The organism is Frigidibacter sp. MR17.14, assembly GCF_037095735.1.
Lineage (GTDB): Bacteria > Pseudomonadota > Alphaproteobacteria > Rhodobacterales > Rhodobacteraceae > Frigidibacter.
In genome coordinates this window covers 1-57671 of record NZ_JBAWKD010000014.1, presented here as the reverse complement: position 1 = coordinate 57671, position 57671 = coordinate 1, and the positions used below count along the sequence as shown (strand labels likewise).

The 57671-nt window shown below is 70.5% G+C and carries 47 protein-coding genes and 2 pseudogenes (1 of these 49 running past the window's edge); 37 read left to right on the top strand and 12 right to left on the bottom strand.

All coding sequences use genetic code 11. From position 1 onward, the window contains the following. Together V8J36_RS20390 and V8J36_RS20385 are read right to left on the bottom strand one after the other, a co-directional pair. Nucleotides 1-665, bottom strand: the 5' portion of a protein-coding gene (locus V8J36_RS20390) for an ABC transporter permease (protein ID WP_336469167.1). It extends 313 nt beyond the left edge of the window; only the first 665 of its 978 coding nucleotides appear in the window; the start codon lies at nt 663-665; the stop codon falls past the left edge of the window. Further along, entirely contained in the window at nt 662-2353 is a 1692-nt protein-coding gene (locus V8J36_RS20385; RefSeq protein WP_336469166.1) for an ABC transporter ATP-binding protein, read from the bottom strand. Before V8J36_RS20385 ends, V8J36_RS20390 begins: the two co-directional genes overlap by 4 nt. Nucleotides 2354-2736: 383 nt before the next feature. Here V8J36_RS20385 and V8J36_RS20380 point away from each other — a divergent pair, with 383 nt between their 5' ends. The 8 genes from V8J36_RS20380 (at nt 2737) to V8J36_RS20345 (ending at nt 12125) form a co-directional block, all read left to right on the top strand. Next, nucleotides 2737-3456 carry an SDR family NAD(P)-dependent oxidoreductase gene (locus V8J36_RS20380; RefSeq protein ID WP_336469165.1) on the top strand — a complete coding sequence of 240 codons (720 nt, stop codon included), beginning with the start codon at nt 2737-2739 and terminating at the stop codon, nt 3454-3456. Nucleotides 3457-3489: 33 nt separating this feature from the next. Next, complete coding sequence (locus tag V8J36_RS20375) at nt 3490-4824, top strand: NAD(P)/FAD-dependent oxidoreductase (RefSeq protein WP_336469164.1); 1335 nt, start codon at nt 3490-3492, stop codon at nt 4822-4824. A gap of 65 nt (nt 4825-4889) precedes the next feature. Continuing rightward, nucleotides 4890-6944 (top strand): hydantoinase/oxoprolinase family protein, encoded by a 2055-nt coding sequence (locus V8J36_RS20370; protein WP_336469163.1) that lies wholly within the window; start codon nt 4890-4892, stop codon nt 6942-6944. Beyond that, nucleotides 6941-8602 (top strand): hydantoinase B/oxoprolinase family protein, encoded by a 1662-nt coding sequence (locus V8J36_RS20365; RefSeq protein WP_336469162.1) that lies wholly within the window; start codon nt 6941-6943, stop codon nt 8600-8602. The genes V8J36_RS20370 and V8J36_RS20365 overlap by 4 nt, the downstream gene beginning before the upstream one ends. A gap of 36 nt (nt 8603-8638) precedes the next feature. Next, nucleotides 8639-9067: a RidA family protein gene (locus V8J36_RS20360; RefSeq protein WP_336469161.1), complete on the top strand. Its 429-nt coding sequence runs from the start codon at nt 8639-8641 to the stop codon at nt 9065-9067. Nucleotides 9068-9180: 113 nt separating this feature from the next. After that, nucleotides 9181-10011, top strand: a complete 831-nt coding sequence (locus tag V8J36_RS20355; protein ID WP_336469160.1) for a DeoR/GlpR family DNA-binding transcription regulator — start codon at nt 9181-9183, stop codon at nt 10009-10011. 22 nt (nt 10012-10033) lie between these two features. Further along, complete coding sequence (locus V8J36_RS20350) at nt 10034-11185, top strand: mandelate racemase/muconate lactonizing enzyme family protein (RefSeq protein WP_336469159.1); 1152 nt, start codon at nt 10034-10036, stop codon at nt 11183-11185. Nucleotides 11186-11198: 13 nt separating this feature from the next. Next, nucleotides 11199-12125, top strand: coding sequence for a 2-hydroxyacid dehydrogenase (locus V8J36_RS20345; protein ID WP_336469158.1), 927 nt, complete (start codon nt 11199-11201; stop codon nt 12123-12125). A 25-nt stretch (nt 12126-12150) separates the two neighbouring features. On the opposite strand, the gene V8J36_RS20340 is transcribed toward V8J36_RS20345, so the two are convergent. After that, nucleotides 12151-12996, bottom strand: coding sequence for a glycosyltransferase family 2 protein (locus tag V8J36_RS20340; protein ID WP_336469157.1), 846 nt, complete (start codon nt 12994-12996; stop codon nt 12151-12153). A 75-nt stretch (nt 12997-13071) separates the two neighbouring features. Here V8J36_RS20340 and V8J36_RS20335 point away from each other — a divergent pair, with 75 nt between their 5' ends. Further along, the gene (locus V8J36_RS20335; RefSeq protein ID WP_336469156.1) at nt 13072-13746 is read left to right on the top strand and encodes a histidine phosphatase family protein; all 675 of its coding nucleotides are present in this window, start codon (nt 13072-13074) and stop codon (nt 13744-13746) included. A 1-nt stretch (nt 13747) separates the two neighbouring features. Here the strand turns inward: V8J36_RS20335 and V8J36_RS20330 are convergent, their stop codons facing one another. Next, entirely contained in the window at nt 13748-14710 is a 963-nt protein-coding gene (locus tag V8J36_RS20330; RefSeq protein ID WP_336469155.1) for a hypothetical protein, read from the bottom strand. Nucleotides 14711-14813: 103 nt separating this feature from the next. On the opposite strand from V8J36_RS20330, the gene V8J36_RS20325 reads away from it, so the two are divergent. The 10 genes from V8J36_RS20325 (at nt 14814) to V8J36_RS20280 (ending at nt 27982) form a co-directional block, all read left to right on the top strand. Then, nucleotides 14814-16736, top strand: coding sequence for an ABC transporter ATP-binding protein (locus V8J36_RS20325; RefSeq protein ID WP_336469189.1), 1923 nt, complete (start codon nt 14814-14816; stop codon nt 16734-16736). Further along, on the top strand, nt 16733-18667 hold the full coding sequence (locus V8J36_RS20320; RefSeq protein WP_336469154.1) for an ABC transporter substrate-binding protein: 1935 nt from the start codon (nt 16733-16735) through the stop codon (nt 18665-18667). The genes V8J36_RS20325 and V8J36_RS20320 overlap by 4 nt, the downstream gene beginning before the upstream one ends. 4 nt (nt 18668-18671) lie before the next feature. Continuing rightward, the gene (locus tag V8J36_RS20315; RefSeq protein WP_336469153.1) at nt 18672-19670 is read left to right on the top strand and encodes an ABC transporter permease; all 999 of its coding nucleotides are present in this window, start codon (nt 18672-18674) and stop codon (nt 19668-19670) included. Continuing rightward, the gene (locus V8J36_RS20310; protein WP_336469152.1) at nt 19667-20839 is read left to right on the top strand and encodes an ABC transporter permease; all 1173 of its coding nucleotides are present in this window, start codon (nt 19667-19669) and stop codon (nt 20837-20839) included. The genes V8J36_RS20315 and V8J36_RS20310 overlap by 4 nt, the downstream gene beginning before the upstream one ends. Before the next feature lie 83 nt (nt 20840-20922). Beyond that, nucleotides 20923-22149: a glycosyltransferase family protein gene (locus tag V8J36_RS20305; protein ID WP_336469151.1), complete on the top strand. Its 1227-nt coding sequence runs from the start codon at nt 20923-20925 to the stop codon at nt 22147-22149. Beyond that, complete coding sequence (locus V8J36_RS20300) at nt 22142-23392, top strand: glycosyltransferase family 4 protein (RefSeq protein WP_336469150.1); 1251 nt, start codon at nt 22142-22144, stop codon at nt 23390-23392. The genes V8J36_RS20305 and V8J36_RS20300 overlap by 8 nt, the downstream gene beginning before the upstream one ends. Further along, nucleotides 23389-24558 carry a glycosyltransferase family protein gene (locus V8J36_RS20295; protein ID WP_336469149.1) on the top strand — a complete coding sequence of 390 codons (1170 nt, stop codon included), beginning with the start codon at nt 23389-23391 and terminating at the stop codon, nt 24556-24558. The genes V8J36_RS20300 and V8J36_RS20295 overlap by 4 nt, the downstream gene beginning before the upstream one ends. 88 nt (nt 24559-24646) lie before the next feature. After that, the gene (locus tag V8J36_RS20290; RefSeq protein WP_336469148.1) at nt 24647-26155 is read left to right on the top strand and encodes an ABC transporter ATP-binding protein; all 1509 of its coding nucleotides are present in this window, start codon (nt 24647-24649) and stop codon (nt 26153-26155) included. Between the two features lie 143 nt (nt 26156-26298). Beyond that, nucleotides 26299-27486, top strand: coding sequence for a hypothetical protein (locus V8J36_RS20285; protein ID WP_336469147.1), 1188 nt, complete (start codon nt 26299-26301; stop codon nt 27484-27486). 46 nt (nt 27487-27532) lie between these two features. Beyond that, a complete protein-coding gene (locus V8J36_RS20280; RefSeq protein WP_336469146.1) occupies nt 27533-27982 on the top strand; it encodes a cyclic nucleotide-binding domain-containing protein in 450 nt (149 codons plus the stop codon). Nucleotides 27983-28004: 22 nt separating this feature from the next. On the opposite strand, the gene V8J36_RS20275 is transcribed toward V8J36_RS20280, so the two are convergent. From V8J36_RS20275 to V8J36_RS20265, 3 genes are read right to left on the bottom strand one after another with little or no spacing between them, the layout of a single operon-like run. Further along, on the bottom strand, nt 28005-28757 hold the full coding sequence (locus V8J36_RS20275) for a polysaccharide deacetylase family protein (RefSeq protein ID WP_336469145.1): 753 nt from the start codon (nt 28755-28757) through the stop codon (nt 28005-28007). After that, nucleotides 28754-29875 (bottom strand): glycosyltransferase family 4 protein, encoded by a 1122-nt coding sequence (locus V8J36_RS20270; protein WP_336469144.1) that lies wholly within the window; start codon nt 29873-29875, stop codon nt 28754-28756. Before V8J36_RS20270 ends, V8J36_RS20275 begins: the two co-directional genes overlap by 4 nt. Further along, nucleotides 29872-30834 (bottom strand): polysaccharide lyase, encoded by a 963-nt coding sequence (locus tag V8J36_RS20265; protein WP_336469143.1) that lies wholly within the window; start codon nt 30832-30834, stop codon nt 29872-29874. The genes V8J36_RS20270 and V8J36_RS20265 overlap by 4 nt, the downstream gene beginning before the upstream one ends. Before the next feature lie 103 nt (nt 30835-30937). Here V8J36_RS20265 and V8J36_RS20260 point away from each other — a divergent pair, with 103 nt between their 5' ends. After that, complete coding sequence (locus tag V8J36_RS20260) at nt 30938-32281, top strand: nucleotide sugar dehydrogenase (RefSeq protein ID WP_336469142.1); 1344 nt, start codon at nt 30938-30940, stop codon at nt 32279-32281. Further along, a complete protein-coding gene (locus tag V8J36_RS20255) occupies nt 32278-32754 on the top strand; it encodes a class I SAM-dependent methyltransferase (protein ID WP_336469141.1) in 477 nt (158 codons plus the stop codon). The genes V8J36_RS20260 and V8J36_RS20255 overlap by 4 nt, the downstream gene beginning before the upstream one ends. A gap of 17 nt (nt 32755-32771) precedes the next feature. Here V8J36_RS20255 and V8J36_RS20250 read toward each other — a convergent pair whose 3' ends face one another. From V8J36_RS20250 to V8J36_RS20240, 3 genes and pseudogenes are all read right to left on the bottom strand, one after another. Beyond that, nucleotides 32772-33665 (bottom strand): FkbM family methyltransferase, encoded by an 894-nt coding sequence (locus V8J36_RS20250; RefSeq protein ID WP_336469140.1) that lies wholly within the window; start codon nt 33663-33665, stop codon nt 32772-32774. A 231-nt stretch (nt 33666-33896) separates the two neighbouring features. Beyond that, nucleotides 33897-34034, bottom strand: a pseudogene (locus V8J36_RS20245) (IS5/IS1182 family transposase); the annotation flags it as partial. A gap of 428 nt (nt 34035-34462) precedes the next feature. Next, nucleotides 34463-35332 (bottom strand): LysR family transcriptional regulator, encoded by an 870-nt coding sequence (locus tag V8J36_RS20240; RefSeq protein WP_336469139.1) that lies wholly within the window; start codon nt 35330-35332, stop codon nt 34463-34465. Between the two features lie 200 nt (nt 35333-35532). Here V8J36_RS20240 and V8J36_RS20235 point away from each other — a divergent pair, with 200 nt between their 5' ends. The 10 genes from V8J36_RS20235 to V8J36_RS20190 all read left to right on the top strand — a co-directional run bounded on the left by V8J36_RS20235 (nt 35533) and on the right by V8J36_RS20190 (nt 47232). Next, the gene (locus V8J36_RS20235) at nt 35533-36693 is read left to right on the top strand and encodes an NAD(P)/FAD-dependent oxidoreductase (protein ID WP_336469138.1); all 1161 of its coding nucleotides are present in this window, start codon (nt 35533-35535) and stop codon (nt 36691-36693) included. Beyond that, nucleotides 36690-37037 (top strand): RidA family protein, encoded by a 348-nt coding sequence (locus V8J36_RS20230; RefSeq protein WP_336469137.1) that lies wholly within the window; start codon nt 36690-36692, stop codon nt 37035-37037. The genes V8J36_RS20235 and V8J36_RS20230 overlap by 4 nt, the downstream gene beginning before the upstream one ends. Nucleotides 37038-37099: 62 nt before the next feature. After that, entirely contained in the window at nt 37100-38791 is a 1692-nt protein-coding gene (locus V8J36_RS20225) for an ABC transporter substrate-binding protein (protein ID WP_336469136.1), read from the top strand. Nucleotides 38792-38912: 121 nt separating this feature from the next. Next, a complete protein-coding gene (locus V8J36_RS20220; protein WP_336469135.1) occupies nt 38913-39863 on the top strand; it encodes an ABC transporter permease in 951 nt (316 codons plus the stop codon). Continuing rightward, complete coding sequence (locus V8J36_RS20215) at nt 39863-40885, top strand: ABC transporter permease (protein WP_336469134.1); 1023 nt, start codon at nt 39863-39865, stop codon at nt 40883-40885. The genes V8J36_RS20220 and V8J36_RS20215 overlap by 1 nt, the downstream gene beginning before the upstream one ends. Nucleotides 40886-40889: 4 nt before the next feature. Then, on the top strand, nt 40890-42968 hold the full coding sequence (locus V8J36_RS20210; protein ID WP_336469133.1) for an ABC transporter ATP-binding protein: 2079 nt from the start codon (nt 40890-40892) through the stop codon (nt 42966-42968). Further along, entirely contained in the window at nt 42961-44367 is a 1407-nt protein-coding gene (locus V8J36_RS20205) for an amidohydrolase family protein (protein ID WP_336469132.1), read from the top strand. Before V8J36_RS20210 ends, V8J36_RS20205 begins: the two co-directional genes overlap by 8 nt. Then, the gene (locus V8J36_RS20200; RefSeq protein ID WP_336469131.1) at nt 44364-45296 is read left to right on the top strand and encodes a nitrilase-related carbon-nitrogen hydrolase; all 933 of its coding nucleotides are present in this window, start codon (nt 44364-44366) and stop codon (nt 45294-45296) included. Before V8J36_RS20205 ends, V8J36_RS20200 begins: the two co-directional genes overlap by 4 nt. Further along, nucleotides 45293-46552 (top strand): hydantoinase/carbamoylase family amidase, encoded by a 1260-nt coding sequence (locus V8J36_RS20195; protein WP_336469130.1) that lies wholly within the window; start codon nt 45293-45295, stop codon nt 46550-46552. Before V8J36_RS20200 ends, V8J36_RS20195 begins: the two co-directional genes overlap by 4 nt. Before the next feature lie 8 nt (nt 46553-46560). After that, nucleotides 46561-47232 carry a cysteine hydrolase family protein gene (locus tag V8J36_RS20190; RefSeq protein WP_336469129.1) on the top strand — a complete coding sequence of 224 codons (672 nt, stop codon included), beginning with the start codon at nt 46561-46563 and terminating at the stop codon, nt 47230-47232. Here V8J36_RS20190 and V8J36_RS20185 read toward each other — a convergent pair. Beyond that, nucleotides 47217-48695 (bottom strand): N-acyl-D-amino-acid deacylase family protein, encoded by a 1479-nt coding sequence (locus tag V8J36_RS20185; RefSeq protein ID WP_336469128.1) that lies wholly within the window; start codon nt 48693-48695, stop codon nt 47217-47219. The two genes, V8J36_RS20190 and V8J36_RS20185, sit on opposite strands and share 16 nt — an antisense overlap. A gap of 162 nt (nt 48696-48857) precedes the next feature. On the opposite strand from V8J36_RS20185, the gene V8J36_RS20180 reads away from it, so the two are divergent. The 3 genes from V8J36_RS20180 to V8J36_RS20170 all read left to right on the top strand — a co-directional run bounded on the left by V8J36_RS20180 (nt 48858) and on the right by V8J36_RS20170 (nt 53744). Further along, on the top strand, nt 48858-50237 hold the full coding sequence (locus V8J36_RS20180; RefSeq protein WP_336469127.1) for an MmgE/PrpD family protein: 1380 nt from the start codon (nt 48858-48860) through the stop codon (nt 50235-50237). A gap of 70 nt (nt 50238-50307) precedes the next feature. Continuing rightward, nucleotides 50308-51273 carry a D-2-hydroxyacid dehydrogenase gene (locus tag V8J36_RS20175; protein WP_336469126.1) on the top strand — a complete coding sequence of 322 codons (966 nt, stop codon included), beginning with the start codon at nt 50308-50310 and terminating at the stop codon, nt 51271-51273. Between the two features lie 50 nt (nt 51274-51323). Further along, on the top strand, nt 51324-53744 hold the full coding sequence (locus V8J36_RS20170; protein ID WP_336469125.1) for a GcvT family protein: 2421 nt from the start codon (nt 51324-51326) through the stop codon (nt 53742-53744). Nucleotides 53745-53793: 49 nt separating this feature from the next. Here V8J36_RS20170 and V8J36_RS20165 read toward each other — a convergent pair whose 3' ends face one another. Then, entirely contained in the window at nt 53794-54891 is a 1098-nt protein-coding gene (locus V8J36_RS20165) for a pyridoxal phosphate-dependent aminotransferase (protein WP_336469124.1), read from the bottom strand. 358 nt (nt 54892-55249) lie between these two features. Between V8J36_RS20165 and V8J36_RS20160 the strand changes: the two genes are divergently transcribed. The 3 genes and pseudogenes from V8J36_RS20160 to V8J36_RS20150 all read left to right on the top strand — a co-directional run. Then, nucleotides 55250-56485 (top strand): aromatic ring-hydroxylating oxygenase subunit alpha, encoded by a 1236-nt coding sequence (locus tag V8J36_RS20160; RefSeq protein ID WP_336469123.1) that lies wholly within the window; start codon nt 55250-55252, stop codon nt 56483-56485. 5 nt (nt 56486-56490) lie between these two features. Next, nucleotides 56491-57501, top strand: coding sequence for a flavin reductase family protein (locus tag V8J36_RS20155; protein ID WP_336469122.1), 1011 nt, complete (start codon nt 56491-56493; stop codon nt 57499-57501). 48 nt (nt 57502-57549) lie between these two features. Beyond that, nucleotides 57550-57671: pseudogene (locus V8J36_RS20150) on the top strand (electron transfer flavoprotein subunit beta/FixA family protein); the annotation flags it as partial.

The window sequence follows — 57671 nt, the reverse complement described above, 5'->3', positions numbered from 1 at the left end:
ACGAAGTCGCGGTCGAGGATGTCGAGGACCGACGAGCGGGTCATCCGGGTGATCGAGGCCGACAGCCCGAAGCCCAGCGTCAGCGCCGGCAGCAGCAGGCGGCGGAAATGCTCGGGCGGGTTGCGCGAGAAGTTCATGTAGCCGCTCGAAGGGAGCCAGTCGAGCTTCAGCGCGAACAGAAGGATCAGCATCGCGCCAAGGATGTAGACCGGCAGCGAGATGCCGATGGTCGAGAACGAGGTCAGCAGGCTGTCCACCACAGTACCGCGGCGCAGCGCCGCCACGATGCCCAGCGGAATGCCGATCGCCATTGCCACCACCACGGCCGCCGCCGCCAGTTCCAGCGTCAGCGGCAGGTTCTCGGCGATGTAGTCTGCGACCGGGTAGCCGTCGGTGACCGAGCGGCCGAAATCGCCGTGCAAGAGCCCGGTCATCCAGCTGGCGTATTGCACCGCCACCGGCTGATCGAGCCCCAGCTTGGCGCGCATCGCGGCCACCGCCTCGGGCGAGGGGTCGCTCTCGGCGCCCAGCAGCATCATCACCGGATCGCCCGGCATCACATACATGATCGAGAAGACCAGCGTCGCGATCAGCACCAGTTGCACCAGCGCCACGCCGATCTTGCGCGTCAGCACCGCAAGGGAGGACAGCAGCATGTCCATCATGCCACCGCCACGGCCGGGGGCGTGCCGATGCGCGGCACCGCGTCCAGAAGCATGCGGGTATAGGCGTGCTGCGGGCGGGCGAAGATCTCGGCCGCGGGGCCCTGCTCGACGATCCGCCCGGCCCGCATCACCGCGATGCTGTCGCTGACATGCTCGACCACCGCGAGGTCGTGGGAGATGAAGAGATAGGTCAGGTCGAACTCCTCCTGCAGGTCGCGCAGCAGGTTCAGCACCTGCGCCTGAACCGAGACGTCCAGCGCCGAGACCGCCTCGTCGCAGATCAGCAGCCGCGGGTTCAGCGCCAGCGCCCGGGCGATGGCGATGCGCTGGCGCTGGCCGCCCGAAAACTCGTGCGGATAGCGGGCCAGCGCCGCCTGCGTCAGACCCACGGCCTCGATCAGCCGCCGCGCGACCGCCTCGCGCTCGGACCCGCGGCCGTTGATGTCGAGCGGCGCCGCGATCAGGTCCCGCACGCATTGCCGGGGATTGAGCGAGGCATAGGGGTTCTGGAACACCATCGCGACATCGCGCCGCGCAAGCCGCAGCGCCTCGCCCGACAGCGCCGTCAGGTCGCGCCCGTCGAACAGCACCTGCCCGCGGTCGGCGCGCTGCATCTGCAGGATGAGCCGCGACAGCGTCGACTTCCCGCAGCCGGATTCGCCCACCAGCCCCAGCGTGCTGCGCGGCGCGATCGACAGGTTCACATCGTCGACCGCCCGCATCTCGACCGTTTTCGAGAAGGGCCCGGCGCGCAGGGTGTAGGTCTTCGAAACGCCGCGCAGCTCCAGCACCGGCGGCACAGCGGTCGGCACCGCGGCCGGCGCAGGGGCGACCGTGGCCCGCGGCTGTGCGGGGCGGCGCGCGGGGGCCCTGCCCTCGTCGCCGACCGTCGGCAGCCGCGCGCGCCCGGCGCCCAGCGCCGGCATGGCGGCGATCAGCCCGCGGGTGTAGGCGCTTTGCGGCTGGCGGAACAGGTCGGCGGTCGCCGCCTCTTCCATCTTGTCGCCGCGATACATGACCACGACCCGGTCGGCGACCTCGTAGATCACGCCCAGATCGTGGGTGATCAGCAGGATCGCCGCGCCGACCTCGCGGTTCAGCTCGCGCAGGATCTCCAGCACCTGCTTCTGCACCGTCACGTCCAGCGCGGTCGTCGGCTCGTCGGCGATGATCACGTCGGGCTTGCAGGCCACCGCCATCGCGATCATCACCCGCTGGCACTGCCCGCCGCTCAGCTCGTGCGGATAGCTGCGCATCGCCCGCGCCGGATCGCTGATCTTAAGCCGTTCGAGCAACCCCTGCGCCCGCGTCCGCGCCGCCTTGCGGCCGATCTTCTCGTGGATGCGGATCGCGTCGACGATCTGGTCGCCGCAGGTGAACACCGGGTCGAGCGAGGCGATCGGGTCCTGGAAGATCATCGAGATGCGGTTGCCGCGCAGCCGCCGCAGCGTCTCGCGGTCCGCCGCCAGCAGGTCCTGCCCGTCCAGCAGGATCCGCCCCGAGGTCACCACCGCGTTCTTCGGCAGCAGGCCGAAAACGCCCAGCGACATCAGCGTCTTGCCGCTGCCGCTTTCGCCGACCAGCCCGACGATCTCGCCCTTGCGGACGCTCAGCGACATCGATTTCACCGTCGGGCGCAGCCCCTCGGGCGTCTCGAAGGCGATCGAGAGTTCCTGCACCTCAAGCATGGCGCGACGGGAACCTGTGGGCAGCGGAACGGTGGGCGGTGGGCATGGTGTCTTCCTTCCGGTTCGCCCCGCGAACGGGGACAGTTGGGATGCAACGTTGGGAGAGTCGCGGCGAAAGCTTGCAGCCTTTTGACGTATTCCGGTTTCACGCCGCAATTTCTGTCAAGAAAAATTCACTATCGGGCACGAGATTCCCTAATCGGTCACGATGGTCATTGATTTCGCCCGGAACAGGCGACCATTTGCATATTTTTTAGGCCCAGAGCGGTGAGGCCACTCAGCGCGAACCAATATCTATCATTATCTTCCAGAATCTTCTTGCCAGCACGCCGGCGCGCTGCACTGCTGGCCACAGATCCGCAACTGCCCCCGCGAGTCCCCCGATGCCTTCCGACCTCCCCAACGGCGCGCCCGTCGCGGTCATCTCCGGCGCCAACCGCGGCATCGGCCTCGCGACCGCCCGCGAACTGCTCGGCCGCGGCTACCGGCTCAGCCTCGGCGCCCGCGACCCGGACCGGATGCGCGCCGCGCTGCCGGCCCCCGAAGACAGCGTGCTGGTCCACACCTTCGACGCACTCGCGCCGCAGACCGCCGCCGACTGGATCGCCGCGACCGTCGCTCGTTTCGGACGCATCGACGCGCTGATCAACAACGCAGGCAGCAACGAGCGCGTCACGCTCGAGGATGACGACGACGACGCGCTCGACCGGCTCTGGGCGATCAACGTCAAGGCGCCGCTGCGGCTGACGCGGCTCTGCCTGCCGCATCTCGAGGCGACGGGCCGCGGCCGCGTGGTCAACATCGCCTCGCTCTCGGGCAAGCGGGTGCGCAATCCCCACGTCGGCTATGCGATGACCAAGTTCGCGGTCATGGGCCTGACCCACACCATCCGCCATGTCGCCTGGCCGAAGGGCATCCGTGCCACCGCGCTCTGCCCCAGCTTCGTGCGCACCGACATGACCGATGCCGTCACCAAGATCTCGCGCGCCGAGATGACCGACCCCGAAACGATCGCCACGCTGATCCGCACGGTGATCGAACTTCCCAACACCGCAGCGGTCGCGGAACTGCTGGTGAACTGCCGTCAGGAGGACATGCTGTGACCCAGGCCGACGTCTCTGGACAAGGGGACTGACATGTCGCGCATCCTTCCCGACGCCGTGATCGGCGGGACCGAGCTTCCGCAGGACGCCGACGTGGTCGTCATCGGCGGCGGCATCGTCGGCGTCAGCAGCGCCTATTACCTCGCACAGCGCGGGCTGCGCGTCGTGCTGTGCGAGAAGGGCCTGATCGGGGCCGAACAGTCGGGCCGCAACTGGGGCTGGGTGCGCCAGATGGGCCGCGACGAGGCCGAGATCCCGCTGGCGCTGCAAAGCCTGAAGCTCTGGCGCGGGCTGAACGGGGCGCTTGGCGCCGACACCGGCTATCGCCAGACCGGCATCACCTATCTCTGCCGCACCGAGGCCGAGATGCAAGACTACCGCAACTGGACCGAGGCCGCGAAGGTCTACCAGATCGACACCCGTCTCGTGGGCAAGTCGGACCTGCCGGGGCTGCTGCCGGGCATCTCGGGCGATTTCGTCGGCGGCATGCACACCGCCTCGGACGGGCGGGCGGAACCGATCCAGGCGGCGCCGGCGCTGGCGCGCGCCGCCCTCGCGCTGGGGGCGCAGATCTTCACCAGCTGCGCCGTCCGCGGGATCGAGACCGAGGCCGGCGCCGTGTCCGGCGTCATCACCGAGCACGGCCCGATCCGCTGCCGGCAGGTGGTGCTGGCCGGTGGCGCCTGGTCGCGCCTCTTTGCCGGGAACCTGGGCATCGACCTGCCGCTGCTGAAGATCCTCGGCTCGGTCGCCCGCGTCTCGCCGGTCGAGGGCGTGTCGGACATGCCGGTCGGCGCGTCGAACTTCGCCTTCCGGCGCCGGCTCGACGGCGGCTTCTCGGTCGCGATGCGCAATGCCAATGCCGTGCCGATCGTGCCCGACAGCTTCCGGCTGTTCCCGGATTTCTCGGCCAAGCTTGTGACCTCGTGGAAGGAGCTGCGCCTGCGCGTCGGACGGCGCTTCCTCGAGGAATGGCAGATGCCGCGCAGCTGGGGGCCCGACGACATCACCCCGTTCGAGCGGATCCGCGTGCTGGACCCGGACCCGAACGCCAGCTTCCTCGATCGCGGGCTGCAGCACCTTGCGAAGGCCTTCCCGGCCTTCGGCGCGGCGCGGATCACGCGCAGCTGGGGCGGGCTGATCGACACCACCCCCGACGCCGTGCCGGTGATCGGCCCGGTCGAGCGGATCCCGGGCTTCTTCCTGGCCGTCGGCTTCTCTGGCCACGGCTTCGGCATCGGCCCCGGGGCGGGCCAGATGATCGCGCAGATGATCGCCGGCGACACCCCGCTGGTCGATCCCAAGCCTTTCGCGGCAGACCGCCTCGCGCGGGTGCGCCGCACCGTGACGCTGCCCTCGGCAGCCTGAGACAAGACCGGGCCCCGCGTCACGGATGCGAGGCCCTGACACATACCCAACGGGGACCTGGCGACATGGCTTTGAGAATTGGCGTGGATTCCGGCGGCACGTTCACCGACGTCTGCATGTTCGACGACGCGACCGGCAAGCTCGACATCTGGAAGGTGCCCTCGACACCCGCGGACCCCTCGCAGGGCATCTCGCAGGGCGTCGAAGAAGGCCTGCGGACCGTGGGCTCTGACGCCGCCTCGGTCGGCTTCCTCGGCCATGGCACTACGGTCGCGACCAACGCGCTGATCGAGCTGAAGGGGGTCAAGACCGGCCTCGTCGTCACCGACGGCTTCCGCGACCTGCTCGAGATCGGCCGCCAGAAGCGCCCTAACCTCTACGACATGAACGCCGAGAAGCCCGAGACGCTGGTCACCCGCGACCTGCGCATCGAGGTGGTCGAGCGTCTGCGCCCCGATGGCGCGGTCGAGCTGCCGCTGGACGAAGACGCCGTCCGCGCCGCGATCCGCAAGATGTCGGCCGAGGATGTCAAGGCGATCGCGGTCTGCTTCATCTACGGCTTCCTGAACATCGAGCATGAAAGGCGCGTGCTCGAGATCGTGGCCGAGGAATTCCCCGAGGCCTTCGTTTCGGCCAGCCACGAGATCGCCCCCGAATTCCGCGAGTTCGAGCGGATGTCGACCACGGTGGTCAACGCCTATCTCGGCCCGATCATGCAGCGCTACATCGACCGGCTCGACATGCGGCTGAAGGATCTGGGCCTGAAGATCGCGCCGCAGCTGACCCAGTCGAACGGCGGCGTGATCGGCTTTGGCGCGGCGGCGAAGCTGCCGGTGCGCACGGTGCTGTCCGGCCCCTCGACCGGGGTGGTCGCCGCGCAGGCGATCGGGCGGATGGCGGGCTTCCCGAACGTCATCACCTTCGACGTCGGCGGCACCTCTTCGGACGTGGCGCTGCTGCAGGACGGCTTCTGCGGCCTGACCAGCGAGGCAATGGTGCATGGCTACCCGATCAAGGCGCCGATGCTCGACATCCACACCGTGGGCGCGGGCGGCGGCTCGATCGCGGCGGTGGACTCGGGCGGGCTGCTGAAGGTGGGCCCCCGGTCGGCGGGCGCCGACCCGGGCCCGGTCTGCTATGGCCGCGGCAGCACGGAACCCTGCGTGACCGATGCCAACATCGTGCTGCAGACCCTGAACCCGGTCGAGATCCTCGGCGGGCGCATGAAGGTCCGCCGCGATCTCGCGCTGGAAGCGGTACAGCGGCTGGCCGACAAGCTGGGCCTCGGCGTGATGGAGACGGCGCAGGGCATCCTCTCGGTCGTCACCGCCAACATGGCCAAGGCGATCCGCGTGATCTCGGTCCAGCGCGGCCACGACCCGCGCGACTATGCGCTGATGGCCTTCGGCGGTGCCGGTCCGCTGCATGCCGCGCGGCTGGCGCAGGCGCTCGACATGAAGTCGATCATCGTACCGCTGACCCCGGGCACGCTCTGCGCGCTGGGCCTGCTGCTGACCGACCTGCGGGCCGATTTCGCGGTCAGCCGGCTGCTGAAACTCGACGCCGGCGCCGTGGGCCCGGTGCAGGACGCCTTCGCCACGCTCGACGCGCAGGCCGCAGAGTGGTTCGCCGCCGACAAGATCGCGCCCGAGAACCGCGTCGTCACCCGCACCGCCGACATGCGCTATGTCGGCCAGAACTACGAACTGTCGGTCGCCGTCCCCGCCGGCCCGATCACCGCCGAGACCTTCACCGCGCTGGCCGAGGGCTTCGAGCGGGCGCACCTGCAGCGCTTCGGCTTCGTGGCCGAGGGCGAGGCGGTGCAGATCGTCACCCTGCGGCTCGAGGCGGCGGGCCTCGTGAAGAAGGCGGAACTGCGCAGCCACCCGGACGCCGGCCCAGACGCCTCGGGCGCGATCATCGCCCGGCGCGAGGTCTGGATGCCCGAGGCCGGCGGCTTCGTCGAATGCCCGGTCTATGCCCGCGACCGGCTGAAGCCCGGCAACAGCTTCGAAGGCCCGGCGATCGTCGAGCAGATGGACGCGACCACCGTCGTGCTGCCCGCGATGACCGCCAAGGTCGATCCCACGCTCAACCTCATCCTGGAGTTCGCGCAATGACCCATGCCCGGACCACCACCACCGCCGATGCCACCCCGGTCGGCGCCGTCGACCCGATCACCGTCGAGGTGATCGGCTCGGCCCTTTCCTCGATCACCGAGGAGATGGGCGAGGCGCTGGTGCGCGCGAGCTATTCCACCAACATCAAGGAACGCCGCGACTGCTCGACCGCGATCTTCGACCGCGACGGCAACACCCTCTGCCAGGCCGAGCACATCCCGATGCACCTCGGCTCGTTCATCGGGGCGATCCCGCGGATCCTGCAGCGCTACCCGATCGAGACGATCCGCGAGGGCGACGTCTTCATCGGCAACGACGCCTACGAGGGCGGCGGCACCCACCTGCCCGACATCGTGCTGACCGAACCGGTCTTCGCCGACGGCCGCATCGTCGCCTGGGCGATCAACACCGCCCACCACTCGGACTTCGCCGACCGCGGCCATGCGCATATCTTCCAAGAAGGCCTGCGGATCCCACCGGTGCATCTCTACCGCGAGGGCGTGCTGCAGGATCAGATCCAGGAACTGATCCTGCTGAACTGCCAGGTCCCGCACGAGCGCCTGTCGGACCTGCGCGCGCAGATGTCCGCGAACCGGCTGGGCGTGCAGCGGATGAAGGCGCTCTGCGCGAAATACGGCACCGAAAAGGTGCTGCTCGCCGGCGAGGCGCTGCTGGACTATGCCGAGCGCAAGATGCGCGCCGGCATCGCCGCGATCCCGGACGGCGTCTACAGCTTCACCGACCGCTTCGAGTCGGTGCAGTTCATGGAAGGTTGCGACCTCGGCGTCACCATCACCGTCAAGGGCGACGAGATGGCGCTGGACTTCGACGCGCCGCCGCAGATGCGCAACGCCCTGAACGTGATCTACACAGGGCTTCTCGCCGCCTGCTACTACGCGGTGAAGGCGGTGGTCGATCCGACCGTGCTGCCGAACGCGGGCCTCGCGCGGCCGCTGACCGTGACCGCGCCGCATGGCTCGCTCTTGAACTGCAAGGCCCCGGCGGCGGTGAATTCGCGGCTCTCGGCCTGCCAGCGGGTCTGCGACATCATCATGGGAGCGCTCGCCAAGGCGCTGCCCGGCCGGGTGATGGCCGCCGGCAACGGCTCGTGTGCCGCGGCGATCTTCAGCGGCACGCTCGGCGACGGCAGCCCCTGGGTCTATCTCGAGACGATCGGCGGCGGCGGCGGCGCGCGCCCGGGCGCGGACGGGCTCAGCGGCATCCATGTCCACCTCACCAACACCTCGAACCTGCCGGTCGAGGCGCTCGAGCTGGAATATCCGCTGACGCTGCTGCGCTACGAGCTGGTCAACGACTCGGCCGGCGCCGGCACCTTCCGCGGCGGAATGGGCCTGCGCCGGCTCTACCGCGCCGAGGCCGACTGCCTCGTGGGCGTCGAGGCCTCGCGCACCGGCTCGGACCCCTGGGGGCTCGAGGGCGGCGGCAGCGCCACCCGCTCGATCATCAGGCTGAACGGGGTGGTGCTCGACGCGCGCTCGACCCCGCTTCGCAAGGGCGACCTCGTCGAGGTCGTCACCCCCGGCGGCGGCGGCTACGGCGCCCCCTCGGGCCGCAGCGCCGCCGACGTGCAGCGCGATCTCACCGAGGGCCGCATCTCGGCGGCCTTCGCACGCGAAGCCTACGGGATCGGCGCCTGAGCGCCCCTCCCCACACCGAACCGACAGGGACGATCCATGACCAAGATCACCAAGCTCAAGTCCGGCAGCCTCTATGAAGAGAAGCTGAGCTATTCCCGCGCCGTCGTCATCGGCGACTGGATCCTCGTGGCGAACACCGCCGGGCGCAACTACAAGACCCGCTACATGTCGACCGACCCGGTCGAGCAGACCCAGCAGCTGTTCGCCAATGTCGAGGGCGCCCTCGCCGCCGTCGGCGCAAGCCTGAAGGACGTGGTCCGCCAGCGGATCTCGATCCCCTATCTCGAGCACAAGGAGGCCGTGATGGGCGTCGTGGCCGAGAAGTTCAAAGGCATCGACCCGGTGAACACCATCACCGCCTGCCCGCTGGCCGCCCCCGACTACCTCGTCGAGATCGAGGTGACCGCCTATCGCGGCGCCGGCGAGACCGAGACCGAGTACCTGCGCATCAGCCTGGGCGCCTGAGCCCGGCACCCGCCCGAACGGGTTTCCCCGTCCGGGCGGCTTCTGCGATAGGGTCGGCGCAGGATGACCCCAGGCGATGGAACAGTGCAGTGACCCACGAGGACGACGAGCCTATGACCACAGACTTCGCCGCGACCGACCCGGCGACGACAGAGGACCTGATCCCCGCCGAGCGCCAGCAGCGCCTCGTGCACTGGTTCCGCGACAACCAGAGCGGCTCGAACCAGGATCTCGCGCGGATGCTCAACACCTCGGTCTCGACGATCCGGCGCGATCTCGACACGCTGGCCGCGCAGGGGCTGGTGCGGCGCACGCATGGCGGCGCGGTTTCGGTCCGGCGGATGACCACCTGGGAACCCACCGTGGTCGAGGCGCAGAAGACCGCCGTCGAGGAAAAGCGCGCCATCGCGCTCGAGGCCGCGCGGCGGCTGGAACCGGGGCAGAGCATCCTGCTCGACACCGGCTCGATGCTCTACGAATTCGCGCAGGTGATCGCCGGCATGACCCTGCCGCTGACCATCGTCACCAACGATGTCCACATCGCCTCGACGCTGTCGCGCACCTCGCATCTGCGGCTGATCGTGCCCGGCGGCACCTGCCGGCCCCGCGCCAACGCCCTGCTGGGCGAGCCGGGGCTGTCCTTCCTCAAGGAGTTGCGCTGCGACCGGCTGTTCTTCTCGGTCCAGGCGATCGACCAGGAATGCCTGTCGGACACCTATCTCGACCTCGTTCAGCTGAAGCTCGCGATGATGGCCTCGGCGCGGGCCAGCACGCTGCTGATCGACTCGAGCCGCTTCGACGCCCGGGCGCTGCACCGGGTCTGCGGGCTCGAGACGCTGGACGAGATCATCACCGACGAGGGCCTGGCCGAGTCCGAGGCCCGAAGCTACGGCGATCTGGGGATCGCCATCACGCGGGTCAGCGTCGGCAGCGCCGCCGACTGATCCGCCCGACAGGGATTGCGAAGTGAAGATCACGGGCATCGACATCTATCTGGGCCGCAGCGGCAAGCTGAAACCCGTGCTGTGCGAGGTGAAGACCGACGAGGGCCTGTCGGGCTGGGGCGAGGCCGGCGTCGCCTATGGCCGTGGGGCCAATGCCGCGGCGGGGATGCTGAAGGACTTCGCCCCCGACCTGATCGGCCGCGATCCGGGCCGGATCGAGCTGATCCTGTCCGACCTGCAGGACCATTCCTTCTGGACCAAGAACGGCGGCACCATCGTCTTCGCCGCGATAAGCGCGCTGGAACAGGCGCTTTGGGACATCAAGGGCAAGGCGCTGGGGGCGCCGGTGCATGCGCTGCTGGGCGGCGCGGTCCACGACCGGGTGCGCTGCTATGCGAACGGCTGGTACGAGGCCGCGCAGACACCGGACGAGTTCGCCCGCGCCACCGAACGCCCGATGCGCGACGGCTATACCGCGCTGAAGTTCTACCCGCTGGGGCAGATGGTCGGCGTCAACATGCGCCACGTCACCCGCCGCCAGCTGGACCGCGACCGCATCGATCTGGCCGTGGCGCGGGTGCGCGCCGTGCGCGACGCGATCGGGCCCGAGGTCGATCTGATGCTCGACCTCTCGGGCGGGGTGACCCCGGCCGAGGCCATCCGCCTGTGCGACCGGTTCGCCCCCTTCGACATCTATTTCATCGAAGAGCCGACCGACCCTTCGGACGCGGCCGCGATGGCCGAGGTCGCCCGCCGCAGCCCGGTCCCGATCGCCGCCGGCGAACGGCACTACACACGCGCCGGCACCCGCCCGCTGATCGAGGCCCGCGCCGTCGACATCGTGCAGCCCGATCCCGGCAACACCGGCGGCATCCTCGAGACGCGCCGGATCGCGGCCATGGCCGAAACCTGGGGCATGCGCGTCGCCCCCCATGTCTGCGGCAGCGACCTGATCACCAACGTCGCCCTGCAGGTCGCGGCGGTCTGCCCGAACTTCTGCATCCAGGAGCTCTATCCCTATTTCCGCCACCACGCTGGCTGGGTAGACGTCACCCGCGACCCGGCCGAGCCGCGGGTGCGCGACGGCTGGCTCGACATCCCGCAGGGCCCCGGCCTGGGCGTCGAGGTCGACCGGGAAGCCGTCGCCCCCTGGCTCTGGGCAAGCTGCGCCTGAGGAGCCCCGACCGATGACCATCGTCTACACCGCCATCGAAAGCCGGAAGGCCGACTACCGCGCGCTCTTCGCAGAGCTCGCCCCCGAGATCCCGCTGCTGGGCGCGGACGAGGTCACCGACCCGGCGGCGGTCCGCTTCCTGCTGGGCTGGAGCGATCTGGCAGACCATGCCGCGCGCTACCCCAACCTGCAGGCGATCTTCCTGATCGGCGCCGGGGCGGATCAGGTCGACCACGCGCGGCTGCGCCCGGGCCTGCCGGTGGTGCGGATGGTCGAGCCGGGCATCGCCGCCTGCATGGGCGAATTCGTCACCATGTCGGTGCTGATGCTGCACCGCGGGCTGCCGCTCTATCTCGACCAGCAGCGCCGGCAGGCCTGGGTGAAGCACCAGGTGACCACCGCCCCGCAGCGCCGGGTGGGCATCCTCGGCGCGGGGGTGCTGGCCACCGCCTGTCTCGAGCGGCTGGCGCCTTTCGGCTTCGATCTGGCCTGCTGGTCGCGCACGCGCCGCCGGATCGACGGCGTGCGCTGCTACGCGGGCCCCGACGAGCTGGCGGACTGCGCCGCGCGCAGCGACATCCTCGTCTGCCTGCTGCCCCTGACCGACGAGACCCGCGGCCTGCTCGACGCGCGGCTGTTCGCGGCCATGCCGCAGGGCGCCTCGCTGGTGCATGTCGGACGCGGCCCGCAGCTCGACGCCGCGGCGCTGCTGGCGGCGCTGGACAGCGGCCATCTAAGCGCGGCCCATGTCGACGTGACCGCGGTCGAGCCCCTGCCCGCGGGCGATCCGCTCTGGTCGCATCCGCGGGTGATCCTCACCCCGCATATCGCCACGATGTCGCAGAACCGCAGCGCGGCCGAGGCGATCCTGGCCAACATCGCTCGGCTGGCCGCCGGCGCGCCGATGGTCGGGCTGGTCGATCCGGTGCTGGGCTACTGAGCGCGCCCACACCCACGCCCGGGCGTCAGCCGCGCCAGATCCCGTAACGCTCCTGCAGCGCCGCCACCGCGGCCCGGTTCGCGCCGCTGCGGTCCTCGCCGTCGATCACCTGCCGGTGCAACGCCATCGCATCGCGCTGGCTGGGCAGGTCGACGAACAGCCGCGCCCGGGTCGCGTGCAGCCAGACCGGCACGCCCCGGCGCATCATCTGCCCCGACAGCCAGACATCGTCCACCGCCCAGAGCACCGGCGGGATCTCCATCGCCGCATCGTCGAGGAAGTCGGGACGGATCGCCACGCCCGACAGCCCCTCGGCGATGTCGACATGGCCCGAGCGCGCGAAGCTGCGCGGCCGGGCCCGCACGAAGGGCGGCACCCGCGCGGACCCGCCCCAGCGCAGCGCCTGCCAGGCGCGGTGCAGCCGGTAGACCGGGTCGCGCTTGCCGCGGCCACGACGCATCCGCGGCGCGGGCTCGGTCACTTCGGGCAGGCCGATGTGGCGCAGGTGGAACCCCTGCAGGCACAGCGCCGCGCGCGGATGCGCGGGCCGCGCCGCCAGCAGCGTCTCGGCCCAGATCGGGGTGTAGAGCCGGTCGTCGTCGCAATACAGCAGGTCGACATCCTCGCCCCTGAGCGCCTGCGCCGCGAACAGCACCTTGGTCGCCGGCCCGAGATCCTCGTCCACCCGGCAAATCTCGACACCGCGCGGCACATCTGGCAAGGCACCGTCATAGTCGGGGAACCGCCGGTAGCGCCGCGGGATGTAAAGCCGCACCTCGGCCGGGCGGCGGCGCTGCGCGAGAAGCGCCTCGAGCACCCGGGGCAGGTCGGCAAAACGCGACGGGATCGAACTGAGCGAGATGACATACATTCTGCGCACCGCTCCCCGTGGCCCTGCCCGCCGACCGACCGGCGTCGGCGCGGGTCATGCGCCGCGGGCGCGCGGATGGTCAAGCCCATGATCTACCTGCTGCGTCACGGGCAGACCGAATTCAACCTCGCCCACCGCTTCCAGGGGCACAGCGACTCGCCGCTCACCGACCTCGGGGCGCGGCAGGGGATCGCGCTGGGCCGGCTGCTGGCGCAGCTTCTGGCCGCGCGCCCCGGCCCAAACCCCGACCCGGAGCCCCACCCGGACCCCGTGCTGCTGACAAGCCCCCTTGGCCGCGCGCGTGCGACCGCCGAACGGCTGGCCCGCGCCCTGCCCCCGCCCGCCGGATCGTCCGCCGGATCGCCCGCCGGATCACCGGTCGCCTTCACGCCAGAGCCGCGGCTGGCCGAGGTCAGCCTCGGCCGCTGGGACGGGCTGACCCGGGCCGAGATCGCCGCCGGCTGGCCAGACGCGCGGCGCGGACGGCCGAAGAAGCAGTGGATGTTCCACGCCCCGGGCGGGGAAAGCCTGCCGGCGGTCACCGCACGGCTGACGGCGGTGCTGGACGAGGCGCGGGCGCGGCAGGCCGACACGGTCATGGTCAGCCATGCCGTGACCGGCCGGCTGCTGCGCGGCCTGCACGCCGGCCAGCCGCTGGACGAGGCGCTGCTGCTCGACGCGCCCCAGAACGTGATCTTCGCGCTGGGGCCCGGCGGCGCGATCACCCGGCACGCGCTCGAGGGGATCTGAGCTACCAGCCCTTCCAGGCGATCAGCAGACCGGGCGCATCCTCGGCGCGCAGCCGCGCCGCCAGCGCCTCGACCTCCTCGGGCGGCGTGGCGCGCGGCAGTTCGGCGGCCACGGTTCCATGCGCCAGCAGCCCCACCGGTCCGCCGCGCGCCGCCAGCGTGAAGACCAGCGGGCCCGTCGCCCACCACGCCGGCGCCCCGGGCAGGCAGGCCGCCACCGCCGGCAGCGCCGCGATCAGCGCGCCCAGCGCCGGATGGCCCGGCGGCGCCGCGATCAGCGCGTTGCTCAGCAGCAGGCCCCCGGTGTGGGTCAGCCGCGGCGTGGGTTCGGCCAATGCCGACAGGCCGGTCATCGGCAGCGCGGCCTCGGGCGGCAGGTCCGCCCGCGCCGGATACCAGTCGCAATCCAGATAGACCCCGCCCTGCCGCGCCAGCAGGTGATAACGCGCCACATCGACCGCCCCCGGCAGGTCGCCCGCCGCCAGCATCGCCGCATAGACCGGATCGCGATCGACCCCCTCGGCCGCCAGCGCCGGCGCGTCCCACAGCCGGTACTCCCAGCCATGCCGCGCCGCCATCGCGGCCCAGGCCGCGCAGGCCGCGGGCGGCGGCCCGCCAAGCCAGATCTGATGCAGCCGCCGCGGCACCGGCTGGTCCGCCGCCGCCCGCCGCGCCGCCCGCTCGGCCGGCCCGGGCGCGAACAGCGGCGCCAGCAGCGCGACCGGCGGCACCGCCAGCGCCTGCAGCCCCGCCCGCCCCACCGCGTCGCCCGCCGCCCGCGCCAGCCGCAGTCGCGCCGCCACCAGTTTGCGGGGCTGGCCCAGCGCCGTCATCGGCCCGAGGTCGGGCGCAAGCCCGGCAGCTGCCGCCGCGTCAAGCTGCGCAAGGGCGCCCGCGACATCGCCGCCGCGTGCCTGCCGCTCCAGCAAATCCATCAGCGCGGCAAGCTTAACCTTCGTCAGCATGTCACTCCCCTCTGGTGTTTTGGCCCAAGACGCGCGTAGCTCTCAGCACGGGGCTGTGCAACGGGGATGGCCCCGCGCCCCCTTCTGACACGAGGAAAACCGACTGGAACAGGCTGCCCAGACCCGCGGACGCGATCTGCTGAGGATCGAGTCCCTGTCCGTGACCTTCCCGCTTCTGCGCGGCGAGATCACCGCGGTCAGGGAGGCGAGCCTGCGCGTGCTTCCGGGCAAGGTCACGGCGCTGGTGGGCGAGTCGGGTTCGGGCAAGACGATCATCAGCCAGACGATCCTCGGGCTGCAAAGCCCGCAGGCCCGCGTCTCGGGGCGGATCCTGTTCGACGAGGGCGGGCCCGAAGGGCCGCAGGACCTGCTGTCGCTGCCCCATGACGGCCGCCGGATCCGCCAGATCCGCGGCGCCCGCGTCGGGATGATCTTCCAGGAGCCGATGACCTCGTTCTCGGTGCTGCACCGCATCGGCGACCAGGTGTCCGAGCCGCTGAAGATCCACACCCTGCTCAGCCCCGCCGAGCGGCGCGAGCAGGCCGAGCACATGCTGGCCCGCGTCGGCTTCCGCGACCCGCGCCGCATCTACGACATGTATCCCTTCGAGCTGTCGGGGGGCATGCGCCAGCGCGCGATGATCGCGATGGCGCTGATCTGCGGCCCCTCGCTGCTGATCGCGGACGAGCCGACGACGGCGCTGGACGTGACGATCCAGGCGCAGATCCTTGGCCTGCTCAAGGAGTTGCAGGACGAATTCAATCTGGCGGTGCTGCTGATCACCCATGATCTCGGCGTGGTGGCCAACACCGCCGACGAGGTGGTGGTGATGCACGAGGGCCGCGTGATGGAGGCCGGCCCGGTCGAGGACATCTTCCGGCGGCCCGGCCATCCCTATCTGCGCGGGCTGATGGCGGCGCTGCCCGGCTTCGGCCCCGGCGCGCGCGAGCGGCTGAAGCCGCTGCGCGAGATCCCGGCCGAGCGCGTGCACGAGATCGGCCGCATCGCCGCGCGCCCGGCGCAGCCGCCCGCGATGCCGCATCCGCACGAGCGGCCGCTGGTGCAGCTGCGCCATGTCTCGAAATCCTTCCTGCCGCGCGGCGAAAGCTGGCGGCTGTTCCAACGCGCCACCGCCCCCCAGTTCGCAGTGCAGGACGTCAGCTTCGACATCCACCGCGGCGAATGCCTTGGCCTTGTCGGCGAAAGCGGCTCGGGCAAGACGACGCTGGGCAAGATGCTGGTGCGGGCGATGCGCCCCGACAGCGGCAGCATCCTCTTCGACGACGGCACCCGCGCGATCGACGTGGGCGGGCTCGAGGGGCCCGAGCTTGACGCCTTCCGCGCCCGCGCGCAGCTGATCTTCCAGGACCCGGTCTCGTCGCTGTCGCCACGGATGCCGGTGGGACGGATCCTGTCCGAACCGCTCGACATCCACCGCCGCGGCACCCCTGCCGAGCGCGCGCAGACCGTCGCGGCGCTGCTGCATGCCGTGGGCCTCGGCCGCGGCGCGGCGCAGCGCTATCCGCACAGTTTCTCGGGCGGGCAGCGGCAGCGGATCGGCATCGCGCGCGCCTTGGCGCTGTGGCCGGAGCTTGTGGTCTGCGATGAGCCGGTCTCGGCGCTGGATGCGTCGGTTCAGGCGCAGATCCTGAATCTTCTCAAGGATTTGCAGTCCGAACTTAAACTGACCTATCTCTTCGTGTCGCATAACCTCGCGGTGGTGAACTACATGGCCGACCGGGTCGCCGTGATGTGGCAGGGCCGGCTGGTCGAGATCGCGCCCCGCGACAGGCTGATGGAGAGCCCGGTGCATCCCTACACGCAGGCGCTGATGGCCGCGGTGCCGCTGCCCGACCTTGACCACCCGCTCGACCTGCCGGTCGTCAGTCGCGCCGTCGGCAAGGCCGCCGACTGGGACCCCGCCTTCCGCGAAGAGCCGGGCACAGCGATGCAGATGGCCGACCTCGGCGATGGACACCTCGTGCGGGTCCGCGCCGCGGCCGACGCGCGGGAGCTGGTCTCGTGACCCGGTCCGCCACCGGGCTGCCGCTGACGCGGCGTCGGGCGCTGGGTCTGCTTGCGGCCGGCTCGGCGCTGGCGCCCGGTCTTGCCGGGGCGAGCTTCGTCAACTTCACCGGGCCGCCGACGCTGGACGACGCGGTGGCGATCGGCCAGATGCCCGATGTCTTCGGCCGCCTGCCCCGCGTGCCGCGCGTGGTCGAGCTGACGCAGAACGGCCACCAGCCGGGCCGGCACGGCGGCACCCTGCGGATGCTGATCGGCGGGCAGCGCGACGTGCGCTACATGCCGATCCTCGGCTATTCGCGGCTGGTCGGCTACGACGCGAAGCTGAACCTGATCCCCGACATCCTCGCCGGCTACGAGGTCGAGGACGACCGCGTCTACACCTTCCACCTGCGCGAGGGGCACCGCTGGTCCGACGGCCATCCCTTCACCGCCGAGGACTTCCGCTATTGCTGGGAGGACGTCATCCAGCACGACGAGCTGGGCGGCATGCAGCGCGAGCTGAAGGCAGCCGACAAGGGCCCGCGCTTCGAGGTGCTAGACGAGGTCACGGTCCGCTACAGCTGGGACGACCACCTGCCCGACCTGCTGCCGGGCCTGGCCGCGCCGGTGCCGATCCGGCTGTTCCTGCCCGCCCATTACATGAAGGGCTATCACGCGCGCTACACCCCGGCCGAGCGGCTGGAGGAACTGGCCAAGGCCGAGCGCGTCGACGACTGGGCGGCGCTGCACATGAAGATGTCGCGCTTCAGCCGCCCCGAGAACCCCGACCTGCCGACGCTGGAACCTTGGCGGCCGCGGACGAAGCCCCCGGCCCAGCAGTTCGTCTTCGAGCGCAATCCCTATTTCCACCGCGTGGACGAGAACGGGCTGCAGCTGCCCTATGTCGACCGGGTGCTGCTGAACGTCAGCTCCTACGAGATCATTCCGGCCAAGGTCGCGACCGGGGAAAGCGACCTGCAGCCGGTCGCGCTCGACTTCGCGGACTACACCCTGCTGAAGGAGGCCGAGGCGCGCTATCCGGTCAGCGTCTCGCTGTGGAAGCGCAGCCAGGGATCGCGCGTGGCGCTGATCCCGAACCTGACCTGCGGCGACGCGGTCTGGCGGTCGCTCTTGCGCGACGTGCGGGTGCGCCGGGCGATGTCGCTGGCCATCGACCGCGAAGAGATCAACAAGGTGCTGTTCTTCGGGCTGGCGCGCGAGAGCGCGAACACCGTGCTGCCCGAAAGCCCGCTGTTCCGCCCCGAATACGCCACCGCATGGGCGGTGCACGATCCCGATCAGGCGAACGCACTGCTGGACGCGGCCGGGCTGACGCCGCCGGCGCTCGACGGGTTCCGGCGGCTTCCCGACGGACGCACCGCGGGCCTGATGGTCGAGAGCGCGGGCGAGAGCACGCTGGAAACCGACGTGCTCGAACTGATCACCGATCACTTCCGCCAGATCGGGATCGCGCTCTGGACGCGGGTGTCGCAGCGCGACCTGTTCCGCAGCCGGATCATGGCCGGGCAGGTCACGATGTCGGTGTGGATGGGGCTCGACAATGCGCTGCCCACCGCCGAGATGCCGCCCTACGAACTGGCACCCACCGCCGACGACCAGTACCAGTGGCCGCAATGGGGCGTGCATTACATGTCGGGCGGGCTGCAGGGCCATGCGCCCGAGATGCCCGAGGTGCAGGAGCTGGTCGGGCTGGTCAAGGACTGGCGCGAGACCTCGGACACCACGCAGCGGGCCGGGATCTGGCACCGGATGCTGCAGATCCAGGCCGACCAGGTCTTCACCATCGGCACGGTGAATTCCGCCCCGCAGCCGATCCTGGCGCGGCGCAACCTGCGCAACCTGCCGCAGGGCGGGCTGATCGGCTATGTGCCGACCTCGCTGCTGGGGATCTACATGCCGGACACGTTCTGGCTGGGACCGGAGGGCTGAGGCGATGCTGGGCTACATCCTGCGCCGGATCCTGATGATGATCCCCACGCTGGGCCTGATCTCGGTCTTGGTCTTCACCATCGTCGAGCTGCCGCCGGGCGACTATTTCGAAAGCTACGTGCAGGAGCTGAGGGCCCTGGGCGAGCCCGCGGACCTGCAGGAGATCGAAGAGCTGAAGGCGCGCTACGGCTTCGACCAGCCGATGCCGGTGCGCTACCTGCACTGGGTCACCGGTATGTTGCACGGCGATTTCGGCTACAGCTTCGAATACCGGATGCCGGTGAACGAGGTGGTGGGCGACCGGCTGTGGCTGACGATGATGGTCTCGTTCGTGACCATCCTTTTCACCTGGCTGCTCGCCTTCCCGATCGGGCTCTATTCCGCGACGCGGCCCTACAGCTGGGGCGACTACGGGCTGACGCTGCTGGGGCTGATGGGCATCGCGATCCCGCATTTCCTGATGGCGATCATCATGATGTATTTCGCCAACATCTGGTTCGGCACCACCATCGGCCACCTGATGGACCTGCAGTATCTGAACCAGCCGATGAGCTGGGACAAGACGCGCTCGATCCTTGCGCACATCTGGATCCCGGTGCTGATCATCGGCACCGCGGGCACCGCCGGCATGGCGCGGCGGCTGCGCGCGAACCTGCTGGACGAGTTGAACAAGCCCTATGTCACCACCGCCCGGGCCAAGGGCCTGTCGCCCACCCGCACCACGCTGAAATACCCGCTGCGCATGGCGCTGAACTTCTTCGTGTCCGACATCGGCTCGATCCTGCCCTCGATCATCTCGGGGGCTGAGGTGACGGCGATCATCCTGTCGCTGGAAACCACCGGCCCGATGCTGATCCGCGCCCTGCAGAGCCAGGACATGTATCTGGCCGGCTCGTTCCTGATGTATCTCGCGTTCCTGACCGTGATCGGCGTGCTGGTGTCGGACATCGCGCTGACCTTCCTCGACCCGCGGATCCGCCTGCAGGGGAGGAAGTCGCGGTGACGCTGAAGCTTGGCCCCCCCGGCGCGCCGATGACGCATTACGTCTCGGACCTGCCCTTCGACCCGACGCACGAGCCGGGCGCGGTGCAGGCCCGCGCGGTGAGCGAGGCCTCGCAGCTGCGGCTGATGTGGCTGAAATTCCGCAAGCACCGGCTGGCGGTGATCTCGGGCGTGTTTTTGATCCTGATGTATGGATCGCTGCTGATCACCGAGTTCCTCGCGCCCTATGGCCGCGACACCCGCGACGTGAACTTCATCTATCAACCCCCTCAGCAGGTTCACCTGTTCCACGAGGGCCGCTTCGTCGGGCCCTTCGTCTACGGCCAGACCATGCAGCTCGACATGGTGAAGCTGCAGCGGGTCTATACTGACGACCCGGACCAGGTGCAGAAGCTGCGCTTCTTCTGCCGGGGCGAGCCCTATGAATTCTGGGGCCTGATCGAGGCCGATCGCCACCTCGTCTGCCCGGCCGAGGGCGGGCGCGTGGCCTTCCTCGGCACCGACCGGCTAGGGCGCGACGTGTTCTCGCGCATCCTCTACGGAGCGCGGATCTCGCTGACGGTGGGGCTGCTGGGCACGCTGATCAGCTTCTCGCTGGGCATCACCATCGGCGGCATCGCCGGCTATCGCGGCGGCTGGTTCGACACCGCGATGCAGCGCACGATCGAGGTGCTGCAGTCGATCCCCTCGATCCCGCTGTGGATGACGCTGGCGGCGATCATCCCGGTCTCGTGGTCACCGATCCTCGTCTATCTGGGGATCACGGTGATCCTCGGCATGCTCGACTGGACCGGACAGGCCCGCGCCGTCCGCTCGAAGCTCTTCGCGCTCAGGGAAGAGGACTACGTGCTGGCGGCCGAGCTGATGGGGGCGAAAAGCCCGCGCATCATCGCCCGCCACCTCGTGCCCGGCTTCCTGTCGCACCTGATCGCCTCGGCCAGCCTCTCGGTGCCCGGGATGATCCTGGGCGAGACGGCGCTGACGTTCCTAGGGCTTGGCCTGCGCCCGCCGGTCACCAGCTGGGGCATCCTGCTGACCGAGGCGCGCGGCATCAACATCATCGCCATCTACCCCTGGCTGCTCTGGCCGATGCTTCCGGTGGTGCTGGTGATCCTGGCGTTCAACTTCCTTGGCGATGGATTGCGCGATGCGGCAGACCCCTATCGTTGAGCGGACCGGCTGTGCTTCAGCGCACCGCGGCAGACCAACGCACCGCTTGCCCGGCGGCCCCGTCTCTGAAATGAGAGCGGCCCATGGATAGTCCCAGCTTCGACAACGCCCGGATCCTGATGTACAGCCACGACACGTTCGGGCTGGGTCACCTGCGCCGCTGCCGCGAGATCGCGCATGCGCTGGTCGAGGCGCATCGCGGGCTGTCGGTGCTGATCATCTCGGGCGCGACCATCGCCGGGGCCTTCGACTACCGCGTGCGCGTCGACTTCCTGAAGATCCCCAGCGTCATCAAGCTGCGCAACGGCGAATACACCTCTCTCGCCGCGCACACCAAGCTCGAGGACACGCTGGCGATGCGCCGGGCGCTGATCCGCCAGACGGCCGAGACCTTCCGCCCCGACATCTTCATCACCGACAAGGAGCCGATGGGCCTGCACGGCGAGATCGAGGAGACGCTCGATTACCTGAAGGCGCAGGGCACGCGGCTGGTGCTGGGCCTGCGCGAGGTGATGGACGCCCCGCACCTGCTGGCCGCCGAATGGGCGCGCAGCGACATGCTGCGCAAGATCGAACGCTATTACGACAGCATCTGGGCCTATGGCCCGGAGGGGTTCCACGATCCTCTGGGCGGCCTCGACGTTTCGCCGGCGCTGCGCGCGCGGATGCGCTACACGGGCTTTCTGCAGCGCAGCGTCCATCGCCACGCCGACACGCCCTCGCGCGATCTGGGCGACTACATCCTTGTGACCACCGGCGGCGGCGGCGACGGGGCCGAGCTGATCCGCGACGTCTTCGCGGCCTATCGCGCCGATCCGGGCCTGACGCGCCGCGCCGTGGTGGTGCTGGGGCCCTACCTGCCCGCGCGCGAACGCTCCGAGCTTTTGGCCGCGGGCGACGCGCTGCCGCGGGTCGAGGTCATCGAGTTCGACAACCGGATGGAAGACCTGATCGCCGGGGCGCAGGCGGTGGTCGGCATGGGCGGCTACAACACCTACTGCGAGATCCTGTCCTTCGACCGCCCGGCCCTGATCGTGCCGCGCGTCACCCCGCGCGAGGAACAGCTGATCCGCGCCAGCCGCGCGGCCGAACTGGGCCTGATCCGGATGATGCGCGCAGAGGAAAGCGCCGATCCGCTGCGCCTCGCCGCAGCCCTTCAGACCCTGCCCGACGCCCGACGCCCCTCGCAGGCGCCAGCGACGCCGGGCGTCGCCGCCCGCGATCTGGGCGGGCTCGCCCGGATCACCGCCGAGGTCGGTCACTGGCTGGAAGACCGCCGCAAGCCGAGGCTGACCGCCGTCCATGGCTGACAGCCCGACACCGCGGCTGGTGGTGGTGCTGAAGGGCTACCCCCGCCTGTCCGAGACCTTCATCGCGCAGGAGCTGCTGGGGCTGGAACGCGCCGGCCTGACGCTGGAGCTGGTCTCGCTGCGCCATCCGACCGATGCCAAGCGCCACCCGGTCCATGACGAGATCCGCGCCCCGGTGCGCTACCTGCCGGAATATCTTCACCAAGAGCCGCTGCGCGTGGCCTGCGCACTGGCCCGCGCCCTGCCGCGCCGCGCCTTCTGGCGGCTGCTGCCGGTCTTCCTTGGCGATCTGGCCCGCGATCCCACCCCGAACCGGCTGCGCCGCTTCGGGCAGGCGCTGGTGCTGGCGGCGGAACTCGGGCCCGGCCCGGCGCTGCTGCATGCCCATTTCGCGCATACCCCGGCCTCTGTCACCCGCTATGCGGCGCAGCTGACCGGGCGCGGTTTCTCGATCTCGGCCCATGCCAAGGACATCTGGACCACGCCCGACCGCGATCTGGCCGACAAGCTGGCCGAGGCGCGCTGGACGGTGACCTGCACCAGCACGGGCCGCGATCACCTTGCCGCCCTTGCCCCCGGCGCGGAGGTGCATCTGGCCTATCACGGGCTCGACCTGACCCGTTTTCCGGCGCCCGAGGCGCCGCGCCCGCCCCGCGACGGCCGCGATCCGGCCGATCCGGTGCGGATCCTGACCGTGGGCCGGGCGGTGCCGAAGAAGGGCTTCGACGTGCTGCTGACCGCGCTGGCGGGCCTGCCCGAGGGCCTGGACTGGCAGCTGACCCATGTCGGCGGCGGCGGCGAACTGGCGATGCTGAAGCTGATGGCCGACCGGCTGGGTATCGCCGGACGCATCATCTGGGCCGGCGCACTGGCGCAGACCGAGGTGCTGGCGGCCTACCGCGCCGCCGATCTCTTCGTGCTGGCCTCGCGCCGGACCGAGGACGGCGACCGCGACGGCCTGCCCAATGTCATCGTCGAGGCGGCAAGCCAGCGGCTGGCCTGCATCGGCACCGACCTGTCGGGGATCCCGGAATTCGTGACCGACGGGCAGACCGGGCTGCTGGTTCCGCCCGAGGACGCCGCCGCGCTGACCGCGGCGCTGGCGCGGGCGATCGCCGACCCGGTGCTGCGCGCCCGGCTTGGCCGCGCGGCCGAGGCGCGGGTGCGCGCCGAGTTCGACATGGCCCCCGGCATCCGCCGCCTGAAGGCGCTGTTCGAGGCCGACGGAAGGACCGAGCGATGAGTGATGCCCCGCGCGTGATGTTCTACGTCCAGCACCTGCTGGGCATCGGCCACCTCGCCCGCGCGAGCCGGATCTGCGCGGCGCTGAAGGCGGCTGGGGCCGAGGTGACGGTGGTCACCGGCGGCCTGCCGGTGCCGGGCTTCCCGCCCGAGGGGCTCGACCACGTGGCGCTGCCGCCGCTGGCCACGGCGGGCGAGGGCTTTTCGGGGCTCGCGGACGGCGCGGGCGCGCCGGTGACGCCCGCCTATCTCGATGCGCGGCGTGACGCGCTGCTGGCGGCCTTCGCCCGGCTGCGCCCAGAGGTGGTGGTGACAGAGGCCTTCCCCTTCGGCCGCCGGCAGGTGCGCTTCGAGATGCTTCCGCTGATCGCGGCGATCGAGGCGGCGCATCCGCGCCCTGCCCTCGTCGCCTCGGTCCGCGACATCCTGCAGAGCAAGGTGAAGCCGGGGCGCAACGAAGAGACGGTGGCGCTGGTGCAGGCCCATTACGACCGGGTGCTGGTCCACGGCGATCCCGCCTTCGTCACGCTGGGCGACACCTTCCCGCTGGCGGACCAGATCGCCGACCGGGTCAGCTACACCGGTCTCGTCGCGGCCCCGCCCCCACTCCCGTCCGACGACCGGTTCGACGTCGTCGTCTCGGCCGGGGGCGGCGCGGTGGGTGGCGCGCTGTCGCTGGCGGCGCTGGCCGCCGCGGCAGAGCTGCCGGGGCTCGCACGCTGGGCGGTGATCACCGGCCCGAACCTGCCCGAGGCCGAGGCCGCGGCCGTCGCAGACGCCGCCGCCGGCTTGCCAGAGGGCCGCGTCAGCCTGTTCCGCTTCCGCCCGGACTTCCCGGCGCTGCTGGCCGCGGCGCGGCTCTCGGTATCGCAGGCCGGCTACAACACGGTCTGCGACATCCTGCAGGCCCGCTGCCGGGCAGTGCTGGTGCCTTTCGCGGCCGGCGGGGAAACGGAACAGACGTTGCGCGCCGGGCACTTGCAAGCCGCCGGTCGCGCCACCATGTTGCCCGAGGCCGCATTGGGCGGCCCCGCGCTCGCGGCCGCCATCCGGGCGGCGCTGGCCGGACCCGACCCCTCCAAGACCGAGCTGGCCGTCGATGGCGCTGCGCAGACTGCGCAGCTTCTGTGCGAACTGACCGTTTCGCGGCGCGTCACAAAGGTTTAACATTATCCCAAGGGGCCGCGCCCGGCGCGAGACCCGGGGACAGTTCGCAGATCGAGATCCACCGGTCCCGGGTGGACGGGATGGCCCGATGGAACCCAACATCTTCCGCTACATCTGGTCCCACACCCGGCGCGAGCAGCTGGTGATCCTGCTGATCGTGCTGATCTCGATGGTGCCCTATTACGTGTCGTTCGACCTGCCCAAGCAGATCGTGAACGGCCCGATCCAAGGCGAGGGCTTCGGCGCCCCCGGCGCCACGCAGCCGTTCTTCGCCCTCACCCTGCCGATCCCGTTCTGGGGCGACGTGGTACTGACCGACGGGATCGCGCTCGAGCGGCTGCCGCTGCTGATGGCGCTGAGCCTGACCTTCCTCGCGATGGTCGTGATCAACAACGGCTTCAAATACCTGATCAACACCTACAAGGGCCGGCTGGGCGAGCGGCTGTTGCGCCGCATCCGCTTCCAGCTGGTCGACCGCATCCTGCGCTTCCCGCCCGCGCGCTTCCGCCAGCTGAAGGCCGGCGAGGTCTCGAGCATGGTGAAGGACGAGGTCGAGCCGATCGGCGGCTTCTCGGGCGATGCCTTCGTGCAGCCGGCGATGCTGGGCGGGCAGGCGCTGACCGCGCTGGTCTTCATCTTCATGCAGCATTTCTGGCTGGGCTCGGTCGCGGCGGGCATGGCGGCGATCCAGGTGGCGATCATCCCGCGGATGCGCCGCAGGCTGATCATCCTGGGGCGCGAGCGGCAGCTGACCGCGCGCGAGCTTGCGGGCCGCGTCGCCGACATCGTCGACGGGATCGCCACGATCCACGCCAACGACACCTCGAACTGGGAACGCGCCGACATCACCGACCGGCTGGGGCGGATCTTCCGGATCCGCTACGACATCTACCAGTGGAAGTTCATGGTTAAATTCCTGAACAACTTCCTGGCACAGCTGACCCCCTTCCTGTTCTATTCGATCGGCGGCTACCTGACGATCCGCGGCTCGCTCGACGTGGGCCAGCTCGTCGCCGTCATCAACGCCTACAAGGAGCTGCCGGGCCCGCTGAAGGAGCTGATCGACTGGGATCTGGCGCGTCAGGACATGCAGGTGAAATACGAGCAGGTCGTCGAGCAGTTCGAGGCCGAGGACATGATCGACCCCGCACGCCACGCGATCGACGCCGCCGCGGTCGAGGGCGCGCTTGCGCCGCTGGCGATCCGCGGGCTGGGCGTGACGACCGAGGTCGGCTCGACTCTGATCTCTGACGTGACGCTGGAACTCTCGCCGGGCGAGACTGTGGCGGTGATCGGCGGCACCGCCGATGGCGCGCCGATCCTGGGCGAGGTGCTGGGCGGCACCCTGCGCCCCACCCACGGCCAGGTGACGCTGGGCACGCACGAAATCGCGACCCTGCCCGAGTCGGTCACCGGGCAGGTCGTCTCTTACGCGACGGCGACCAGCTATTTCTTCGCGGGCAGCCTCTTCGACAACCTGACCTACGGGCTCAGGNGCACGAAATCGCGACCCTGCCCGAGTCGGTCACCGGGCAGGTCGTCTCTTACGCGACGGCGACCAGCTATTTCTTCGCGGGCAGCCTCTTCGACAACCTGACCTACGGGCTCAGGCACCGTCCCGGACCCGACCCGGAAGACCTCGACAGTTCGCGCTTCGGGCGTGACTGGCAGCGGCGCGAGGCGCTGCGCGCCGGCAACCCGGACCTGAACCTCGCCGCGGACTGGATCGACCCCGAGGTCGTGCAGCCCAGCCCCGGCGAACACGGGCTGATGGGCTCGCTCTCCGAGGTGCTGCGCGTCGCGGGGCTTGAAGGCGACGTGATCGACTTCGCCCTGCGCAGCGTGATCCCGCTCGACGATCTGGAAGGGATGGACAGCCAGGCGCTCGACCTGCGCGAAAGCTTCCATGCCCGGCTGCGCGACCGCGGGCTGAACCACCTCGTGCTGCGCTTCGACCCCGAGCGCTTCAACTCCGAGGCGACGATCGGGCAGAACCTGTTCTTCGGCGTCGCGACCGAGGGCATGGCCAGCATCCAGACCATGGTCAGCCACCCGTTCTTCCGGGACACCATCGCCGTCGACGGGCTGGCGCAGGACTTGTTCGCGCTGGGCTGGCAGTTCGCGACCCAGACGGTCGAGATCTTCCGCGGGCTCGAGGAGATGCCGGAGCTGCTGCAATGGCTGACCTACATGACGCCCGAAGAGCTGCCGCGCTACGAGCAGCTGCTGGCGCGCGTCGACCGCAGCTCGTTCGCGGTGGCCAGCAACGAGGACCGCAGGGCCCTGATCCGGCTGGCCTTCTTCTACATCGAGCCGCGCTACCGCTTCGGGCTGCTGACGCAGGAGCTGCGCGAGAAGATCATCGCCGCGCGCCACCGGCTGCGGCGCAACATGCCGCAAGAGCTGGAGCCGCTGATCCAGCCCTATGACCCCGCGACCTATCTCAGCGCCGGGACGCTGCTGGAGAACGTGCTGTTCGGCAAGGTCAACCAGCGCATCGGCAATGCCGACCAGACCCTGCGCGAGATCGGCCGCGAGCTGCTGGCCGAGCGCACCGACCTGCGCCTGAAGGTGCTGAAGCTGGGTCTTGCCCACGAGATCGGGCCCGGCGGCCGCCGGCTGAGCAATCTGCAGCGCCAGCGACTCGGTCTGGCGCGGATGCTGGTCCGCCGGTCGCTTTATTACGTCATGAACGAACCTCTCGCCGGGGCCGACGCTTCGCTGCAACAGCAGATGATCGAAAGGATTCTTGCCTTCCTGGCCGCCCAGCCGCAGTCGCCGGCGGTTCTGTGGGTCCTTGCCAATTCGGAACTCGCCCACCATTTTGGCAGGAAGGTCGAATTTTCGCAGGGACGCCTGCTTGAAAGCGTGCCGGAGGCGCTGAATGAAGATCAGCCTCCTTTACGCAATCTGAACACCGCGTCATGATACTTCCATAAAGGACTGCTACACGTTCGCTGCGCGAGGGTTGAAGATGCTGCTCCAAGACGAAGTGAAACTGCTCCAGAAGCTTGATCTGTTCGCGGGTATCGACCCCGGACGGCTCAAGATACTGGCGTTCGCGTCGGAGCGCTGCCACTTCGACCCCGAAGAGACGCTGTTCCGCGAGGGCGACGAAAGCTTCGGCGCGCTGGTGATCGTCTCGGGCACCGTCGATGTCTCTAAATCCGAAGACGGCGTGCATGTGCTCAAGACCGGCTCGGACAAGGGCGTGGCCATCGTCGGGCAATCCTCGATGATGTCCGACCAGCCGCGCAACGCCACCGTCACCGCGCTGACCGAGGTCGAGGCGCTGCGGATTAACCGCGACTGCTTCGTCAAGCTGATGGCCAGCTGCCCGAAGTGCAGCGCGGGCATCATGGATGCGCTGGGCCGCAAGCTGTCCGACGAAGACCTGCCGAAAGCCGTCGGCGCCTTCCACTGATCCCGCGCCGGCCCTGACCGGCTCAGGACCCGGGGTCTTGGGCCTTGGCGATGATGCGCGCGACGCCGGGCCAGACCGCGCCCGGGTGACTGGCGGTCAGCGCCACGAGATCCTCGAGAAACGCCCAGGCTGCCCCGTCATGCACGAGGTGGTGGCTCAGCACCCCCAGCGCGGGCAGGTCCATGCGCGCGAGCCCCAGCGCTTCTGACCAGAGCGCCTCGGCCGGGCGGCCGCCGCGGGTGCCGCGCCAGTCGATGATGTCGAGATGGCTGTTCACCTCGGCCAGCCCCTGCCCCGCGGCCCGCGCCTGCGGCCCGAAGGTCGACAGCGCGGCAAAGCCCGCCCCGCGCAGCCCTGCGATCACCCCGGGCGCGATGCGGTTCCACGGCGGCACCAGCAGCGGCAGCGCCCGATCGCCATGCAGCGCCGACAGGTGGCGGGCGCCGGCCCCAAGCTCGGCCAGCACGGTCGCGGCCGGGCGGTGCGCGCCCAGCTCCTGCGATTTCTCGACGGGGCCGGCATGGTTGCGATGCGACCAGCCGTGCACGGCGACACTGACCGCCTGCCGGCCAGCCAGATGCCGTGCCAGCGCCGGGCCGGTCGCGGCCGGGATCACCGCCAGCGTCAGCGGCAGCGCCCCCATCAGCCCCAGCAGGCGGTCGAGCGCCGGCGTCGGTTCCACCGCGTCATCGTCGCGCAGCCACAGCACCAGCGGCCGCCCCGCCGCGGCGCGGGCATCGAGTTCGGACAGGAAGGCGTCGCGGGCCGGGGTCATGCCGCCCTCCGGGCCACGGCGGCGCGCAGGATGACGTCGAGCCGGGCCGCCGCAGCGCCGATCCGGTGCCGCTCCGTCACCGCGCGGCGTGCCGCTGCAGCCATAGTCGCGCGCTGTGCCGGATCGCCGAGCAGCCCGGTCACCGCCGCGGCCAGCGCCGCATGGTCGCCGGGGGCCACGAGGATCCCGGTCTCGCCCTGCCGCACGACCTCGGGCACGCCGGCGGTGTCCCAGGCCAGCACCGGCAGGCCGACGGCCTGCGCCTCGAGATAGGCCAGCCCATAGGCCTCGCCGCAGCCGGGCCAGAGATAGAGCGCGGCGCGCGACAGCAGCGCGCCGACCGCCTCGGGCGCCACCGCGCCCTGCCAGTCGAGACGCCGCGGATCGAGCCCGGCAAAAAGCGCCTGAACCTCGGCCCGCGCCGGGCCGTCACCGACGATGGTCAGGGTCCAGTCCGTTCCGGGGGGCAGCCGGTGCAGCACCTGCGCAAGATCGCGGTAGCTGTCGAGCTTGTCGCCGCGGCGCATCATCGCCACGCAGACCAGCCCGGTGCCGGTCGCGGGCGGCGGCAGATCGTCCAGCTCGAGGAACGGCGGAAGGTGGCAGGTCCGGGCCGCGGGCAGCGCCGCCTGCAGCCCGGCACGGTCGCGCCGGGTCAGGCACAGGTTCATCGCCGCCCCGGCCAGCGCGGCGCGCACCGTGCCCTGGGTCGCGGCCCAGATCCCGTGGTCGCGGCGGGCGGACAGCGAGGCCTCGGCGCTCAGCCAGGGGATGCCCGCGGCCGCGGCCAGCGGCGGGCCCAGCAGGTCGGGCGACTTGTAATAGGGATGATAGCAAAGGAACGCGTCCGGCGCGCCCTCGCGCGCCCAGTCGCGGGCGATCCGCGCCCGTTCCTGCGCGGCGGCGTCCTCGAGCGCGGCCAGGGCCGGCGCATCGTTCGGATCGGGCAGGAAGGCGCGCAGTTCGGACACCAGCGTGACCCGGTGGCCCGCGCGTTCCAGCGCCGCGATCAGCAGCCGCGCCATCAGCCGGTCGCCCGAGGGCACCGGATGGCGGGGCGACTTCAGGGGCGCGTAGAAGGCGACCCGCAGCCCGTCGGAACGCGCGCTACCGCTCACTCCTGCCCCGCGCAGGCGGCCTCGGGCAGGATCGAGCGGCAGTCGGGGCCGCGCCGGAAGCTGTCGTAGAACATGGTCCATTCGCCCTCGCCCGCATCGCGGTAGGGGCCGAACTTGAAATACTGGTTCCGGCCAAGGCCCGTGTCGTCATGACCGATGCGCCCGCGCGCGGTCAGCAGCGGGGCCCCGTCGACGAGGATGCGGATCTCGCCGCCACCATTCGGGCCGGGCCGGGTGTAGAAGGCGTAGTCATGCCAGTCGGGGGCCGCATGCGGCAGGGTCGCCGTGCCGCCGGTCAGCACCAGCGCGTCGGTGCAATGGTCGAACTCGGGCGTGACCTCGGGAGTCCAGGCGGCATCGACCGCGACGAGGTAGCGCATCTGCGCGGTCTCGGGCCGCAGCCAGACCGGCGTCCAGCCCGCGGGACAGCGCCCCGCGACCACCGCGGGCGCCGCGGCCGGCGGCGGCTGGTAGTTGGTCTCGACCGTCACGAAGACCTGCCCGCTGCGCATCCGCAACGCGAGGAAGGGGCTGAAGTCGCCCTCGGCCTCGGGCCCGATCTCGCGCTTCCACTGCGCGACGACATAGCGGTGGTCGTCGGTGGGCGGGCGGTCGTCGAACCGCATCGCGAAGCCGTACCAGACCCCCTCGTCATAGGGCACGCGCAGCGGCGTCTTTTCCCAGATCTCGGCGCGTTCGCTGCAACCCTCGCTGCCCGGCGGGCAATGCGGACGCACCGACAGCTGAAGCGCGCCGGCCCCGGCGTCGCGGACCGTCGACTGGAACAGGACGCTGCCCGCCGACTGCTCGGAATTCTCGCGGTAGTAGAGCCCGCCCTCGGCCGAGAAATCCGCGCCATCGAAGCCGTCGACCAGCCGCAGGGTCCGGGGGTCGTCCTGCGCCAGCGCCGAAAGCGGCCAGATCAGGGCAAGAACGGTCATCGCGAGGTGGCGGCGCATCCCGGTCAGTCCCTTGTCGCTGCGTGCATTTGCGGCGAACTTGACACCCGCCGGCCCCTGCCGCAATCCCCTATCCGACCTGCCAGCCTTCCGGAGCCACGCCATGACCGCCCTACCCGATGCAGCCGGTGCGCTTCTTGCTCGGATCGAGGCGCGCGAGGCCCGTGCGGGCGTAATCGGGCTGGGTTATGTCGGCCTGCCGCTGGCGATGACGCTGACCACGGCCGGCTATCCGGTCACCGGCTTCGACATCGACCCGGCGAAGATCACCGCGATCGAGGCGGGCGAAAGCTATATCGAGGCGGTGGACCCGGCAAAGCTTGCCGCCGCCGTCGCCGCGGGCCGCTTCGCCGCCACCTGCGACTTCGCGCGGCTGGCCGAATGCGACGTGATCGCGATCTGCGTGCCCACGCCGCTGTCGCCGCATCGCGACCCCGACCTGTCCTATGTCGAGCGCACCGCCGAGGCGATCGCCGCCACGCTGCGCCCCGGCCAGATGGTGGTGCTGGAATCGACCACCTGGCCCGGCACCACCGATACGGTGCTGCGCCCGATCCTCGAACGCTCGGGGCTCGTTTCCGGGCGCGACTTCTTCCTGGGTTTCTCGCCCGAGCGCGAGGACCCGGGCAACCGCAGCTTCGCCACCGCGACGATCCCGAAGGTCGTGGCCGGCGACGGCGCGGCGGCGGGACAGCTGATCGCTGCCTTCTACGGCGCGGCGCTCGAGCGGGTCGTGCCGGTCTCGACCACCGCCACGGCCGAGGCGGTGAAGATCACCGAGAACGTCTTCCGCGCCGTCAACATCGCGCTCGTGAACGAGTTGAAGGTCGTCTACGAGGCGATGGGCATCGACATCTGGGAGGTGATCGAGGCCGCCAAGACCAAGCCCTTCGGCTTCATGCCCTTCTACCCCGGCCCCGGCCTTGGCGGGCACTGCATCCCGATCGATCCCTTCTACCTGACCTGGAAATCGCGCGAATACGAGCTGCCGACCCGGTTCATCGAACTGGCCGGCGAGATCAACTCGGCCATGCCGCGCCATGTCGTCGGCCGGCTGGCCGAGGCGCTGGACCGCGTGGCGGGCAAGGCGCTGAGCCGGTCGCGGGTGCTGGTTCTGGGGCTGGCCTACAAAAAGAACGTCCCCGACATCCGCGAAAGCCCCTCGCTGAAGCTGATCGAGCTGCTGCTCGAGCGCGGGGCCGAGGTCGACTATCACGACCCCCATGTCGCCGAGGTGCCGCAGACCCGCGCCTATGGCGCGCTGAAGGGGCGCCGTTCCGTGCCGCTGTCGGCCGAGGTGCTGGCGGGGGTGGACGCGGTGCTGATCTCGACCGATCACGACGCGGTGGATTACGCAGGGCTCGCCGCGCGGGCCGCTCTGATCGTCGACACCCGCAACGCGATGGCCGCCCGCGGACTGTCGGGGTCCAAGGTGGTGAAGGCATGAGCCGTCTGGACAGCGTCATCCGCCGCCTGAGCGCGCAGCGCGACCTGCTGAACCAGCTGGCCGCCGAAGGCCTGCCCGAGGGGCCGGTGCTGGAACTCGGCCTTGGCAACGGGCGGACCTACCACCACCTGCGCGAGCGCCTGCCCGGCCGCAGGATCATCGCCTTCGACCGCGCGCTGGCGGCCCATGCCTCGTCGATCCCGCCCGAGCGCGACCTGGTGCTGGGCGAGATCGCCGAGACCGCGCAGGCCTTCCTGGGTCTGGGTGCGGCGCTGGTCCATGCCGACATCGGCACCGGCTATGACGACCGCGACGCGGTGACGCTGACCTGGCTGCCGGATCTGGCGGCGGGGGTGCTGGCACCGGGCGGCATCGCGCTGAGCGGCCTGCCACTGGCGCATCCCGCGCTGCAGCCGCTGCCCCTGCCCGACAGCGTGCCCGCCGACCGGTATTTCCTGTACCGCCGCGCCTGACCCCGCACGGGGCAGGTTCAGCGGTCGGTCCCCTCCGCGCCGACAGCGGCGAGGCGCTCGGCCACGAGGTCGATCTGCTCGACCCGGCCCGCCGCGATGTCGTCGCGCAGCGTCTCCAGCCGGACCGGCCGGCCGGCATCGTCGCGCAGCACCGGGAACAGCGCCGCGAGCCGCTCGAGCACCTCGAGCGCCGGGCCCGGGCCGGAATGCAGCGGGCTCAGCTCGATGCAGATCCCGAGGCAGTGCCGCGCCAGCAGCGCGGGGTCGCAGCCTGCCAGCACCTCGGCCTCGAAGCCCTCGGTGTCGACCCACAGGAAGAAGGGCTCGTCCAGCCCCAGCCGGTCGAGCCGCGTCACCCGCACCCGCTCGACCCCGCCGGGATCGGCGAGCCCGTGGAAGGAATGACCGCCGCCGTTATGCGCATCGAGATTGATCTCGCGCTCTTCCTCGACCCGGCCGAGGGCCGCGTGGTGCAGGCGGGCCGCGATGCCGTTGCGCGCCATGTTGCCGCGCAGCAGGGCGAAGTTGCGCGCCACCGGCTCGACCGCCACGAAGCGCGAGAAGCCCTGCGCATGCGCGTTCAGGAGCGTGGTCCCGACATTGGCGCCGACATTGACGAAAAGCGGGCGCGCCTCGCCCAGCAGCCTGGCGACCACCGCCATCGGTTCGGGCTGGAAGGCCCCGGTCTTCAGCACGCCGACGGCGATATGTCCCGCCCGGGTGTCGAGCTCGATCTCGTAGCGCTCGCCATAGCGGGCGACGAGGCTTGTGATGCCCATCCCGGCACAGCTGCGCAGCAGCGCGCTGGGTCGGCGCGCCGCCACCTCGGGCATATGCGTCGCGAGATAGCGCCGGCGGCCCCGGCTGCTCAGCAGCGCCCAGAGCGAGGCCCAGAAATCCGTCTTGCCCATCGGTGATCGCGCCTCGCCCTGTCGTCGCCCCGGAAGTAACGGCGCCGGCGCGGCGACGCCAGCCATCATTCCCGCGGCGGGGACGGCTGGGTCATCATCCCCACGGTCTTCGATCGTGGAATTTTCTCGCGTCGCACGCCGGGGATATCCACGGGAGGAAGAGCCGTTCCCCTGTACCCTGCCGCGCAAATCGGGAGATGGCCGAGGTTCCCCATCCCCCGGACGGACTTGTCCCACAGCTTCCGGGACGGATATGCCGAGCGCGGTGTCTCCGCTCAGGACGGCGATGCGGACCCGTGGTTTGGCGACCTGACGGTCGAAGTCCCGCGCCATAAGGCGGTGCCCCAGCAGCATCACACTGTGCATCCGATCGCCGAGAAAAACGGTCCGCCGGACTGTTTTCTGATCCTCGTCACCGCTGCAGGTCTGCAGCCGGGCACGTCTAGCCTGTCGGCGCGGCCGCCCGGATCATGTCGCGGTCGGACCGGATCGCCATCGAGCCCCGCCGCTTGAGCGCTTCATTGCAGGCTGGCCGGCTCCTGCTCTTCCAGGTCAGGAAAGCCTCGACACGTCAATTCCGACGCAGATCGTGCCGTGGAAGTCCGCGTGTCTCCTTCATCGCAACCGGACCGCCCCCCGCCACACCGCGATCGGAAGGCATGCCAATCCGTCAGGGCCGGGCCGATGAAAAAGGCATGCGGCCTTGGATGACTGCGCGCGCGGATGGGCGCAGGGGCGGACCAGCGGCGCGGGCGCGCCGATCTTCCCGGTCGGCCCGTCCGCCTTCCGGGCGCAGCCTAGACCAGGCGCGCGCTGTCCAGGATCCAACTGCGCACCTGCTGCCGGTGCCGCCCCTTCAGAGGGGACGTATCCGACAGGTAATAGGCCCAGGCGGCCTCGGCACGCGCCGGAAGCGCCTCGACCAGCAGTCCGCGCTTGAGGTAGATCTGCGCGAGCGACAGTTGGGTCGCGATCAGCCCGCCACCCTCTGCCGCAAGCTCGAGCGCGATATTCGTCGAGTTGGTCGTCAGCCGCGCGCCGCGCGCCGATGCGTCCAACCCGATCGCGTCGGCCATCGCACTCCAGTATTCCTGGCGGCCGAGCACGGTGATCCAGTGATGCGCCAGCGCGTCCTGCGGGCCCGACAGCCGTCCGATCGAGGGTGCGGCCAGCAGCACGAGCTCGTCGCGCCACAGCAGTTCCGAGCCCGGCGGCTGCTGGTCGTAGCGACGCACATGGATCGTCAGATCTGCCGGCGCGTCCTCGTGGTCCTCCCAGACGATGCCGCGCAGCACGACCTCGATCTGGGGGTTCTGCAGGCTGAACCGGGCCAGCACCGAAGCGAGCCAGTTCTCGGCCAGGCTGACGGGACAGGCAATGGTAACGGTCCGGCTGCGGGCTTCGGTCACGATCGCCTCGGTCGCCTCGTCGATCTGCTGCAGCGCCTGGCGCAGCGTCGGCAGATAGGCCTCGCCCATGTCGGTCAGCTTCAGGCTGCGGGGATAGCGTGTGAAAAGCTGGCGCCCGACATGCTGTTCCAGCGACCGCACATGGCTGCTGACCGCGGCCTGGGTCAGACCAAGCTCCTGCGCGGCACGGGTGAAGCTGAGATGGCGCGCAGCGGACTCGAACGACCGGATGTAGGTCAGGGGCGGATGCGTCTTCATGGGTAACCTTCGAATTCAAGCGGCGGCGCGGCAAGCGGCAAGTTTGGGCGAAGACTAAATGAAACCGGGTCAAAGTCTCAAAAATTATCGCATGATCTTGTTTCCTCGAGGTCTCTATGCTGCATCGCAACGAAGACCGGCCACCGATGGCCAGGGCGGGCGACCGCTGATCGGTGTGCGCAGCAGGGAAAGATGCAAGCATGAGCGACGACGACGACCGGGCCGAGGTGATCATCATCGGGGGCGGGATCGTCGGTGCCGGCGCAGCCTGCGAGATCTCGAAATTCGCCCGCGTCCTGATCCTCGAGGCCGAGGACACCTGCGGGTACCACGCCACCGGGCGCTCGGTGGCAAGCTTCACCGAAAACTACGGCACCGGCGTCATCCGCCGTCTCGCCATGGCCAGCCGGGACTTCCTGACCGCACCGCCCGAAGGCTTCGTCGAGGCCCCGATCCTTGGCCCGCGGGGCATGATCACCGTGGCCCGCGCCGACCAGAAGGACTTGATCGACTTCGAACTCGACCGCGCGCGGGCGCTGGTGCCCTCGATCCACGCGCTCACGGTCGACGAGGCGATCGCGCGGGTTCCGGTCCTGCGGCGCGACTACCTCGCCCATGCGATCTTCGAGCCGCATTCGATGGATGTCGACGTGCACCTTCTGCACCAGGGCTACCTGCGCGCGGCCCGGTCGCGGGGGGCCCGCGTTCTGACCTCGGCCGCGGTCACGGGACTTGTCCGCATCGGCGACGATTGGCAGGTGGAGACGCGCAAGGGCACGTTCCGCGCGCCGCGCGTGGTCAATGCGGCGGGGGCCTGGGCCGACCGCGTGGCGGATCTGGCGGGGGTGCGCCGGCTGGGGCTGCAGCCCCTGCGGCGCACGGTCTTCAACATCCCCGCCCCCGAGAATTCCGCAGCCTGGCCGCTGATCAACGACGTGGGCGAGGAGTTCTTCTTCAAGCCGCTGAGCGGGCAGATCATGGTCTCGCCCGCCGATGCCACGCCCTCGGACCCGATGGATGCCTGGGCCGACGAGATGGACATCGCGATTGCCGCCGAACGGCTGGAACGCGCCACCACGATCACCGTGCAGCGCGTCACCCATTCCTGGGGAGGCCTGCGCACCTTTGCCCCCGACGGCTCTCCCGTCGCGGGCGAGGCACCCGACGCCCCCGGCTTCTTCTGGCTGGCGGGACAGGGCGGCTACGGCATCAAGACCTCGCCCGCGCTGTCGGCCGCGATCGCGGCCCTCGTGCGCGGCGCGGCCCTTCCCGAGACCCTGCAGGCCCAGGGGATCTCGGCCGACGACCTGACCCCGGCGCGCTTTCTAGTGCCGGCCCTGACCGATGAGGAAAGACCATGACCATCGACCGCCACGCCAACGGGGAACGCTTCTGCCGGGTGCTGACCCACAACGGCACCGTCTACATGTCGGGCATGACCGCCGATGACACCACCGGCGACACGGCCGCCCAGACCCGCGACACGCTGGCCAAGATCGACCACTTCCTCGGGCTGGCGGGGTCGGACCGCTCGAAGCTTCTGAGCGCGACCATCTGGCTGCGCGACATCGCGGATTTCGAGATCATGAACCGCGAGTGGGACGCCTGGATCGACCGCGCGGCGATGCCGGTGCGCGCCACGGTGGAATCGCGACTGGCAGGCGACGCCTACCGGGTCGAGATCATGGTGATCGCCGCCGCGTGACCACGCGGCGACGCGACCAGAACGACAAAACAAATATCAAAATAAACAACAGGGTGAACTCAATGGCGAAGATGAACGAGCCGCTGGTGCGGCTTCTGAAGACGCAGCTCGACCAAGGCCGGATGGACCGGCGCCAGTTCCTGCGCATGGCGACGATGGTCGGCGTGTCGCTTGCCGCGGCGCGCGGCATGGTCGGAATGGCCGAGGCCCAGGAGGGCACGTTGCCGTTCCCGGCCGTCGAGGCCGGCGCGAAGGCTGGCGGCACATTGCGCATCGGCCAGCGCGTGGCCAGCATGGACGATCCGGCGCTCTACAGCTGGAACGAGATGTCCAACCAGTCGCGCCCGATCATCGAGCACCTCGCGCTACTGGGCCCTGACAACATCGTGCGCCCCATGCTGCTGGAAAGCTGGGAGCCGTCGGCGGACCTGAAGACCTGGATCCTGCACATCCGCCCGAACGTGATGTGGCACAACGGCGAGATGCTGACCGCCGAGCACGTGGCCTTCAACCTGCGCCGCTGGTCGGATTCGGCCTCGGGGTCGTCCAACATCGGCCTGTCGACCTTCAGCGCGCTCGCCGTGCCCACCGGTGAGGTCAACGCCAAGGGCAAGCCGGTGATGGTCCCCGCCGAGAACGGGGTCGAGATCGTGGACGACCTGACGATCCGGCTAAACCTGTCGCGCCCGGTTCTGTCGGTGCCGCAGGACTGCGCCGAATATCCGACGCTGATCGTGCACCCGAGCTTCACCGCCCCGTTCTCGGGCACGCCGATCGGCACGGGGGCCTTCACGCTGGCCGAATTGGCGGTGGGCGAGCGCTGCATCCTGAAGCGCGTCACCGAGACCACCGACGGCAAGCCCTTCACCTACTGGGGCGGCGACGTCTACCTGGACGAAGTGCATTTCTACAACTTCGACCAGGAGAACCAGGTTGCGGCGCTGGCCTCTGGCACGGTGGACGCGATCTACGAGCTGACCGCCGACCAGCTTCCGCTGGCCCAGGCGCTGGACGCGGTGCAGATCGGCTCGGTCGGCTCGGCCCAGACCCTGTGCTGCCGGATGCAATGCGATGTCGCGCCCTACGATGACATCCGCGTGCGCCAGGCGGTGACCAAGGCCGTCGACAACGCCGCGATCGCCGCGCTGATCTTCCCCGAGGGCGGGCTGCCGGCCTGGAACCACCATGTCGCGCCGGTGCACCCGGAATATTTCGACCTGCCGCCGCTCGAACGTGACGTTCAGGGCGCGAAGGCGCTGCTGGCCGAGGCGGGGCATGCCGACGGGATCGACCTGACCATCGATGTCGGCAACACCGACGGCCCGTGGCACCAGGCGGTCTGCGAGGCGATGCGCGACCAGCTGGCCGAGGCGGGCATCCGGCTGTCGGTCAACGTCGTGCCCTCGACCCGCTACTGGGAGATCTGGAAGAGCACGCCCTTCGGCGCGACCTCCTGGGCGCACCGCCCGCTGGGCACGATGACGCTGGGCCTGGCCTACCGCACCGGCGTGCCGTGGAACGAAAGCCACTTCTCCAGCGCGGAATTCGACGCGGCGCTCGCCGATGCCGAGGCGACCGTCGATGTCGAGGCCCGTCGCGCCAAGATGAAGGCCGTGCAGACGATCCTTCAGGACAATGCCGTGATGGTCCAGCCGCTCTGGCGCCCGGTCTACAACCTCGCCTCGACCAAGGTGCACGGGTTCCAGCCGCATCCCTCGCGCCAGTTCCACGTGAACAGCGTCTGGATGGGCTGAGCGCCGTCCCGACCATGGGTCGCGCGCCCGGGATCGTCCGCCACGGACGACGAAGGGCGCGCGTCTTTTCGCCCGGGGCCGCGGCCCCGCGGCGGGCCGTCCCTTTCCAATACGGACTCCGATGACAAAACTCATCTGCAAACGCCTGGCCCAGATGGTGCTCATCATGGTGAGCGTGTCGCTGCTGCTCTTCGCCATTTTCGACACCGACCAGTTCCGCAGGCAGGTCGCCGTGGCCGAGCTGGGCGGGTTCGGCGTGGCGACGCTGTCGGAGGAGGATTACGCGGCCTGGATCACCAAGCGCGGGCTCGATCAGCCGTTCCTCGAACGCTACGGCGACTGGGTCGCCAAGATGGCACAGGGCGACATGGGCATGTCCATCGAGAAGGACGTCGCCGTGTCGACGCTGATCGCGGGCCGGCTCAAGGCGACGGCGGTGCTTGCCTTCTTCTTCTTCCTCGCGATGGTCCCGATATCGCTCACGCTCGGAACGCTGGCGGGCATGCGCGAAGGCGGGCGCCTTGACCGGGTGATCTCTGTCCTCGCGATCGTCACGACCTCGATCCCGCAGATCGCCACCGCGGTGATGCTGACGGTGGTCTTCGCGCTGGGCCTTGGCTGGGTGCCCGCGAAATCGGCGATGACGCAGGGCTTCTCGTTCCGCGAACTGGTGCTGCCGCTCGCCACGCTGCTGATCTACGACATCGGCTACGTGGTGCGCATGACCCGCGCCTCGATGGCCGAGGTGATGGCCGCGAACTACATCCGCACCGCGATCCTCAAGGGGCTGGCCTACCGGACGGTGATCCTGCGCCATGCGCTGCGCAACGCGCTGATCGTGCCAGTGACGCTGATCTTCCTGCAGATGAACTGGCTGCTGTCGCATGTCGTGGTCGTCGAGGTGTTCTTCCAATACGCGGGCTTCGGTCGGATGCTCTACGAGGCCGCGGTCTTCGGCGACATCGAGGTGCTGCAGGCGGCGACGCTGGTCGCGGTGGCGGTCGCGGTGCTGTCGCAGCTGCTGTCCGACATCGCCTACATCCTTCTCAATCCGCGCGTGAGGATCTCGTGATGTCGATCGCCTTCGCTCCGTTCGGGCGCCGCGGCGCCGAGGCCCGGCGCCCGGCCGTTGTCGTCAACCTCGCGCTGGTGGCGCTTGTCTGGGTCCTGCTCTGCGGCTACGTGATGTTTCCCGGGCTGTTCGGCGGGCTGCACCGCTGGATCCTGCTGCCCGCGATCCCGGCCGTCATCCTGCTTTACGTCAACGCGATGCGGGCCTGGTCGGGATCGCGCATCGCGCAGATCGGCGTCACGCTGGTCCTGTTCTGGATCCTGATGGCGGTGAGCGCGCCCTACCTGCCGCTGCTGGATCCCAACCGGCCCGTTGCCCCCTATCTCATGCCGGGCACGACGCGCGGCGACGTGACCTTCTGGCTGGGCACCGACATGCGCGGGCGCGACATGCTGGCACGCACGATCTGGGGCTGTCAGCGGGTGATCGTCTGGGGGATCTCGGCGACGGTCGTGGCCTATGCCGTCGGCGCGGCGCTGGGGCTGATGGCGGGCTATCTGGGCGGCTGGTGGGACGAGGTGCTGTCCTATCTCAGCAACGTGCTGCTGTCTTTCCCGGTCATGGTGCTGTTCATCCTGGTGCTGAACTACCTCGGCCAGAGCGGGTTCAACATCATCATCGCGGTCACCGCCTCGTCGGCGCCGGCCATCATGCGCATCGTGCGCGGGCTGGCGCTGGACTGCCGCAGCCGCGACTACATCCAGGCCGCCCAGACCCGGGGCGAAAGCGCGCTCTGGATCATGGTCATGGAGATCCTGCCCAACGTCCGCGGCCCGCTGATCGTCGATGCCTGCCTGCGCCTGGGATACACCACCGTCACCATCACGACGCTGACCTTCCTCGGCCTCGGCCTGCAGCCGCCGGACCCGGACTGGGGGCTCATGATCAAGGAGGCGGCGACGGCGGCGCTTCTGTGGAAATTCGCATACATGCTGATCGTGCCCTCGGTTGCGGTCACCACGCTGATCCTCGGCTTCAACCTGATGGCCGACGGGTTGCGCGAACTCAGCCTGAAGGACTGACGCCATGAGCGCTGCGACCGATCCCCGCCCGACCGACGCCGAGCCGCGCCCGGTGCTCGAATGCCGCAACCTGTGCATCTCCTACGACACGCGGGCCGGAGAGGTCCCGGCGGTCGTCGATTTCAACCTGCGCCTGATGCCGGGGGAATCCCACGGGCTCGTCGGGGAATCGGGCTGCGGCAAGTCCACGATCGCGCTGGCGGTGATGCGCTACCTCGGGCGCAACGGCCGGATCACCGGCGGACAGATCCTGCTCGACGGGCAGGACATGACCGCCATGTCCGAAGCCGAGCTGCGCCGCTTGCGCGGGCGCGACATCGCGATGATCTACCAGGAGCCGATGGCCTCGCTGAACCCGTCGCTTCGGATCCTCGACCAGATGGCCGAGGTCTCGATGACCCATGACGGGATGGACCGGGCCGCGGCCCGCGCCCGCGCGGTCGAGATGCTGGCGCGGGTGCGCCTGCCCGATCCCGAGCGCATCCTGCGCGCCTTCCCCCACCAGCTGTCGGGTGGCCAGCAGCAGCGCATCGTCATCGCGATGGCCCTGCTGTCGAACCCGCGCGTGCTGCTGCTGGACGAGCCGACCACCGCGCTCGACGTGACGGTCGAGGCCGGCATCGTCGAGCTGGTGCGCGAGATCTCGGCCGAGTTCGGCACGGCGATGCTCTACATCTCGCACAACCTGGGCCTGATCCTCGAGACCTGCGAGCGGCTGACCGTGATGTATTCGGGCGAGGCGATCGAGACCGGCCCCGTGGCCGAGGTCTTCTCGAGCATGCGCCATCCCTACACGCGCGGGCTCTTCGCCTCGATGCCGGTGCCCGATGCCGACAAGACCAGCCGCCCGCTGGTGGCGATCCCGGGCCAGCTGCCCACGCCCCGCGACCGGCCGCAAGGCTGCAATTTCGGGCCAAGATGCGAATTCTTCCATGCCGGCACCTGCGATGGCGGACCGGTGCCGATGCGCAGGCTGGGGCAAGGCCGTGCAAGCCGCTGCCTGCGGGTGGACGAGATCGACTGGCGCTCCCCCGTCGCGACCCGTCCCGCGCCGCCCGCCGCCCGCGCGGGCAAGACGATCCTGCAGGTCGACGCCCTGTCGAAATCCTACAACCGCGTCCGCGCCAACCGCGAGCTGACCTTCGAGGCCCGCGAGGCCGAGACGCTGGCGATCGTCGGCGAAAGCGGCTGCGGCAAATCGACCTTCGCACGGATCCTGATGGGACTGGAGGAGGCGAGTTCGGGCAGCGTGACGCTGCGCGGACAGGAACTTGGGAACCGCCGGGTCACCCGGCGCGACCGGCCCACGGTGCGCAGCCTGCAGATGGTGTTCCAGAACCCCTTCGACACGCTCAACCCCAGCCAGACCATCGGCTTCCAGATCGCGCGGGTGATCCGGCGCTTCGGCATCCTGAAGGACGAGGCGCAGATCCGCGAGCGGGTCTTCGAACTCCTCGACACCGTGAAGCTGCCGCGCGAATTCGCGGGCCGCCGGCCGCGCCAGCTGTCGGGCGGACAGAAGCAACGAGTGGGCATCGCGCGGGCCTTCGCGGGCAAGCCCTCGGTCGTGGTCGCCGACGAACCCGTCTCGGCGCTGGACCTGTCGGTGCAGGCGGCGGTGACCGAACTGCTGATGGACATCCAGCGGACCGAGGGCACGACGCTGATCTTCATCAGCCACGACCTGTCGGTGGTGCGCTACATCTCGGACCGGGTGGTGGTGATGTACCTTGGCCGGATCATGGAACAGGGGCGCACCGCCGATGTCTTCGCGCCGCCCTACCATCCCTATACCGAGGCCTTGCTGTCCGCGGTGCCGCTCGCCGACCCGGGGCTGGTCAAGCGGCGCGTGACGCTGGAGGGCGAGATCCCCTCGCCCGCCAACCCGCCCCCGGGCTGCCCGTTCTCGACCCGCTGCCAGCACGTGATCCCCGGTCTCTGCGGCAGCCAGATGCCGCCCGTCCAGACCTTCGAGGCTGGCCACGAAATCGCCTGCCACCTGCCGCGCGAGACCCTGCTGGCGATGCAGCCGATCGTCACGCCCCGGTCGGACACGGCCCCTGCCGGGCACCATGATGCATGAACTCGTGGTCCGCGGTGGCCGGCTGGGCCTGTGCTCAGGCTGGTGCGAGGCGGATCTGGCCGTAGACGATGGCCGGATCACCGCGATCGGCAAGGGCCTCGTCGGCCGGCACGAGATCGCGGCCGACGGGATGTGGGTGCTGCCCGGCGGCGTCGATCCGCATTGCCACGTCGCCCAGCCCGGCTGGGCCGGGCAGGAGATGGCCGAGGGCTTCGCCAGCGCCGGGCGCGCGGCGCTGGCGGGGGGAACAACAACGATCCTGCCCTTCGCCGTGCCCGACGCCGGGCAGGACATGCGCGCGGGCCTCGCGCGCGCGATGGCGCTGGCCGAAGGGGTCTGCCCCGTCGACTACGGCTTCCACGCGGTCTCGACCATGGCGGCGGGTGACCCCGGTGCGCAGATGCCCGGGCTGGTGGCGGCGGGCGTGACCTCGGTCAAGGCCTTCACGACCTACGAGGGCTTCGCCGTCACCGACGCCTGGCTGCTGGCGCTGATGGATGCCGCGGCGGCAGCCGGGGCGCTTGTGATGGTGCATCCCGAAAACGACGCGATCGTGGCGCACGCCACGGCCGGGCTGATCGCCTCGGGACGGACCGGGCTGGCTTGGCACGCGGCCTCGCGCCCCGAACTGGCCGAGGTCGAGGCGATCGGCCGCGTCGCGGCGCTCGCCCGGACCAGCGGCGCGAGGGTGAAGATCGTCCATGTCTCGGGGGCCGGCGCGCTGGCGGCGGTGCGGCAAGGCCGGGCGCTGGGGGCGCGGCTTCTGGCCGAAACCTGCCCCCAGTACCTGTTCCAGCCCGATGCCCCTGCCGATGACGCTGCCGCCGCGCGCCACCTCTTTTCTCCGCCCGCGCGCGGAGCGGGTGCCGTGCCCGCGCTTTGGCAGGGGCTCGAGCAGGGCGCGATCGAGATCTGGTCGTCCGACCATTCGCCCCATGCGCTTTCGGGCAAGCTCGATGGCGACGGTCCCGCGCGGTTCGACCGCGCGATCAGCGGTGTGCCGGGGCTGCAGACGCGCCTGCCGCTTCTGTTCAGCGAGGGCCTCGTCACCGGGCGGATCGACCTGCCGCGCTATCTCGAGCTTGCCGGGGCCGCCGCGGCCCGCGCCTATGGCCTGCCCGGAAAGGGCCGGATCGCGCCCGGGGCCGATGCCGATCTCGTGCTCTGGGATCCCGCCCGGCGAGGGCGGATCCGCGATGCCGACCAGCACTCGGCCGCCGGCTATTCGCCCTTCGACGGGCGCGAGGTGACGGGCTGCCCCGTCACCGTCCTTCTGCGCGGCGAGATCGCCCACGAGGCGGCCGCTGCGGCCCCCTTCCCCGGCCCCGCCCGGGGCCGCTTCCTGCATCGCGCGCCCCTGACCCGGCCCGCCCCCCTTCCCGAGGAGATCCAGCCATGACCCGCAGCCTGCCGGTCGCCGTATGCCAATGCGGACCGATCCGCCGCGACGAAACCCGCGCGGAGGTCGTCGCGCGGCTCGTCGCCATGCTCGAACGGGCGGCGGCGGGCGGCGCGAGACTGGCGCTCTTTCCCGAGATGGCGCTGACCACCTTCTTCCCGCGCTGGGATCTCGAGGACGACGCTGAGATCGCGGGATACTACGAGACCGAGATGCCCTCGGCCGAGACGCGGCCGCTGTTCGACGCCGCGCGGCGGCTGAAGATCGGCTTCGCGCTCGGCTATTGCGAGGCGGTGATCGAAGAGGGCCGCGCGCGGCGGTTCAACAGCATGGTGCTGGTGGGCGACGACGGCGCGGTGATCGGCCTCTACCGCAAGATGCATGTCCCCGGGTCCGAGACCCCCGAACCCGGGGTCACCGTGCATCTCGAGCGCAAGTATTTCGAACCCGGCAACCTCGGCTTCCCGGTCTTCGAGTTTCAGGGCGTCCGGATCGGCATGCTGATCTGCAACGACCGCCGCTGGCCCGAGGCCTACCGCATGCTCCGTCTTGCCGGGGCCGAGATGGTTCTGATCGGCTACAACACGCCGCTCCTGCTGACTGAGACGCCGCGGCTGGCGCATCTGCGGATGTTCCACAACCACCTGCCGATGCAGGCGGGCGCCTATCAGAACACGATGTGGGTCGCGGCGGCGGCCAAGGCGGGACTTGAAGAGGGACAGGCGCTGATCGGCGGCAGCTGCATCATCGCGCCCTCGGGCGAGATCGTGGCGCAGGTCGCGTCGCTGGAGGACGAGGTGATCGTGCATCACGCCGATCTCGACATGAATGCCGAATGCGCCCGGGCCGGGTTCGACCTTGCGCGCTATCGCCGTCCCTCGGAATACGCGCTGATCGCGGCCGAGCCCGCCGCGGCCGGTCGGGAATGAGCGCGGGCGGCGAGCTGGCCGGGGCGCTTCTGGCCCGGATGGCGGCGGACAGCGCCGCCCATCCCGGCGTCACCCGCGCCGCCTTCGGCACGGGCGAACAGATGGCCCATGACCTCGTGTCCGCAGCGGCTGCGCGGCTTGGCGCCGAGGTCGCCCCGGACGCCTTCGGGAACCTGTGGATGACGCTTCCGGGGCGGGACCGCGACCTGCCCGCGATCGTCATCGGCTCGCATCTCGACAGCGTGCCGCATGGCGGCAATTTCGACGGCGCGGCGGGTGTCGCCGCCGGCCTCGGCGTGATGGCCGAGCTGGTTGCGCGCGACATCCTGCCGCCCCGCGACCTGCGGGTCGTGGCCTTCCGCGCCGAGGAAGCCGCCTGGTTCCCGCTGTCCTATCCGGGCAGCGCCGCGGCGCTCGGCCAGCTCGACCCCGCCGCGCTCGAGGCCTGCCGCGCCGATACCGGCCTGAGCCTTGGCCGGCACATGGCCGAGGCGGGCTTCGACCCCGCGCGGCTTGCGCCCGGCGTGCCGCTGGTCGATGCCGCCCGCATCGCCGCCTACATCGAACCGCATATCGAGCAGGGCCCGCGGCTGATCGCGCGGGGCGTGCCGGTGGGCATCGTCAGCGCGATGGCGGGCGGATGGCGCTTCCCGGCGGCGCGGATCATCGGCCAGTATGCCCATTCCGGGGCCGAGCCGCGGTTCTCGCGCCGCGATGTCGTGCCCGCCTTCGCAAGCCTCGTGCAGGCGCTCGAGGGCGAATGGGACCGGATCGAGGCCACCGGCACCGAGGCCACGATCACCATCGGCCGGGTGGAAAGCAACCCCGCCCAGCACGGCGGCAGCCGGGTGCTGGGCGAACTGGGCTTCACGCTCGACCTGCGCACCGGCGACGAGGCCCTTCTCGCGGCGCTGCCGGGCCGGGTGGCGGAGATCGCCGCGCAGGTCGCCTCGGCGCGGGGGGTGGGCATCGACCTCGGCCACTCGTTCGGCTGGGCCGCGGCCGCGATGGATCCCGCGCTCTCCGCCGGGATCGAGGACGCGGCGCGCGCGCTCGGGCACGAGCTGCCGTGGCTGAGCTGCGGCGCCGGGCACGATGCGGCGAGCTTCGTCGCGGCCGGTGTGCCCAGCGCGATGCTGTTCCTGCGCAACGCCAACGGCAGCCACAACCCCGACGAGGCGATGGAGATCGCCGACCTTGCCGTGGCCATCGACATCCTGACCCGCTTCGTCACGCAGTTCCCCTCTTCCCGCTGAGGACAGCCATGCACCTTTCGCCCACCGCCACCGCCGTCCTGGCGATCGACCTGCAGAACGAATACCGCCCCGGCGCGCTCTGGGCGGTCGAGGGCTACGACACCGTCCTGGCAAATGCCGCGGCGCTGATGGCGGCGGCGCGTGCGGCAGGGCTGTCCGTCTTCCATGCGCAGGCCTCGGTCGCGCCCGCAGAGCGCGACGCCTATGCGTTGCAGGAGGCGACGATCAGCGAAGACATGCGGTCCGCCGTCGAGGGGTCCGAAGGGGCCGCGATCTGTGCCGAGGTCGCGCCGCATCCCGGCGACGAACTGGTGATCAAGCACTGGCCGAGCGCGTTCCGCGAGACCGATCTCGAGGCCCGTCTGCGGGCGCGCGGGATCGACACGCTGGTCGTCGCGGGCGTGCTGACCGACAGTTGCGTCACCGGCACCGTCTTCGATGCGGTCTATGCGGGCTTCCGGGTCTGGCTGGTGAAGGAGGCCTGCGGCAGCATGACCGGCCACATGCACCGCACCGGCATGCTCGACATGGCCAACCGGCTCTACGGCGGCGGCGTGCTGCGGCAGGCGGCGGCGGTGGCGGCGATCGGCGGGGCCGAGCTGCAGGGCTGGCGCTGCACCCGGCCCGTCGAATTCGCCTTCACCGCCGCGACGGTCGACGCGCTTTACGACAGTCTCTGACGGCTGCCGTCGGGCGCCTCGGGGCGCAGGACCCGTCCGGGGCGGGCCGCGGTCGCGGCGCCCCCGGTCCAGACCAGCGTGCCGTTGACGAAGACCTCCTCGATCCCGCGCGCGGGCGTGTCGGGATCCTCGAAGGTCGCCAGATCGATCACCGTCGCGGGATCGAAGACCACGAGATCCGCCGCATGGCCGACCCGCAGCAGGCCGCGGTCGGTCATGCCGAATTCCTCGGCCGGCAGGCCGGTCATCCGGCGGACCGCCTCCTCGAGCGGCATCAGGCCGAGGTCGCGGGCATAATGGCCCAGCACGCGCGGGAAGGTACCCCAGAGCCGGGGATGGGGATGCACGTCATGGGGCAGCCCGTCCGAGCCGATCATCGTGCGCGGGTGGCGCAGGATGGCCTGCACGTCGCCTTCGTCGAGCTGGAAGTAGACCGCCCCCGCGGGCAGCAGCCTGATCCCCGCCTCGCGTTCGCTGACCCCCCACTCGCGGGCGATGTCGGCCAGTTCGCGCCGGGCCATCTCGGGATGGGGATCGGACCAGGTGACGAGGATGCGCAGCCCGGTGTCGCAGCGTTCGAGCCGCAGGACGGTCGAGCTGGCGGCGTAGGGATACACGTCCATGCCGATCTCGATCTCCTCGCGCGCCCGGTCGATCCGCGCCAGCGATGGCACGGCCTTGCCGTGGTTCATCGCGCCCGTGCACTGGTGGTGCGATATGACCAGCCGTCCGCCCGCCGCGCCCGCGATGTCGATCGCCTCTTCGAGGGCCTCGTCCATCGTCTCGAAATAGTTGCGGGTGTGGGTGACGTAGGGCCCGCCCCGCGCCGCCGCGATCCGCGCCAGCGCGATGACCTCGTCCGTGGAAGAGCCCACCGCCGGCGGATAGTCGAGACCCGACGACAGGCCGAAGGCGCCTTCGGCCATCGCGACGTCCAGCAGCACGGCCATTGCCTCGGTCTCGGCCGGGGTGGCAGGCAGGCGGGTGTCGGCCAGCACCGACTGACGCAGCGTGGTGTGACCGCACAGCAGCGCCGCGTTGGTCGCGATCCCCGCCCCTTCCAGCGCCGCCACGTAATCGGCGAAGCGCGCGAAGCGGAAGCTGCCGGGGCCGCCCACCAGGGTGAAGGGGGGCGGCGGCGTGCCCTCGATGCTGAGGGGCGCAATGCTGATGCCGCAGTTTCCGGCGATGACCGTGGTCACGCCCTGGCTGATCTTGGGCACCATGCCGTCCGCCTGCAGAAGCGCGCCGTCGTCATGGGTGTGCACGTCGATGAAGCCGGGGGCAAGCGCGCGGCCGCGCAGGTCGATCTCGCGCGCGGCGCGGCGCTCGCCGATCTGGCCGATGGCGGTGATGCGACCATCCCGGATCGCGAGATCGCCCTCGATCGAGGGGGCGCCGCTGCCGTCGATGAGACGGGCGTTGCGCAGGATCAGGTCGTCTTGGGGCATGTCGGCGGTCATCTTGGCCTCTGGTTCGCGACGGCGGGCGGGAGTCTCAAGCAATAGTCGGGCCCGGCCCGGGGTGGTGCGCATTTTTCGGGGCCTATGCCCGCGAAGTTGTTGCGTGAAGCCGCAAGGCGCAAACCCCTAAGGTCGGCCAGAGCCCGAAAGCCCGAGATGACGATGGCCGAGACAGAGACCCGCGCGGACCAAGGCACCACCCTCGACCGGGTTGCGGCCTTCGCGCTGAACCTCGCCATCGAGGACATCCCCTCCGACGTGCTGGCACGCATGGCGGTGCTGATGCTCGACACGCTGGGAGTCGGCGCGGCCGCGGTCGGGATGGAGGCGGGCCGCATCGCCCGCGAGACGGCGCTGGCCCTCTATGGCGCGGGACCGGGCGGCTGGAGCGCGCCGATGCTCTTCGACGGGCGCATCGCCAGCACCGCCGGGGCCGCCTTCGCGTTGGCGAGCCAGATCGACAACCTCGACGCCCATGACGGCTACAACCCCACCAAGGGCCACACCGGCGTCGCGATCTTTCCCGCGCTTCTGGCGCTGGCCGGTCGGCATCCCGCCATGAGCGGCCCCGCGGCGCTGGCCGCGGCCACGGTCGGCTACGAGATCGCCGGGCGGGCGGCGACCGCGCTGCACGCCACGGTCGGCGACTACCACACCTCGGGCGCGTGGAACGCGCTCGGCGTCGCCGCCATGGCCGCGCGGATCGAGGGCATGGGGCCCGCGACGCTGCGCGAGGCTCTGGGCATCGCCGAGTTTCATGGCCCCCGCAGCCAGATGATGCGCGAGATCGCGACGCCGACCATGCTGCACGACGGATCTGGCATGGGCGCGCTGATCGGGATCTCGGCCGCGGTGATGGCGGGGCTGGGCTTCACCGGCGCGCCGGCCGTCACCGTCGAGGCGCCCGAAGTCGCGGGCGACTGGGCCGATCTGGGCCGGCACTGGCAGGTGCCGCTCTACTACATCAAGCCCTATCCGGTCTGCCGCTGGGCGCATGCCGCGATCGACGGCACCCGCGCGATCCGCCTCGCCCACCGGCTCGACCCCGACCGCATCGCCGCGATCGAGGTCGAAAGCTTCGCCTATGCGGCGGATCTGTTCGCGGGCCTGCCCGAGACCAGTTCGAAGGCCCAGTACGGGCTGCCCTTCGCGGTGGCGGTCATGGCGGTGCATGGCGAGATCGGCGTCGGGCACATCACCGGCGCGGGGCTGACCGACGCGCGCGTCATCGAGATGCTGAAACGCGTCAGCGTGACGGCCAGCGCGCGCTTCACCGATCGCTACCCGGCCGAACGGCGCGCCGAGGTCACGATCCGCACCACCGACGGCGCGGTGCTGCGCTCGGGCGACATCCACGCCCGCGGCGGCCCCGAGGCGCCGATGGCCGAGGCCGAGATCCTCGAGAAATACCATCGCTACGCCGATCCGGTCCTGGGCGAGACCCGGGCGCGTGCGATCCACGACGCTGTGCTGGGCCTGACCGCGCCCGGCGCGCGCCTTGCCGATCTGCTGCCATTGCTGACCGAAGGGGTCGCCGCATGACCGGGGCGGACAGGCGCTGGACAGGACCCGCCACCCCGGCGACATCGACGGCAGAGGCCATGACGGAAGGATGTCGATGATGGATGTGGTGATGCTGACCGACGCGGGCGAAACGGCCCGCGCGATCGTCGAGCGCGAGGCGCCCGGCACGACCGTTCACCTGTGCGACCGCTACGATGCGCTCGAGGGCCTGCTGGCAGCCACCGCGGCCCCGGTGGTCTACGCCACCAAATTCGCCGGCGGCGCGGGCTTCCCGCGCGCGGCACTGATGGCCGCGCCGGCGCTGCGCTGGATCTCGGTCGGCGGGTCGGGAACCGATCACCTCGCGCCCTGGGACCCGTCCCGGCTGACCGTGACGAACGCGGCCGGGGTCTCGGCCGGGATGATGGCCGAATACGTGATCGGCATGATGCTGTCCTTCTCGCTCGACCTCGCGGGCCATGCCCGGCGGCAGGCGGCGCGCGACTGGGCGCCGGCGAAGGTCGCCCCGGTGGCGGGGCGGCGCATGCTGATCCTGGGCCTTGGCGCCACCGGCATCGCGGTCGCTGTGCGGGCGAAGGCGATGGGCATGACCGTCGCGGGGCTGCGCGCGCGGCCGGTGCCGACGCCTCCGCTGGACGAGGTGCACGGGATCGACGCGCTGACGGCCGAGCTGGCCCGGGCCGACGTTCTCGTCTGCTGCCTGCCGCTGACGGATGCGACCCGCGGGATGATCGACGCGGCCGCGCTCGCGGCGCTGCCGCGGGGCGCGATCCTGATCGACCTGTCGCGCGGCGGCGTGGTGGACGAGCCCGCCCTGCTTCAGGCGCTGAACGACGGGCATCTTGCCGGCGCGGCGCGCGATGTCTTCACGACCGAACCCCTGCCGCCCGAGCATCCGCTCTGGCAGGCCCCGAACCTGCGCATCACGCCCCATTGCTCGGCCGTCTGGGACGGCTGGGAAGAGGCGGCGATCGCCATGTTCGCCCGCAACCTGCGCCGCTGGCGCGCGAATGAACCGCTGGCCAACGTCGTCGACCCGGCGCGCGGCTACTGAAACCCGGCGCCGGTCGCGGCGCCCGGGGACCCCAAGGAAGGACCACGAGAATGAGAACCCACAGTCAGGCCGTCGTCATCGGGGGGGGCCTCGTCGGATGCTCGATCCTCTATCACCTGACGAAGCTGGGCTGGACCGACGTGGTCCTTCTCGAGCGATCGGAGCTCACTTCGGGCTCGACCTGGCACGCGGCCGCGAACATCCACGGCCTGCATGACAGCACCAACATCAGCCGCATGCAGCATTACACCATGCAGCTCTACAAGGCGCTGGAGCAGGAGACCGGGCAGAGCTGCGGCATCTTCCAGCCCGGATCGCTCTACCTCGCCCAGACCGTCGAGCGCGAGCACCAGCTGCGCCTGCAGGCCGCCAAGGCCCGCCGCTACGGCATGAACTTCCACGAGATCAACCGCGACGAGGCCGAGCGCCTGCACCCGCTGGTCGATTTCGACGGCATCCGCTGCATCATGTTCGAACCCGACGGCGGCAATGTCGATCCCTCGGGCGTGACCCACGCCTATGCCGCCGGCGCGCGCCAGAACGGCGCCGAGATCCACCGCTTCACGCCGGTCACCGCGACCGAGGCGCAGCCCGACGGCAGCTGGATCGTGCGCACGCCGAACGGCGACATCCATACGCAATGGGTGATCAACGCCGCGGGTCTCTGGGCGCGCGAGGTCGCGGCCATGGCGGGGATCGAGCTGCCGCTGATGCCCACCGAGCACCAGTATTTCGTGACCGAGACCATCCCCGCCGTCGCCGGCCTCGGGCGCCGGCTGCCCTCGGTCGCGGACCGGGACGGCGAATACTACCTGCGCCAGGAAGGTCACGGCCTGCTGGTCGGGGCCTATGAGCGCGACATGAAGTTCTGGGCCGAACAGGGCACGCCCCCCGATTTCGGCCACGAGCTCTTCGCCGACGACCTCGAACGGATCGAGCCCAACATGATGCGCGCCATCGACCGGGTGCCGGCCGTGGGCGAGGCCGGGATCAAGCGGGTGATCAACGGCCCGATGATCTGGTCGCCCGACAGCTCGGCCCTGTTCGGCCCGGTGCCGGAGCTGCGCAACTACTTCTGCTGCAACGGGATCATCCCGGGCTTCTCGCAATCTGGGGGCCTGGGCCGGCTGGCGGCGGAATGGATGGTCGAGGGCGAACCCTCGCTCGACATGTTCGGCTGGGACCTGGCGCGCTTCGGCGCCTGGGCGGGGCGCGACTTCACCCGCGCCCGCGTGCAGGACCAGTACAGCCACCGCTTCAAGATCCACTTCCCCAACGAGGAGCGCGCCGCCGGCCGCCCCGCCCGCACCCGCCCCGCCTACGAGATGCAGGCCGGAATGGGGGCGATCTTCGGCCTGGCCGCCGGCTGGGAGCATCCGCTGTGGTTCTCGGCACCGGGCGAGCCGCGCGAGGAGACGGCGGGCTTCACCCGCCAGAACTGGTGGGATCCGGTCGGCCGCGAGGCCCGGATGCTGCGCGACTGCGCGGGCATCGTCGACATCTCGACCTACGCGCGCTACGAGGTCACCGGCCCCGGCGCGGCCGACTGGCTCGACGCGGTCTTCGCCAACCGCATCCCCGCGAAGGTCGGCCGCTCCTGCCTGACGCCGTTGATCGGCAAGCGCGGCGGCGTCGCCGGCGACTTCACCGTGACTCGGCTGGCCGAGGAGGAATTCCTCGTCATCGGCTCTGGCATGGCCGAGCGCTATCACCAGCGCTTCTTCGCCCAGGTGCCGCTGCCCGCGGGCACGACCTTCCGCTCGGTCAGCGACACGACCTGCGGCTTCGCCGTCGCGGGTCCGCGCTCGCGCGAGCTGCTGGCCGGGCTGACCGAGGCCGATCTCTCGACCGCGGCCTTCCCGTTCTTCCGCTCGGCGCGGATCACGGTCGCGGGCGTGCCGGTCGTGGCGCTGCGCGTCTCCTATACCGGCGACCTCGGGTGGGAGCTGCACTGTGCCGCCGCCGACCAGGCGGCGCTCTACCAGGCGCTGACCACGGCGGCGACGGCGATCGGCGCGGGGCCGGTGGGTTCGCGCGCGGTGGGCTCGCTCCGGCTCGAGAAGGGCTACGGCCGCTGGGGCGGCGAATATTCGCCCGAATACTGGCCGCAGGAATGCGGGCTCGAGGGGCTGGTGAAGACCGACAAGGGCGAATTCCTCAACCGTGATGCCTATCTCGAGATCGCGGACAAGCCCGCGCGCTCGCGGCTCGTGATGCTGCGGATCGAGGTCGGCGACGCGGATGCGACCGGGGGCGAGCCGATCTTCCTGGCCGATGGCACGCCGGCGGGCCATGTCAGCTCGGGCGGCTACGGCTACGGCGTCGGGGCGTCGCTGGCGATGGGCTACATCACCGAGGGCCTCGCGGGTCCGGGCGATATGGTCGACGTGGCGATCCTGGGGCAGCCGCACCGGGCCGAGATCCTCGCCCGTCCGCCCTTCGACCCCGAAGGCGCACGCCTGAGGGCCTGAACAGAGGGGGCGCCGCGCGCCGGCGCCCCCTTTCCCCGCGCGCCGCGGGTCAGCCCCGGGCGCGCGCCATGATCTCGGCGGTGCGCGCCATGGCGTCGGGTGCGCCGACCGTCACCCGCAGGCAGTGACCCAGCCCGTAGCCGCCCATCGGGCGCACATGGATCCCCGCCGCGCGCAGGGCGGCATCGACGCGCGCCGCCGTGGCGCTGTCGGCGAAGGGCACCAGAACGAAGTTCGTGGCCGAGGCGACGGGTGACAGCCCGTCCGCCTCCAGCGCGGCGACGAAGGCGTCGCGCCGCGCCGCCGTGACGGCGACGGTGGCGCGCATATGGGCGCGGTCCGCCATGGCGGCCGCGGCCGCCGCCTGGCTCGCCACGGGGATGTTGTTCGGGTTCAGAAGCTTGCGCACCTCCTGCGCGACGGCCGGCGGGAAAAGCCCCCAGCCCACCCGCGCGCCCGCCAACCCGTAGGCCTTCGAGAAGCTGCGCAGCACACAGAGGTTGCGGACCTCGGCCACCCGCGCGAAGAGCGGATCGTGGTCCTGCTCGTCGAATTCGCCATAGGCCTGGTCGATCACTAGCAGGACGGTCGGGGGCAGCCGCTCGTGCAGGGCCAGAAGAGTGGCATTCGGCAGGCGCGTGCCGGTGGGATTGCCCGGATTGCACAGGAAGACGATGCGGGTGGCGGGCGTCACCGCGGCCAGCACCGCCTCGGGATCGATGGCGTAGCGGGTTTCGGGGGCCGCGACGAAGCGCGCGCCCGCCTGTGCCGCGGCGCTGCGCACGAAGAGATAGCCGAACTCGGTGCCCAGAACCTCGTCCCCCGGCCCGGCGAAGGCCCGGACCAGCGCGCCGATCAGCTCCATCGACCCCGCGCCGCACAGGATGTCCCCGGGCGCTATGCCATGGGCGACGGCGATCGCCTCGCGCAGCGCGGCCCAGTCGGGATCTGGATAGAGCGCGGTGCCCGCGAGCGCCGCCGCGGCGGCCGCCAGCGCGGCCGGGCTGGCCGGGCAGCAGCTTTCGTTCTGCGCCAGCGAGACCGCGCCCTCGGGCAGCGGATCGGCCAGCGCATAGGCCGCGAGCGTCGCCACGCCCGGCGTCGGTCGCGGCGGGGTGTCGGCAGCTTTGGGGGAAAGGTCGCTCATCGTCGGGTCTCTCGGCATCGGTTTGGCGGGATCGGCGCACCATAGGCGGGCACGGCGCGGCGGCGCAGGAAATAATCGCGGCCAAAGACCCGATGCCGCAGGGGTCAAGCCGCCATCGCGTCGCGGCGGGCCTGTGGCGCAATTATAAAATCTACATAAAATCAATGAACTGCCGTCAGGCGCTTTGCCTCCACCCCGGGATGCCCCTGCCCCAGATGACCCAAGCGGTGCCGCAAGACCCCTTGTCTTGTGCCCGCCCGACGAGGCTAATCCGCTTCGGGTCGGGGCAGGCGCCGCCTCTCCGTACCCGGCAAGGATCCAGCGCAGAGTTCGACCGCGGCATCAGGGGGCCGTCACCATGATCAAGGATCGCGTCAATCAGCTTCTGCAGGAACGCCAGCGCGGCTTTTCCCTGCCGGGCGCCTTCTATGTCGATGACGACATGTTCGAGGCCGACCTCGAGGCCGTCTTCGCCACCGACTGGCTCTTCGCCGGCTCGGTGGCCGAGATCCGCGGCCCGGGCGACTACATCACGATGGAGATCGGCCGCGACAGCATCGTGATCCTGCGCGATCGTGAGGGCGAGGTGCGGGCCTTCTTCAACACCTGCCGCCACCGCGGCTCGCGCCTGTGCCTGCACGAGACGGGGCGCGCCAACCGCATCGTCTGCCCCTACCACCAGTGGGTCTACGAGCTCGACGGCTCGCTGATCAACGCGCGCCAGATGCCGGAGGGCTTCGATCGCGCCTCCCACGGCCTGCACCCGGTCCATGTCGAGGTGATCTGCGGCCTGATCTACGTCTGCCTGGCCGAGACGCCCCCCTCTCTCGAGAAGTTCCGCAAGACCGTCACCCCCTACATCGCGCCCCACCAGCCGGACCGCACCAAGGTCGCCTTCTTCTCGACGATCATCGAGGAGGCGAACTGGAAGCTGGTGATCGACAACAACCGCGAGTGCTACCACTGCGCGGGCAACCATCCGGCGCTGCTGGTGACGCTGGTCGAATTCGCCTTGCCGGACGATCCGGCGGCAAACGCCACCTTCAAGGGGCTGATGGACCGCTCGACCGCGCGCTGGGACGGGCTCGGGCTGCCCCATGCCCCTGCCGACGGCGGGACCGAGTTCCGCTGCATCCGCCTGCCCTTCAACGACGACTGCCTGTCCTTCACCATGGACGGCAAGCCCGCCTGCAACAAGCTGCTGGCCGATTTCACCGAGCCGGATCTCGGCTCGGTGCGGATGTTCCGGGTGCCCAACAACTGGAACCACTTCCTGTCCGACCACATCCTGCACTTCCGGGTGCTGCCGCTGTCGGCCAACCGTACCGCGGTCAAGACCACCTGGCTCGTGCACGAGGACGCGGTCGAGGGGGTCGACTACGACCTCAAGCGCCTGACCGAGGTCTGGACCGAGACCAACGACGAAGACCGCATCCTGGCCGAGAACAACCACAAGGGCGTGCGCTCGCGCGCCTATCAGCCCGGCCCGCTGGCGCCCTCGGAGTTCATGCTCAACAACTTCGCCGACTGGTATTGCACCAAGATGGCCGACTGGGCGGGCGGCCCGGGCGGGCGCCGGATCGCGGCGGAGTGACCCGGATGCTGGAACTGACCTGCACCGCCGTCCGCGACGAGACGCCGACGGTCAAGACCTTCTCCTTCGCCAGCACCGCACCGGTGACCTTCGAGCCGGGCCAGGCGGTGGCGCTGGGGGTGGATCATGGCGGCGCGACCGCTTGGCGCAGCTTCTCGATCTCGGGCCGGGCCCCGGGGGGCGGCATCGAGATGACGATCAAGGCCCAGGCGCCCGGTGGGGTGACGGCGGGCCTGCACGCGGGGCTGAAGCCGGGGATGACGGTCACGGCCCGCCCGCCACGGGGCGGCTTCACACTGGCGCTGCGTTCGGGCGCGCCCCTCGCGCTGGTGTCGGCCGGGTCCGGTGCGACACCGCTGGTCGCCATGCTGCGCCATCTCGCCCAGACCGACCCCGGGGCGGACGTGCTTTGGGTGCATGCCGCCCGCGACGAGGCCGAGATCCTCTTCGCCGCCGAGATCGCCCGGCTGCAACAGCTCATGCCCCGGCTCGAGGCGCGCGTCGTGCTGAGCCGGCCCGGGCGCGGCTGGCTGGGCTTTCGCGGGCGCGTCACCCGCCGGCTGATGTCGGTCATGGCGCCCGATCTTGCCGCGCGCGAGCTTTTCTGTTGCGGCCCTGCCGCCTTCATGTCCGAACTGCGGCGCATCCACCGCGCAGAGGGCGCCCCGGCCGGGCAGTTCCATTGCGAAAGCTTCGGCGCCGCCATGGCGCCGGCCCCGGCCGCGCCGCCCGAACCGGCCGGCGCCGGGGCGGCGCCGCTGCACAGCCTGCAGGTCAACGCCCGCCGTCTTGGCGTCCGGGCGGGAGAGACGGTGCTTCAGGCAAGCCTGCGGCAGGGGGTGATCATCCCCTGCGGCTGCGGCGAGGGGCAGTGCGGCACCTGCATGGTCAGCCTGACCAGCGGCCGGGTCGAGATGCGCCACCAGGGCGGTATTACCGCCGAGGAGGAAGCGGCCGGCCGGATTCTCGCCTGCTCGAGCCGCCCGCTGTCGGATATCGAGATCCGGCTCGACTAGACCGGGCGGCACCGGCGATCCGGCCGCCCCGAACTTCTGGAGCATCAGATGAAGATCCTCGTGCCCGTGAAACGGGTGATCGACTACAACGTGAAGGTCCGCGTGAAGGCGGACGGATCGGGCGTCGATCTGGCCAACGTGAAGATGTCGATGAACCCCTTCGACGAGAT

What these genes read in the sequence shown, in the direction of transcription:
- V8J36_RS20385 (WP_336469166.1), bottom strand. Translation starts at nt 2,353, where the DNA reads ATGCTTGAGGTGCAGGAACTCTCGATCGCCTTCGAGACGCCCGAGGGG.
- V8J36_RS20380 (WP_336469165.1), top strand. Translation starts at nt 2,737, where the DNA reads ATGCCTTCCGACCTCCCCAACGGCGCGCCCGTCGCGGTCATCTCCGGC.
- V8J36_RS20375 (WP_336469164.1), top strand. Translation starts at nt 3,490, where the DNA reads ATGTCGCGCATCCTTCCCGACGCCGTGATCGGCGGGACCGAGCTTCCG.
- V8J36_RS20370 (WP_336469163.1), top strand. Translation starts at nt 4,890, where the DNA reads ATGGCTTTGAGAATTGGCGTGGATTCCGGCGGCACGTTCACCGACGTC.
- V8J36_RS20365 (WP_336469162.1), top strand. Translation starts at nt 6,941, where the DNA reads ATGACCCATGCCCGGACCACCACCACCGCCGATGCCACCCCGGTCGGC.
- V8J36_RS20360 (WP_336469161.1), top strand. Translation starts at nt 8,639, where the DNA reads ATGACCAAGATCACCAAGCTCAAGTCCGGCAGCCTCTATGAAGAGAAG.
- V8J36_RS20355 (WP_336469160.1), top strand. Translation starts at nt 9,181, where the DNA reads ATGACCACAGACTTCGCCGCGACCGACCCGGCGACGACAGAGGACCTG.
- V8J36_RS20345 (WP_336469158.1), top strand. Translation starts at nt 11,199, where the DNA reads ATGACCATCGTCTACACCGCCATCGAAAGCCGGAAGGCCGACTACCGC.
- V8J36_RS20340 (WP_336469157.1), bottom strand. Translation starts at nt 12,996, where the DNA reads ATGTATGTCATCTCGCTCAGTTCGATCCCGTCGCGTTTTGCCGACCTG.
- V8J36_RS20335 (WP_336469156.1), top strand. Translation starts at nt 13,072, where the DNA reads ATGGTCAAGCCCATGATCTACCTGCTGCGTCACGGGCAGACCGAATTC.
- V8J36_RS20330 (WP_336469155.1), bottom strand. Translation starts at nt 14,710, where the DNA reads ATGCTGACGAAGGTTAAGCTTGCCGCGCTGATGGATTTGCTGGAGCGG.
- V8J36_RS20315 (WP_336469153.1), top strand. Translation starts at nt 18,672, where the DNA reads ATGCTGGGCTACATCCTGCGCCGGATCCTGATGATGATCCCCACGCTG.
- V8J36_RS20305 (WP_336469151.1), top strand. Translation starts at nt 20,923, where the DNA reads ATGGATAGTCCCAGCTTCGACAACGCCCGGATCCTGATGTACAGCCAC.
- V8J36_RS20300 (WP_336469150.1), top strand. Translation starts at nt 22,142, where the DNA reads ATGGCTGACAGCCCGACACCGCGGCTGGTGGTGGTGCTGAAGGGCTAC.
- V8J36_RS20295 (WP_336469149.1), top strand. Translation starts at nt 23,389, where the DNA reads ATGAGTGATGCCCCGCGCGTGATGTTCTACGTCCAGCACCTGCTGGGC.
- V8J36_RS20280 (WP_336469146.1), top strand. Translation starts at nt 27,533, where the DNA reads ATGCTGCTCCAAGACGAAGTGAAACTGCTCCAGAAGCTTGATCTGTTC.
- V8J36_RS20275 (WP_336469145.1), bottom strand. Translation starts at nt 28,757, where the DNA reads ATGACCCCGGCCCGCGACGCCTTCCTGTCCGAACTCGATGCCCGCGCC.
- V8J36_RS20265 (WP_336469143.1), bottom strand. Translation starts at nt 30,834, where the DNA reads ATGCGCCGCCACCTCGCGATGACCGTTCTTGCCCTGATCTGGCCGCTT.
- V8J36_RS20260 (WP_336469142.1), top strand. Translation starts at nt 30,938, where the DNA reads ATGACCGCCCTACCCGATGCAGCCGGTGCGCTTCTTGCTCGGATCGAG.
- V8J36_RS20255 (WP_336469141.1), top strand. Translation starts at nt 32,278, where the DNA reads ATGAGCCGTCTGGACAGCGTCATCCGCCGCCTGAGCGCGCAGCGCGAC.
- V8J36_RS20250 (WP_336469140.1), bottom strand. Translation starts at nt 33,665, where the DNA reads ATGGGCAAGACGGATTTCTGGGCCTCGCTCTGGGCGCTGCTGAGCAGC.
- V8J36_RS20240 (WP_336469139.1), bottom strand. Translation starts at nt 35,332, where the DNA reads ATGAAGACGCATCCGCCCCTGACCTACATCCGGTCGTTCGAGTCCGCT.
- V8J36_RS20235 (WP_336469138.1), top strand. Translation starts at nt 35,533, where the DNA reads ATGAGCGACGACGACGACCGGGCCGAGGTGATCATCATCGGGGGCGGG.
- V8J36_RS20230 (WP_336469137.1), top strand. Translation starts at nt 36,690, where the DNA reads ATGACCATCGACCGCCACGCCAACGGGGAACGCTTCTGCCGGGTGCTG.
- V8J36_RS20225 (WP_336469136.1), top strand. Translation starts at nt 37,100, where the DNA reads ATGGCGAAGATGAACGAGCCGCTGGTGCGGCTTCTGAAGACGCAGCTC.
- V8J36_RS20220 (WP_336469135.1), top strand. Translation starts at nt 38,913, where the DNA reads ATGACAAAACTCATCTGCAAACGCCTGGCCCAGATGGTGCTCATCATG.
- V8J36_RS20215 (WP_336469134.1), top strand. Translation starts at nt 39,863, where the DNA reads ATGTCGATCGCCTTCGCTCCGTTCGGGCGCCGCGGCGCCGAGGCCCGG.
- V8J36_RS20210 (WP_336469133.1), top strand. Translation starts at nt 40,890, where the DNA reads ATGAGCGCTGCGACCGATCCCCGCCCGACCGACGCCGAGCCGCGCCCG.
- V8J36_RS20205 (WP_336469132.1), top strand. Translation starts at nt 42,961, where the DNA reads ATGCATGAACTCGTGGTCCGCGGTGGCCGGCTGGGCCTGTGCTCAGGC.
- V8J36_RS20200 (WP_336469131.1), top strand. Translation starts at nt 44,364, where the DNA reads ATGACCCGCAGCCTGCCGGTCGCCGTATGCCAATGCGGACCGATCCGC.
- V8J36_RS20195 (WP_336469130.1), top strand. Translation starts at nt 45,293, where the DNA reads ATGAGCGCGGGCGGCGAGCTGGCCGGGGCGCTTCTGGCCCGGATGGCG.
- V8J36_RS20190 (WP_336469129.1), top strand. Translation starts at nt 46,561, where the DNA reads ATGCACCTTTCGCCCACCGCCACCGCCGTCCTGGCGATCGACCTGCAG.
- V8J36_RS20185 (WP_336469128.1), bottom strand. Translation starts at nt 48,695, where the DNA reads ATGACCGCCGACATGCCCCAAGACGACCTGATCCTGCGCAACGCCCGT.
- V8J36_RS20180 (WP_336469127.1), top strand. Translation starts at nt 48,858, where the DNA reads ATGGCCGAGACAGAGACCCGCGCGGACCAAGGCACCACCCTCGACCGG.
- V8J36_RS20175 (WP_336469126.1), top strand. Translation starts at nt 50,308, where the DNA reads ATGTCGATGATGGATGTGGTGATGCTGACCGACGCGGGCGAAACGGCC.
- V8J36_RS20170 (WP_336469125.1), top strand. Translation starts at nt 51,324, where the DNA reads ATGAGAACCCACAGTCAGGCCGTCGTCATCGGGGGGGGCCTCGTCGGA.
- V8J36_RS20165 (WP_336469124.1), bottom strand. Translation starts at nt 54,891, where the DNA reads ATGAGCGACCTTTCCCCCAAAGCTGCCGACACCCCGCCGCGACCGACG.
- V8J36_RS20160 (WP_336469123.1), top strand. Translation starts at nt 55,250, where the DNA reads ATGATCAAGGATCGCGTCAATCAGCTTCTGCAGGAACGCCAGCGCGGC.
- V8J36_RS20155 (WP_336469122.1), top strand. Translation starts at nt 56,491, where the DNA reads ATGCTGGAACTGACCTGCACCGCCGTCCGCGACGAGACGCCGACGGTC.